Genomic DNA, 57,176 nt, shown 5'->3' on the forward strand with positions numbered 1-57,176 from the left:
ACGGGGTGTGGGACTTTACACTGCTTGCGTCCACTATGTGGTTCCCGAACAACAACCGGAACCAAAATAACTGAATAACAACACCACATGTTGTAACCCACAGTTTTCCCACCCACCCCCAACACCGGGGGCAGGGCCGGGTGAAAAGGTTACGGCGGTCATAGCGTGGGGGAAACGCCCGGTCCCATTCCGAACCCGGAAGCTAAGACCCACAGCGCCGATGGTACTGCACCCGGGAGGGTGTGGGAGAGTAGGACACCGCCGGACAACACTCAAAATGGTCGAGACCCCCACACCCCCCGGGTGCGGGGGTCTCCCACCTTAACCACCAAAACACCCAGGGCATGAGCCGGCGTCCCGGGAAACCCGCCCGGACCCGAGCCGGCGTCGGAACAACACAACCCCCGCTCAGCTATCCCGGCCGTTTCATCAACGCTCGTGCACATCGCCGCTGTCCAGAAGACAACCAACCCACCCTGGGATATGAGCCGGCGTCGGAGGAATCTGCGGCGCCCTTTTCATGCTCTGTTCGTTGGCTTTCGTTGATTGCCGTCGCTTGTGATGCTTCACACGACGGCTAGCGTGGGGAGCCGTCAAATGCGTGCTCCGACTGCTATTCACCTAGAATTGCTTGAGAGATACGGGCCGGATCCCGGCGGCGTGAGAACACAATACGGATAAGAGCGGCTGCGCGTGCGCCAGTGGTCGGCTCGCAACAGGAGGAATCCATCATGGCTGAGCACAACGGCGGCAATCGCGGTAACTACGGCGGTGGCCGTGGCGACCGCGGTTCGTTCCGAGCCAACAACAATTCCGGGGGCGATCCTCGAGGATTCCGCTCAAGGGACAATCGCGGCGGTTCTTCCCGCGGCGAAGATAAGCCGTTTGGTGATCGTCCGCGCCGTGAGGGTGACGGTGAGCGTCGGAACTTCGGCGATCGTGACCGTAAACCTTATGGTGAGCGTTCAGGTTACGGTGATCGCGATCGTAAGCCTTTCGGTGATCGTGATCGGAAACCGTTTGGTGATCGCCCGCGTCGCGAGGGCGAAGGGGAGCGCCGGAACTTCGGTGATCGCGACCGTAAGCCTTTCGGTGATCGTGATCGGAAGCCGTTTGGTGATCGTCCGCGCCGTGAGGGCGATGGCGAGCGTCGGAACTTCGGTGATCGTGATCGGAAGCCGTTTGGTGATCGTCCGCGTCGCGAGGGCGATGGCGAGCGTCGCAGTTTCGGTGACCGTGACCGTAAAGCTTATGGCGAGCGTTCGGGCTACGGTGATCGCGACCGTAAGCCCTATGGCGACCGTGACCGGAAACCGTTTGGTGATCGCCCGCGCCGTGAAGGTGAAGGGGAGCGCCGGAGCTTCGGTGAACGCCCCGAGCGCGGCCCGCGTAAGTTCGATGGACCCCGTTCCGAGGGGCGCGGCTTTGGCGGCCCGCGGGCAGAGCGTCCGAACCGTGTACCGAACGCGTCGGACTTGCGCAGCTCGAACCGCCCCGACCGTGAGCGGTCGCCGGAGATCGACGACGACGTTACGGGCCAGGAGCTGGACCGCGTCACCAAGCACCAGATCAAGACCCTTGAGGGCACCAATGGTGACTGGGTTTCCAAGCACCTCGTCATGGCCGGTCGACTCATCGACATTGATCCGGAGCTGTCGTTCCAGCATGCCCTGGCGGCGAGCCGTCGCGGAGGACGGCTGTCGGCGGTCCGTGAAGCTGTCGGCCTGACCGCGTACGCAGCCGGACACTATGGCGAAGCCCTCCGCGAGTTCCGTACGTATCGCCGGATCAGCGGATCCAACGTCCACTTGCCACTCATGGCCGACTGCGAACGTGGCTTGGGCCGACCGGACCGTGCGCTGGACGTTGTCCGCTCCCCGGAAGCACAGGACCTGGACGCGCCCGGCAAGGTTGAACTGGCCATTGTTGCTTCCGGCGCACGCACCGATCTCGGCCAACTCGACGCCGCGGTGGCGGAGCTGGAAATTCCGCAGCTCGACATGAACCGGGCCTTCACCTACAGCCCCCGCCTGTTCCGTGCCTACGCTGACGCATTGGCTGCCGTCGGCCGTACCGAGGAAGCCGCAAAATGGCAGCGCCAGGCGGTCGTCGCTGAAAATGCTTTGGGAGTGGGGGACTTCGAAGACCCCGAGATCATCGACCTTGGCGAAGACGAAGAAGAGGAGCGCAAGCCGCGCTACCGGAAGTTCGAAGAAAACGCTGAAGCCAGCGAAGAGCGCGGAGAAGACGCAGCCTCGCACGGCGAATCAGCGATTGATTCCGAGACGGACGAATCCGACGACGTAGAACTCGACGACGCGGAGTCGGACTACTTCGAGTCCGACGACGCCGAATCGGACGAGGATTCCGACGAAGACGAAGACGAAGACGAAGACGAAGACCAAGATGACGAAGAGCAGGATGGAGAGACCAAGAATGACTGAGGCACCGCTCGTTTCGCGTTTCGACGCCGTTCTGGCTGACCTGGATGGCGTGGTTTACACCGGTCCGCATGCCATCCCCGGCGCTGTGGAATCCCTGAAGCGACTCGAATCGGTGGGCGTGCGCCTCGGATATGTCACCAACAACGCTTCCCGGACGCCTGCCCAGGTCGCAGCGCATCTTCGTGAACTCGGCGCGCCGGCCGAAGACGACCAGGTTGTCAGCTCTTCGCAGGCCGCGAGCGACCTCCTTGCCGAGCTCCTGGCTCCCGGTTCGCGCGTGATGATCACCGGTAGCGCGGCCCTCGCGCACGAAATCGAGTTGGTGGGCCTCACCCCCGTGCACAGTGCCGAAGAGAAGCCCGTGGCTGTTGTCCAGGGCTTCAATCCGGAGATCGCATGGAAGGACCTTGCCGAGGCAGCATACGTGGTCGGCGCAGGTGCCCTGTGGGTCGCTACCAACACGGACATGTCACTTCCCCAGGCGCGCGGCAAGGCGCCCGGTAACGGAACCCTCGTGGCAGCCGTCGCGTCCGCTACGGGTAAGCAGCCCCGGGTCGCCGGCAAACCGGAGGCACCCCTCTTCCACGCCGCCGCACGGCGGCTCAAGTCCGAGCGTCCCATCGTCGTGGGAGACCGGCTCGATACGGACATCCTTGGTGGTAACCGGGCGGGTTTCGCGACGGCGGCTGTGCTCACCGGCGTCGACACCCGGGCCTCGATCCTCGCGGCCCGCACGTCGGAGCGCCCCGAGTACCTGTTGGCCGACCTCACCGAGTTGTACGAGCCCTACCCCGAGATTGTCGAGGAGGACAATGCCTTCCGGTGCGGCAAGGCAACCGCCCAGGTCCAGGACGGACTCATCACAGTCTCGGGCTCCGAGAAGGACCTTGACGCTTGGCGCGCTGCGTGTGCGGCTTGGTGGACCGCCCATCCAGATGCCGGGGAGGCAACCTCGCCGCAGTTGAAGTGGCTGGAAAACTAGACCCGGCAAATGAACGAGTTGAACGACGTCGGCGGCGCCGCGGAGCCGTACGCTGCTCCGTGGCCGCCCGAGGCGGTCCGGACCGGGGACCCGGAGGTGGACGCCGCTTTGGCCCATCTGCAGGAACTCCCGGAATCGCCGGTGGCCGAACACGGCGGAATCTATGCGGATCTCCATGACGCGTTGATGGCTGCGCTCGACGCCGAAGTAGCCTGAACATGCCACGACTCGACCAAGAACTAGTCAGTCGCGGATTGGCCAGGTCCCGCACCCACGCGGCAAAGCTCATTGCCGACGGCAAAGTCAGCTCCGGCGGCAGCATCCTCGGCAAGGCGGCCCAGCAGGTGTCGGGGGAGACCGAACTCGTTGTCCAGGCCCACGCGGAGGACGTGTACGTCAGCCGTGCCGGCCACAAGCTCGCCGGAGCGCTTGCCGCGTTTCCCGGGGTCGCCGTCGGGGGTAAACGGTGCCTCGACGCCGGCGCCTCCACGGGCGGGTTCACGGATGTCCTGCTCCGGGAGGGAGCCGCTCACGTCGAAGCGGTCGACGTCGGGCATGACCAATTGGTGCCGTCCCTCAGGAACGATTCCCGCGTATCGGTCCATGAGGGGCTCAACGTGCGGTACATGGCTCCGGAAGACATCGGTGGCCTGGTGTCGATGACCGTGGCGGACTTGTCCTTTATCTCGCTCACATTGGTGATCGCGCCCCTCGCGGCTTGCACGGAACCCGGGGGAGACCTCGTGCTCATGGTGAAGCCGCAGTTCGAGGTGGGCAAGGAAAGGCTGAGCCGCACCGGGGTGGTCACATCGGAGCACGAACGACGGCGGGCGGTGGCACAAGTTGCGGAAGCCGCTGTGGACGCAGGCCTCCAGTTGTGCGGCCTGGCCCCTAGTCCATTGCCCGGCCAAGACGGAAATGTGGAGTACTTCCTGTGGATAAAACGCAGGACGGCAACGGATTTGCCTAAGATCGAAGAGCGGGACGAGCAAGTTGCTGCACTGATGGAACGAATCTGGAACGACCACTAGAAAGCAGAACACCATGAGCAGGCGCGTTTTGGTCCTTGCCCACACCGGGCGTGAGGACTCCCTTCGCGCGGCCTGGGATGCGTGCGGGCAGCTTCACACCTCCGGGCTGGTTCCGGTGATGCAGAAGTCGGAACTCGACGATATCGAACGCTTCTACGGCATCGTGGACAAGCCGATTGAGATCCTCCATGAGGATGTACGGTTGGAAGACGTCGAGCTGGGCATGGTCCTCGGCGGCGACGGCACCATCCTGCGCGCCGCGGAACTGGTCCGGAACGTGGACGTCCCTCTTCTGGGAGTCAACCTCGGGCACGTCGGGTTCCTCGCGGAAAGCGAACGGGCCGACCTCGCCCAGACGGTCGAGTGGATCGCCAGCCGCGATTACACCGTGGAAGAGCGGATGACCATCGATGTCCAGGTGTGGGTCCGCGGCCAGAAGATCTGGCACACGTGGGCGCTCAACGAGGCCGCCATCGAAAAGGCCGAGCGCGAGCGGATGATCGAAGTGGTGACCGAAGTGGACGAACGTCCTTTGACGTCGTTCGGTTGTGACGGAGTGGTCATGGCCACGCCCACCGGCTCCACGGCCTATGCGTTTTCTTCGGGCGGCCCGGTCGTCTGGCCTGAGGTCGAGGCATTGGTGATTGTCCCCATCAGCGCCCACGCGCTTTTCGCCAAGCCGTTGGTGGTTTCGCCCCGGTCCAAGCTCGCCGTGGAGATCCTCACACGGACTGACGCGCAAGGTGTGTTGTGGTGCGACGGCCGCCGTTCTGTTGACCTTCCTCCGGGAGCCCGGGTGGAAGTGACCCGGTCGAGCCAGTCTGTCCGGTTGGCCCGCACCCACCAGACGCCGTTTTCCGCCCGCCTTGTGCGGAAGTTCGAGCTACCCATCCACGGTTGGCGCGGACCGGCACCGCGATCCTCGGAGATCCACACCGGACCGATCCCTGTGGTCCGGACACTGAAGCCCAGCGCCTTGCCGACGCCCCAAGACGTGCGATCCGGCGGCGCGGCCGATCCCACCAAGGAGATGTAAACACCATGATCGAGGAAATCCGGATCCGTGATCTAGGCGTCATCACCGACGCGACGCTGCCGCTCGGGCCGGGCCTAAGCGTGGTCACCGGCGAAACCGGCGCGGGCAAGACCATGGTGGTCACCGCCGTCGGGCTCCTCCTGGGTGCGCGGTCCGACGCCGGTGCCGTCCGGAGCGGAGCGAAGTCCGCCTCCGCCGAAGCGCGGCTCCTGCTTCACCCGGGGCACGTCGCCGTGGGGCGTGCAGTTGAAGCCGGCGGTGACGCGGAAGAGTTCGACGGCGGCTCGCAACTTCTGCTTGCCCGTACCGTCGGCGCGGACGGCCGAAGCCGTGCTTTTGTCGGGGGAAGGGCCGCCCCGGTGGGCGTCCTCGCGGAACTCGGCGAAAGCCTTGTGGTAGTACACGGCCAATCGGACCAAATCCGGCTCAAGGGTGCTGTGGCACAGCGCCACGCCTTGGACCGCTTCGCCGGAGCGGGCGACGCCGGGCCGCTTGGCGAATATGAGGAGCTCTACGCCCGGTGGAAGTCCAGGCAGGCAGAGCTTGACACGCTCCGCAACGAGGCCCGGGAAAGGCTCCGCGAAGCCGAATCGCTGGACGCCGCGCTCCAGGAAATCGACCTTGTCGATCCGCAGCCCGGCGAGGACGAAGCCCTCAAGGCAGAAGCCGTGAAGCTCGCGAACGTCGAGGAATTGCGCGTTGCCGCAGCCGCTGCCCACGAAGCACTGATCGCGGAGGAGTTCGGTGAAGCCGGCGACGCGACGTCATTGATCGATTCCGCCAAGCGGGCGCTGGAACACGTCTCGGCGCACGACGAAGCGCTGGCCGGGGCGGCGGCACGGCTCGCGGAGGTCGGCTTCCTGATCAACGACATTGCCGCCGAGCTTTCCAGTTACCAGGCTTCCTTGGACTCCGAGGGACCTGAAAGGCTTTCCGAGATCGAGGAACGGCGCGCAGCTTTGGCGAAGCTCATCCGGAAGTATGCCCCGAGCATCGACGAGGTCCTCGAATGGGCTGCTACGTCGAGGGCCCGGCTGGACGAGCTCCAGGACGATTCCAGCAGGATCGAAAAGCTCGACGCAGAGGTTGCCGCGGCGGAGGCTGCCCTGCTGAAACTGGCCGCGCGTATCTCGAAGGCCCGGACGAAGGCGGCCAAGGATTTGTCCGCGCGGGTCAGCGCGGAGCTCACGGCCTTGGCCATGGCTGACGCGACCCTCATCATCGAACTGGACAGCGAAGGCCCCTTGGGCCCGCATGGCGTCGACGACATTTCCTTCTTGCTCCAGCCGCATTCCGGTGCTCCGGCCCGTCCCTTGGGCAAAGGGGCTTCGGGCGGTGAGCTGTCCCGCGTCATGCTCGCCATCGAGGTTGTCCTGGCCGCCGTGGACCCTGTTCCTACCTTCGTATTCGACGAAGTGGACGCGGGAGTCGGTGGCCGTGCCGCCGTCGAGATCGGACGCCGGCTCGCGATGCTCGCCCGCCACGTGCAGGTCCTGGTGGTCACGCACTTGCCGCAAGTTGCGGCGTTCGCCAACCAGCACATCCGGGTCATCAAGACGTCCGTCCGTGGGAGCGACGGCAAGACAGCTACGGGCTTCACGTCGAGCGACGTCCAGCTCCTTGATGACGAAGAACGCGTCAAAGAGCTTGCCCGGATGCTCGCAGGGCAGGAAGACTCCGAATCCGCGCGCGCCCATGCGCAGGAATTGCTGGACGACGCCAAGCTCCTGCCACAGTCCTAGCAGATTTAGCAGGCTGGAAACCCGCCGTAGGAACTTTGTCACATCCGCGCGCGATTGCTCGTGGGGCCGCCCGCCCCGAGCGGCAGGTCGATGCTGTGCATTTGCTGGCAGTTGGCCCCATTTTGCCGCCTCGGGGCGCCTTGCCTCTTGATCCTTGGCCCACGTCAGGGGACTATTGAGCATTTGGGAAAACGATTGGCTGACCCTTTGGAGGCGCAATTGATGATAGGCTCGAATTCCGTGGTGCAGCGATCAAATTCCCGTGTAAATTCCCGGTTCCCAGGCTCGTCCAAGACGGCCAAACACATTTTTGTCACCGGCGGTGTGGCTTCGTCGCTCGGTAAGGGCCTGACGGCGTCGAGCCTCGGCCACCTGCTGCGGGCGCGCGGTTTGTCCGTGACTATGCAGAAGCTCGATCCCTACTTGAACGTGGATCCGGGCACAATGAACCCCTTCCAGCACGGTGAGGTCTTCGTCACCGACGACGGCGCTGAGACCGACCTCGACATTGGACACTACGAGCGCTTCCTCGATGAGAACCTCGAAGGTTCGGCCAACGTCACAACCGGGCAGATCTACTCGACCGTCATCGCCAAGGAACGGCGCGGCGAGTACCTTGGAGACACCGTCCAGGTCATTCCCCACATCACGGATGAGATCAAGCGCCGCATGCGCCTTCCCGCGGAAGGCAAGAACGCTCCGGACGTCATCATCACGGAGATCGGCGGCACGGTGGGCGACATCGAATCCCAGCCGTTCCTCGAATCAGCACGCCAGGTCCGCCAGGACATTGGCCGTAACAACGTTTTCTTCCTCCACGTTTCCTTGGTGCCTTACATCGGCCCGTCGCAGGAATTAAAAACCAAGCCAACGCAGCACTCCGTCGCAGCCCTTCGCTCCATCGGCATCCAGCCGGAAGCGATCGTGATCCGCTCGGACCGTGAAGTTCCGGACGCCATGCGCGAGAAGATCGGCCGCATGTGCGACGTCGACATCGATGCGGTGGTCAACGCTGCCGACGCTCCGAGCATCTACGACATTCCGAAGACGCTGCACTCGCAGGGCCTCGATTCGTACATCGTCCGCGCCCTGGACCTTCCGTTCAAGGATGTCGACTGGACCAGTTGGGACAAGCTCCTCGAGGCAGTCCACAACCCCAAGCACCACGTCGAAGTTGCCTTGGTGGGCAAGTACATCGACCTCCCGGACGCCTACTTGTCCGTCACCGAAGCGCTTCGTGCCGGTGGATTCGCGAACGATGCGAAGGTCAAGATCCGCTGGGTTCCGTCAGATGAATGCGAAACCCTCGAAGGCGCCACCAAGTCGTTGGCCGGCGTCGATGCCATCTGCGTTCCCGGCGGCTTCGGCATCCGCGGGCTCGAAGGCAAGCTTGGCGCCCTCAAGTTCGCGCGGGAAACCAAGCTCCCGGTGCTGGGCCTGTGCCTCGGCCTGCAATGCATGGTCATCGAGTACGCCCGTAACGTAGTGGGCCTCGAAGGCGCGTCGTCCAGCGAGTTCGAGCCGGATTCCAAGTTCCCTGTCATCGCCACCATGGAAGAGCAATTGGACATCGTGGAAGGCAAGGGTGACCTCGGCGGCACCATGCGCCTGGGCCTCTACGAAGCCAAGCTCGACGAAGGCTCCGTGGTTGCCGAAACTTACGGCGCAACGACCGTCAGCGAGCGTCACCGCCACCGCTACGAAGTCAACAACAAGTACCGCGACCAGATTGCTGCCGAAGGGCTCGTGTTCTCCGGAACGTCGCCCGACGGCAAGCTGGTGGAATACGTGGAACTTCCGCGCGAAGTACACCCGTACTACGTCGCGACGCAGGCGCACCCCGAGCTCAGCTCCCGCCCCACGCGCCCGCACCCGCTCTTCGCAGGCCTCGTGAAGGCTGCATTGGAGCGTCAAGCAGGCACTGATTTGCTTGCAAAATCTGGCCGCAAGGTAGCTGCGAAGTAATCGCTCTCACACACACGAAGGACGGCGCGATGCCCGGTATTTCTGAAACCCCCAGTACTTTTCGGAAGGTTTCGGACACACCGAGTCCGCGCCGTCTTTTGTCGTCGAGCAAGGTCTACGAGGGCCGCATCTGGGACGTCGTCAGCGACGCGTTCGAACTGAACGAAGATGCCGGCACCTTGGTGCGCGACTATATCGACCATCCGGGCGCGGTGGCCGTGCTGCCGATGAATGTAGATGGCGAGATCCTCCTCCTCAAGCAGTACCGCCATCCTGTCGGCATGGACCTGTGGGAAATTCCGGCGGGACTGCTTGACGTGGAGGGCGAAGATTTCGTCGTAGGGGCTGCCCGCGAGCTGGCGGAAGAAGCCGATCTGACCGCAGCCACATGGAATGTCCTGGCGGACTTCTTCAATTCGCCAGGTTCCTCGAGCGAGGCCATACGCATCTACCTTGCCCGCGGGCTGGGGGACGTCCCCGAAGCCGATCGGCACGTCCGCACTGACGAAGAAGCCGAAATCGAACTCGAATGGGTACCGCTCGAGGAAGCCGTGTCAGCGGTGCTCGAAGGCAGGCTGCACAACCCTTCGGCCGTCGTCGGAATCCTTGCCGCTGCCGCCGCACGCGCTGACGGCTTCAGGAGCCTGCGGCCGGCCAATGCCCCTTGGCCCGCCCACCCGAGCCAGCGCTGACCCCCGTGTCCCAGCTTGCGGACGCACGGCCTCAAACCGCCGTTGACCGCGCCGTCGTCGACTATTTACAGCACCTCGGCGTGGAGCGCGGGCTTGCGAGCAATACGCTGTCCGCTTACCGACGGGACCTGTCGCGCTACGCGAACTTCCTCGCCGCAACCGGTGTGGATACTCCCGGACGCGTTTCCCGGCATGACGTCACCGCCTTTGTGCAGGCACTTTCGGATGGCTCGGATGGAGCCGCCGCGCTTGGCGTTCGTTCCGCGGCCCGCACTGTGGTCGCCGTCCGCGGGCTGCACAAGTTTTGGGCATTGGAAGGAACGACGACGGCGGACCCCGCCAGCGATGTCCACCCGCCGATGCCCGGCAAGCGGCTGCCGAAGGCCATCAGCGTAGACGAGGTAACCCGGATCCTCGAAGCTGCCGGTGCCGATACGGCTACCGGATTGCGCGACAGGGCGCTCCTGGAGTTCCTCTATTCGACCGGTGCGCGAATCAGCGAAGCCGTGGGCCTGGACGTCGACGACGTCGCCCTCGAATCGGACGCCGAAGGTCCCGTGATCGTGCGCCTTTTTGGAAAAGGTTCCAAGGAGCGCTTGGTGCCGCTGGGTTCGTACGGTGCCCGCGCCGTCGGATCCTACGTGGTCCGGGGCAGGCCCGCGTTGGCTGCCAAGGGCAAAGGCACACCGGCGCTGTTCCTCAACGCCAGGGGCGGGCGGATCAGCCGGCAGAGTGCCTGGACCATCCTCAAGGCTGCCGCGGAGAAGGCAAACATCGCCAAGGAAGTCTCCCCGCATACACTGCGCCACTCGTTCGCTACGCACTTGCTCGAGGGCGGGGCAGATGTCCGTGTTGTGCAGGAACTGCTTGGTCATGCGTCGGTGACCACGACCCAGGTTTATACGCTTGTCACGGCGGATACTTTGCGCGAAGTGTACGCGGCCGCCCACCCGCGGGCGCTGGGCTAGCTAGCCCAGCGCCCGCGGCATGGTGCCTTAGCGGGTAGGATCCCCGTCAGCCCTTCCCCTTCCCGTTCGTGTTTCCGGACTGGCTCGTGGCCGTCCCGCCGATGAGGTTCTGGGGCGGGGCGTCAAAGTCGCCGTGGTCGTAGAAGCCGACGACCTGCTGCATGTACTGCGCCCACTGTGGTCCGGCGATGTAGGCCCCGTCCACTACGGAGTAGTACTTGCCGTTGATCGTGACGTCGCGTCCGAGCCGCGAGGGCCCGCCGTTGAAGGGGTCTCCGAAGAAGGACGCCGTTGCCAGGCCTTTCGTGTAGCCGAGGACCCAGGTCTGGTTGTTGTACTGGTTGGTTCCGGTCTTGGCGGCGTCCGGGACGCCGAGCTTCTGTGGAATGAGCAGGCCGGAGCCCTTGGTGAGGACGTCTTGGAGGACGTTCGTCGTGGCCTCCGCGACGCCCGGTTGCAGGGCGTTCGGCTTGCACGCGGATGTCTGCCCGCCTATTTTCTTGCCCGCGGGGTCGAGAGGTCGATCTTCGTGTCGTTCCCGTCGCCCATGTGCAGGCCGATGGCATCAGCGGCCCGTTGGACGTCGCAGAAGTCGTTCAGGCCGGCGAGGGACGCGAAGGTCGCGGTGTTGATTGAGTTGTAGATGCCCTCACGGACGGTCATGGGCCGGTACCAGCCAGGTTCGTCGTTCTGGAGGTCTGTTGAGTCTGGAACTGAGCTGTCGAACCAGCCGTGGACGGGGCCGCATGTCGTCTTCCACGGGTAGTTGACGCCGTAGCGCCGGACCGACGCGTTGACGATTTGGTTCGTCGTTTTGCCCTCGCCGAGCCAGGCCGCGAGTGTCACGGGCTTCATGGTCGAACCGGGCTGCATGCCGCCCAGGCCGCCCAGGTCGTTTCCACTGGCGTCCGCGCGGTCGACGTTGAAGTTGTATGTCGAGACGAAGTCGGTGCCCTCGCCGGCGATCGTGCGCGAGTTCTGTGCCATGGCAAGGACCTTGCCTGTGCCGGGCTGGACCGTCACGAGGGAGGAGCCCCATTTGTCAGGGTTCGCCCCTGTCGTAGCGTCGACCTGGGCTTGGGCGGGTCCTTGGAGCCGCGGGTCCAGGGTGGTCTTGATGGTCAGGCCGCCGCGCATGATCTTCTGGATCCGTTCGTCCTGCGTCGCGCCATAGGCGGGGTCGTTCTGGATCTGGTGGAGGACGTAGTCGCAGAAGTACTGGGCCTGGGCGGCATAGGCGCAGCCCTGCTTGGGYGGGTTGACCTTGAGCTGGATCGGGGTGTTGACAGCGTCCTGGTGCTGCTGCTGGTTGATGTAGCCGTGCTGGAGCATCGCATCCAGCACCAGGTCCCGCCGCGCCTTGGACGCCTCGGGRTGCWGGGTCGGGTCGAAYAKCGARGGGCCGTTGACCAAGCCGGCGAGCAGGGCSGCCTGGGGCACRGTGAGGTCTTTGGCATCGACGGAGAAGAAGTACTGGCTGGCAGCCTGGATGCCGTAGGCGTCTGCATTGAACGAGACGATGTTGAGGTAGCCGGCSAGGATCTGGTCCTTCGTGAACTGCTTCTCGAGGCCGATGGCGAGCTTCATCTCCCGGAGTTTGTCGCTGATGCTCTTCTCGCCGTTGAGAACCACCTCGGCGTCCTTCCCCTGGGCGATGAGGTTCTCGTTGAGCACGTTGGTCACGTACTGCTGGGTCAGTGTGGAAGCGCCTTGCCGGGCACCGCCGCTGTTCGTCACCAGGGCGCGCAGGATGCCGGTCGGGTCGATGCCTCCGTGCTGGTAGAAGCGGGAGTCCTCGATCGCTACGATCGCGTTCTTGATGTTGGGGGACATCTGGTCAAGGGGAACCTGGGTGCGGTTCTCGTTGAACAGCGTCGCGATCTGGGACCCGTCCGCGGCGAGTACCCGCGTCACCTGCCCGGCGGGAGCTACAGTCAGATCGCCGGGCAGTGCGTTGAAGAACTGGACCGAGCCGCTCGCCGTCACGCCCGTCATGGCCGCGGCGGGAACCATCAGCCCGGCCACGAGGACCCCGCAGACCGCGCTCACGCCGAGGAAAACCAGGATCCGGCCGAGAACTGTTCCCGTGTCCAGGAGCGGGTTCCTGCCGGAGAAGGTCCTCGCCGGATTGGACCCGGCACCGCGTGGGGGCACGCCTCGTTCACCGGGCAAAGGCCGAAATTGTTTCCGCATGGACATATCAGGGGAGTGGACGGCGGGATCCCATTGCCGGCCGGGGCTACGTTCCGGAGATGGCCGTTCCGCCTTTCGACGGGGGACCGGCGAGCAGGCGCAGGACGGTTGTCTGGTCGAGCCACCCTGTCAGGACGCCGTTCTCATCGGTGACGGGGGTGCCGGCGCCGCCGGGGGAGTCCAGTACGAGGTCAAGAACGGATTCCAGGCTTGCCCCTCGCGGGGCGGTGCGTGGCATGTCGGCGACGTGGGAGAGCAGCAGGTGTTCCACGTCGTCGTCGGTTGTCAGGATTTCCGAGAGGGAGTGGACGGTGACGACGCCGGTCAGCACCCCGTGCGGGTCGGTGACGGGAAGAGCGGGGTGTCTTCCGGCGAGCAGCGTGCGTGCTGCCTCGGTGACCGGCAGTCCGGCGGGCAGGGCCCGCACGCGGGTGTCCATGACGGCGTCCACGGTCACGGTGCGCAGCAGTTCGGTGCCGGGGTGTCGTTGCAGGTCGATGCCGCGGCGGCGCAGTTTCAGGGTGTAGATGGTGTCCCGGGAGACGATTTTGGATACCCCGGACGCGACGACGATGGCCAGCATCAGGGGAAGGATGATGGAGTATTCGCCGGTGAGTTCGAACATGATGATCACGGCGGTGATCGGGGCCCTGGCGGCGCCGGCGAAAACGGCTCCCATGCCGACGAGCGCGAATGCCCCGACCTGGCCGTGCAGGGCCGGGTCCAGGAGGCCTGCAACTTCCCCGAACGTGGCTCCGAGCATGGCGCCGATGAACAACGATGGCGCGAAAACGCCGCCGGATCCTCCGATGCCGATGGTCAGGCTGGTGGCGATGATTATGCCTATGAGCAGGATCAGGAGGAATCCGACGGCGTAGCTGCCTGCCACCCCGGCCTGCAGGACCGGGTAGCCCACCCCGTACATCTGTGGCAGGACCAGCAGCAAGGATCCCAGCAACAGGCCGCCGACGGCGGGGCGGAGCCATTCGGGCCCGCGCCAGGCCCAGTCGCACAGGTCCTCGATCCAGTACAGCACCCGGGTGAAACCGATGCCGGCTCCGGCCGCCAGCAGGCCGAGCAGGATGAACAGCGGGTACTCGAACGCCGAGGAGACGTGGAAGGCGGGCAGGTTCAGGAAGGCCTGGTCTCCCAGGAAGGTCCTGCCGATGATCGACGCGGTGACCGAGGCGAGCACGACGGCGCCGAACGGGCCGGCCGCGAAATCGGGCAGCAGCAGCTCCAGGGCAAAGAACACCCCGGCGATCGGGGCGTTGAAGGTCGCGGCGATCCCGCCGGCGGCGCCACAAGCCACGAGCGTCCGGACCCGGGATGCGGGCAGGCGGAGCGTCCGGGCCAGCCAGGACCCCAGGGCCGAACCGATCTGCACGATGGGTCCTTCCCGGCCCACTGACCCTCCGGAGCCGATGCAGACCGCCGAGGCCAGGGCCTTGACGACGGCGACCCTGCCCTTGATGCGCCCTCCGTGCTGGCTGACCGCATACATGACTTCCGGGACGCCGTGGCCCCGGGCTTCGGGTGCGAAGCGCCGCACCAGCGGCCCGTACAGCAAGCCTCCTGCAGCCGGTGCCAGGACGACGAAGGCGGCTCCGAGCCACGGCAGCCATGGATGGGAGCGATCTCCGTGCACGGCCGAGTAGTCCGCCGTCCCGCTGAAGAACAGCGTCGCTGCGGTGATCAGCCAGCGGAAAGCGACCGCCGCGAACCCGGCCCCCGCTCCGACCACGACCGCCATGGCCACCAGCTGGTAGGAGGAACCTGCGAAGGCTTTCCACAGCAGGGCGGCAGGCGCCGGCCGGAACCAGCTGGAGGATGGCGCGGACTGCGTGCTCACGGAACACTCCGATACATGACTTGATACAACATATGTATTATGACAAGTGTGAATGCTACCACCGCTTCCCCGAAGGATCCCCCCGGCCGCGGGACCATCCGGCACGATGATGCCGCACTGCAGGGCACTTTGACGGCCTCCCGGGCGTTGCTCGGCGTGATCGCCCGTTCACTGGCACCCGTGATGGATTCGGTGACGTTGCCGCAGTTCCGGGTCCTGGTGGTCCTGTCCAACTTCGGTCCGCTGCGGATGGGCGAGCTGGCCGCGCATCTGGGCGCCAACCAGTCCAGCTTCAGCCGGTTCGCCGACCGGATGGTTTCCGGTGGGTTGATCGAACGCTCAGCCAGTCCGGGGAGCCGGCGCGAGATCCTGATTTCCTTGACCGGCAAAGGCCAGCAGGTCTACGCCGAAGTGACCGATGCCCGGCGCAGGGAGATCTCGATTGTCCTGGAGAGGCTTTCGGCTGCGGAGCTGGAGGCGGTCCGGACCGGTTTCGAGGTCTTTGCCCGTGCCGCGGGGGAGCCGGCTGCTGACGAGACCCTCATCCTGGGCATTTAGGAATGGGACCGCGCTTGCCAGGTATGCCCGTTCCCGGTGCGGGGGATCAGGGCACGGTCATGACCGGTCCGATGTGGATGCCTGCCCGGCCGCCAAGTCTTGGACGGGTGCTGGCCTGGCATCCTCAGCCTGTCCCGGTCCTGCCCTGGCTCGTGCTGCTCCTGTTCGTGCTCTATGGTGCCGGTGTCTTCGTCCTGTACCGGCGCGGGGTCCGGTGGCCGGTCGGACGGATGCTCTGGTGGTTTCTGGGACTGGCAACCGTCCTGGCAGTCACAGCCACCGGAATCGAGGGCTACGGGATGGAACTGTTCAGCATCCACATGCTCCAGCACATGGTCCTGAACATGCTCGCCCCCGTCTTCCTGGTCCTCGGAGCCCCCGTAACGCTTCTGCTCAGGGCCCTGCCCGCCGGCCGGGGACGCCGCGGTACCGCCCGCAGGATCCTGCTGGGACTACTCCACAGCAGGCCCGCGGCCCTCGTCATGCATCCACTGGTGACGTTTTTCCTGTTCATCACGAGCCTGTACGGGCTGTATTTCACCCCGGCCTTCGACTACCTGATGCGCACCTGGTGGGGACACAACCTGATGCTCATCCATTTCCTGGTCATCGGCTTCATCTATTTCTGGGGGATCATGGGCGTCGACCCGTCCCCGCGGACACCCAGGGCCGGCCTGCGCGGGGCCGCACGGCCCGTGCTGCCCGTGCTTGAACTGGCCGCGACCGCACCCTTTCACGCGTTCTTCGGCGTCGTCGTCATGATGTCAACGACCTTGCTGGTCAGCTTCTACAGCATGCCGATACCCCGGTGGAACCTTTCCCCACTGTCGGACCAGGCCACCGGCGGGGGCATCGCCTGGGGAATCACGGAACTGCCCACCCTCCTTGTCCTGGGAGTGCTCGTGGTGAGATGGCAACGATCGGACCGGCGCGCCGCCCGGGCCGCGGAGCGGCGCCCCTCCACCTACTGCGACAAGGAACTGGCCGACTACAACGCCTACCTGCACTCGCTGCACAACAACACCAGGCGGTGAGATGACGCTCAGCAGCACCGGATCCGGTTCCGGACCGGCTTTCTATGCCTTCACGCTCGGGCTCGTCGCGGCCCTGAACCCGTGCGGGTTCCCGATGCTTCCGGCCTGGCTGGCGCTTTTTTCCGGCCCCCGCACCGGCCGCCCGGCCTCGGTCGCCGGCGCGCTGCGCGCAGGCGCCGCCGTCAGCACCGGGTTCGTCGCCGTGTTCGGGGTACTCGGGCTCGTGTTCGAAGCCGGAGCCACGCTCGCCACCGGCTGGCTGCCCCCGCTCATGGCCGCAGCGGGCATCGCGATGGCTGTCGCAGGGGTTTCCACCCTCTCCGGACACCCCCCCTGTCCTGCGGCTGCCTGCCCCGCGGCTGCGTCCGGGACGGTCCTTGCCGGCCATGGTCCTCTACGGGGTGATCTACGCGCTCGGGTCCCTGAGTTGTTCCTTGCCGCTCTTCCTGGCCTCGGTCGCAGGGTCCTTCACGGGGCACGGCTTCCTCGGCGGGCTGTGGACCTACCTTGCCTACGCCCTGGGCATGGGCCTCTTGATCACCGCAGCCGCGGTGATCACCACCGTGCTCGGGACCACCGCACTGCGGCATGCCGGACGCGCCGGCCGCTGGCTCCCGGCGATCTCGGGAACCACGCTGATCCTGTCGGGGGCCTACCTGGCCTATTACTGGCTGGCCGAACTGCTGGATCCGGCCGGCAGCCCGCCGCTGGCAGCGTTCGTCCAACAGGCCCCGGGATGGGTGGCCACCCGGATCGCCGCCCACCCGACCGGCTCCGCGCTGGTGCTGGGCGTTCTCGTGCTCGGCCCGATCGCCGTCGTCACCGCCCGGATCCTTGCGCAACCGCACGAGCCTCCCAGTCTGCCGCAACCCACGTCCGAGTCCGGGAAAAGGAATACCAGCCAATGAAAACCACCCCGCCCCCCGCAGGCCCGGCACCCGTCGGCCCAGCCCCCGCCGGTCCGGCACCGCGGCGAAAGCGCCTCATCGTGGCCGCGATCTGGGCCTTGGCCGGGCTGTCCGTCGCCGCGTCCCTGGCCGGGATCCTCCTGACGGCCGGTGCCCGGCCCGGACCGCCCGCACGTGCCGTCGGCACCGGAGAGCCGGGCATCACCGCCGCCACCGCGCAACTGCTGCAACTGGACAATCTGCCTGTCCCGCTGGACGCCGCCCCGGACTTCACCCTCACCGACCAGCACTCCAAGCCGGTCGCCCTTTCCCAATACCGGGGCAAGGCCGTCGTGCTCTCCTTCAACGACGACGAATGCGAAGACCTCTGCACGCTCCTGGCCCAGGACGTCGCCCAGGCAAACCATGACCTCGGGTCCAACGCGGCCAACGTAGTCTTCCTCTCCGTGAACGCCAACACCGCCCACCCCGCGGTCGAGGAAGTCAGGTCCTGGACCGAGGACCATGGGCTGGGCGCCGAACCGAACTGGGTCTTTGGCACAGGCACCCCTGCCCAGCTCACCGCCGTCGCCTCCAGCTACCACGTGCCGGTGGGCATTGACCCGGCGACCCACGACGTCGTCCACGGATCCGAACTGTTCTTCATCGACCCTGCGGGCAAGGAAGCAGCGATCGGCCAATTCGGCACCGCATCGGCCAATACCGCACTCTTCGCCCGCGGCATGGCCCAAATGGCCCTCGACCTCGTCCCCGGCCATGCGGGCACCTCCGTCGGCGGACCTGCCCCTTCCGGCACGGCCGCCGCGGAACCCGCCGCTCTAGGCCAGCCCGCCCCTGGCTTCACCCTGCCAGGGCTCGATAGTGCCGCCACCCGGACGTCCCTGGAAACCACGAAAGGCAAGTACCGGGTGGTCAATTTCTGGTCCGGCACTTGCAGCGCCTGCGTGACGGAAATGCCCCGGCTGCAACAGGCACACCAGGACCTGGGGTCCTCCGTGGCATTCATCGGGATCGATGTCGCCGACCCCGCCGGCCCTGCAGCGGCTCTCGCCGCACGCAGCGGCGCCACCTACCCCCTGCTCGCCGACACCAGCGGCAGCACCGCGGGCGCCTACCAAATACCCGGGCTGCCCTTCACCGCCATCATCGCCCCGGACGGCACCCTGCTCGTCCGCCACCCGGGAACCTTCACCGCCGAACAACTCGAATACATCCTCCACACCCTCCAAAACAACCCGGACTGACGTCCCCGTCCCGCCCCGCGAGCGCCACCCGGGACTTATTTTGCGATCCTGCCCACGATCCGGCGGGCCACGATCCGGTCGATCCCGGGGATGTGGGTTGCCCGGATGATCCACCGGCGGAGCAGGCGCTGTGTCCGGTTTGCCGGCAGGAACGACCGGGCGGCGCGGCGGCCGGCGGCCTGTGCCTCCTCCACCGTGGGTTTCCAACGCTGCTCGAACCGGGCCAGGGCCGGGCCGATATCCTCGGGCGAGGCCACGGGGCCGAGGCTATCCCCCAGGAGTGCGGAACCGGCAATGGCGAGCGATCCGCCCTGGCCGGCCAGGAGTGACACGGCACCGCAGGCATCCCCGACAAGGACGGTCCGGCCCTTCCGCCAGCCGGGCATGAGGATCTGGGCGACAACATCGTCGTAGGGATGCTCCGGGCATAATTCCAGCAGCCGGTCCACCGAGTGTCCGAGCCCCGTGAACTCGCGGCGCAGCCGCTCCCGCGGGCTCCCGGACGGCAGGGGCGCTGCGGGGCTCGAGGCCTCCCTGTAGACCATGAATGCCGCCACCTGATCGGAGCGGAGGCTGTAGAGCCCGGCGGTCCGCCCGAGGCTGTCGGTGAGGACGAACCGATCCCGGAAGCGGTCATTCAACTCCGGGTCCGTGACGATGAACGCGGCAGCGCGCATCCCCAAAGGACGCAGAAACTCTTCTTCACCGCCGAACACCTGGGCGCGCACTTGCGAATGGATGCCGTCGGCGCCGATGAGGACATCTGCAGCGAACGTACGGTCCGGCGAGCCGGCGACGGCGACCCGCACGCCGCCGTCGTTGTCCTCCCACACCCGTGAAACCGGGGACCCGTAGTTCACCCGCACCCGGCCCGAAGGAACGTCCCCGAGCGCGGCGAGGGCCACGCGTTCCATGTCCGGGCGCAACAGGCTCAGGACGTTCCCGCCGGCAAGCCGGGCGAACCGGTCATAATCGAGGCTGGCAACAGGGTGTCCTTGCAGATCGACATACTCGGCGGCCTCGACGTGGTAGGCAACGGCTGCGAGCCGCGGGTAGAGGCCGATCCTCTCCGAGGCCTCCACACCCGGACCAAAGAAATCCATCATGTAGCCGTCCGGGCGCGGACGGAAGGACTTCTCCAGGACCTCAACATCCCAGCCGGCCAATCCGAGTTGACGGGCCGCGACAAGACCCGCAATGCCGGCACCGACCACCACAGCCTTCATGCCCCGCCCCGAACCCTCGGATGAGCCTGACAAAGGAGCCCGGCTGGAAGCACACGAGTTCCACTGACAGCCCCTTGCCCATTCTTGAGCTTTACCTGCCAGTCCAGAGCCCCGGAATTCCGCCTCGCACGAAGGCCAGGATCCTGGACGCGAACGGCAGTCCCGTTACGGCAAGAAGAAGGCCGTGCCTTCATGTCCGGCCCGGCCCCCGGCTCCGGACGCGGGGAATCCGGCCCGGAAGCTTCAGCCGCAGAACCCGTCCGGACAAACCGCAAGGATGTTCCGCTCAACCGGACATCGTCCGACAAGGTTCCAACGGGCTGATGAGGTCACAGCGTCTTGCCATGGATGGGTGCGGCCCGCTCTTGCGGGACAAAACGGGGGAGCGCCGGGCTGTCATCAGCGCGTCGACCATCATGTGACCATCGCGGAGCAGCCCGGACAGCCCAGGACGCTGCACCGGGATCTGAAGCACTGTTGTAGTCCAACAACAGGACCGGCGTGCCTGACCACCCCGGGCACAACGGCGGGTGGGAAGATGTCCCCATGGAAGTGTTGCTCGCCATTGGTCCGATGACAGGCCCGGACGAAAGCGACGATCCCGCGCAGCATCGGCAGGTAACGGCCGAAGACGAGGATTATGAAACCGCGCTGGCCCGTGCCCGCGGTTTGGTGCCGGAAGGCTTCCGCGTCCTCCACATCCGCACTGATCGGTAACCTCAAGCCCCGTATCCGGTTCAGGACCCCGGTACTCGTCAGCCGCCGATTTGTTCAAAGACCGGCCGCCTCGGTCTGGACCTACTCCGACGGTTGCATCCGGAGTTCGGCGGTCAGGGCAGGGCCTTCTAGTCCCCGGGGCCTCGGTTCGACCGTCCAGGATGCGCCCCGGCCAAGGTCAAGGTCGCATCATTTCCTGGGCGGGGACGGTGCGGTGTCCCGGGCGGCGTTCGCTGACCTGAGCTCCCCCTCGATGCGCCGGTTGTCGGCTTCCAGGATCAGGACAATCCGGATGCCGGCCAGGTTCAGTCCCAGGTCCAGCAGCTCACCGATCCGTCGCAAGGTCACGAGATCGTCCGCGCTGTACTGACGGGTCCCGCCCAGGGTCCTGCCCGGTTCCAGCAAGCCCTTGCGCTCATAGAGCCGGAGGTTCTGCTGCCCCATGCCCACCAGCTCGGCGGCGACCGAAATCGCGTACACACCCCTCCCGGGGTCCCCGGCCCGGCCCATCGGAACCTCCAATTCCACGAAAACCACCCTTGCAGTCATACATACCCGGTGCTATAAAAAATATACATCAGCCGATATAGATCGGCTGGTTTTACAAGGAAAATACTGCGATCTGCAAGGAGTGACAGACCATGCTGATGCGAACGGACCCGTTCCGCGAATTCGACCGACTGGCCCAGCAGGTACTCGGCACGACCGCCAGGCCGGCGGCAATGCCCATGGATGCCTGGCAGGAAGGCGAGGACTTCGTGGTCGCCTTCGACCTTCCCGGAGTCACCGCCGACTCGGTGGACATCGACGTCGAACGCAATGTGCTGACCGTCAAAGCCGAACGTCCGGACCCCACCGGCGAAAACACGGAACTGATCGCCTCCGAACGGCCCCGCGGCGTCTTCAGCCGCCAACTCATCCTCGGCGACGCACTCGATACCGACGGCGTCAAAGCAAGCTACGAAGCCGGAGTCCTGACCCTGCGGATCCCCGTGGCCGAGAAAGCCAAACCGCGCCGCATCGAAATCGAAACCGCCGGGACACAGCGCCAGGAGATCAGCGCCTGACCGCCGGCGCAGCCACCCGACCGGGAGCACCGCACCGCAACGCCGCATCCCGTCCAAAGGGCGATAGGGTTCACAGACATCTCACAGCCCGGGACGCTCTTGAACACGGGTGGACCCCGAGGGTGGCTCCGGCAACGATGGTCCCCGGCTGAACGAACCGGGGACCATCCCCGTCCCCCTGCTTGAATACCCCTACGGCCGACCGATGAAAAACAACGACCCGGATCCTTACGACATCCTGCACCTCGCGCCGACCGCGACCGCACGCGAGGTCGCCCGCGCGTACCGCGCACTCATGCGCGGTGCGCACCCCGACACCCGACCGGCCCGCGAACACCACGCCGGCCCCGGCCCGACGGCCCCGACGTCGCACGAAGAACCGAAGATGCAGGAAGAACCGAGGTTGCAGGACGAGCTGCAGGAGCTCCGGGACATCATGGCCGCCTACGCCATCCTCGGCAACCCGGAAAAACGCTCAGCCTACGACCGGGAACACCCGCGGTCCGCGGCCAACCCGAAGCCGCAGCAGCCGGACAGCGCCGCTGTGCCCCCTGACAGCGGCGCTTCGCGGGCGGACGGCGAGACCGTGCGGACACCAGGGGCGCTGCTCCCCGCCGCGTCGCTGCTGATCGGACCGGTCACCTGGAAGCCTCCCGGCGGACGGTCCCCGGACATGCCGGCCCGGCCAGGTCCGTTTCCCCCAGGCGGCTACACCCTGATCCTGCGGATCAGGCACTGAGAGCCGAAGACGACGCAACCACAAAGGACACTCCATGAGCGCCTGGCGCCCCTACGACAACCAATTGATACCCGCCTTCTATGAACGCTTCGAAAAGCGGTGGGGCAAAGGAACAGCCCCGTTCCTGGACCCCGAAACCCACGAACAACCCATGCCCCGGGCCCAATGGATCAACCCGGACACCGGTGCCGCGGTCGCGGTCGTGCCCATCTGGACCGAGGACCCCCAACACCGCTCCTTCGGGGTGTTCTACCTGCCCCCGGCCGGTGACATCTGGATCCTGCGCCCCGGGTACACCAACTACATCGAAACCGACCCCAGGAACACCGAGCAAACCACCCTGCGCAACGACGCCTTCAGGAAAGCCGTCGCACACGCCAAGGAATTCATCTACGGAACCCAGCCCTGAAAACCGCGTCCCGGACCAGACAAACCACCCCGCAGGCCCGGCAGCACCCGCCCCTCCGGATCCGCCACGATCCGACCCGCTTCTACCGTCCGGGGCCCGAAATGCAATACCCGGACCCCACGATCAATCACCCGGAGCCCCCGATGACCACTCCACAAATCAACCAGTTCCTCCAGGACTGCATCATCCACGATGACGCATCCGATACAGGGATCACCCCGGACGCGTTCTACGGACTCTACGTCAGCTGGTGCGCGCTGAACCTAAAAGTCCCTCTCCCCGACCCCGCCTTCCGGACTGCCCTGCGCCTCGCGGGCCTTCGCATGGAAAGGAACGGGAAGAACAAAAAGAGCGCCTTCCACGGCCTGCGCATGACGGGACTGGCAGCGGTGGACTACATCCTCAACAGCAATCCCTAAAACACGCTCTACCAGACCCGGCACCGCGCACCTTCGCCCCGCAAACCCCGGACTCGTGTTCTATCTTCGCCGCAGGCCCACTGGATCGGAGTGTTCGCCGGTGATGTCGATGCCCAGCCCGGTGGCCGGGTCCACGGCCTCGGTGGTCGGCCCGGTCCCGGGTTTGGTTCCGGCGGCGGAGACGGTGACGTTGTCTCCCGCAAGGTCACGCATGAGGCCGGCGGCACGTTGTGATCTGCCGCCGTTCCTGCTGCAGACGAACAGCACGGCGGGCTGTGTTTGGCCCATAAGGGCTGGTGGCTCTTTTCCTAAAGGTCGTGCCGAAAGTCCAATGCCGTCGTGGATATGTCCCGCACCGGATCCGGCACGCCTCGGGAACTCTATTGATAGTTGTCGATATCCGGGCATCATGGATGCATGACTTTGCTCAGGGGCATGCAGGACGCCGACTGGCCGGAGGTCCGCCGGATCTACCAGGAAGGCATCGACACCGGGCAGGCGACGTTCGAAGCGGCCGCCCCCGGCTGGGCGAGCTTCGACGCGTCGAAGCTCCCCGCCCACCGCCACGTCGCCACCACCTCCGACGGCACAGTCCTGGGCTGGGCGGCCGTCTCGCCCGTGTCCTCGCGCCTGGCGTATGCCGGAGTGGTCGAGCATTCCTTATATGTCGGCTCCGAAGCCCGTGGACTCGGCATCGGCAAAGCTCTGCTGCAGGCACTCATAGCTTCGACGGAGGCCGCAGGGATCTGGACGATCCAAGCCAGCGTGTTCCCCGAAAACATCCCCAGCCTCCGCCTCCACGACAAAGCCGGATTCAGCGTGGTCGGCCGCCGGAACCGCATCGCCCGCATGTCCCACGGCCCCCTTGCCGGGCAATGGCGGGACACGATCCTCATCGAACGACGCTCGCTCCGCGTTTAAGCGTTGAGCGGCACGGCCGGCGACGCCAGCCTCAGCGGGACCTTCAGCGGCGACCACGTCGACGTCATCGTGGTAGGGAACGTCAAGCCTGCGGACGGGACGGCATTCGAAGGCGGGCATGAGGCCACCGTCCCGACCGGGACGCTGACCGGGGCGACCAACGAGGCGCTCACACCCACCTGACCCTCCCGGAACCCGGGCGGTGCGCGGGTCGAAGTGGTTGGCGAAAATTCTGACTCTGGTCGCAATCCTCGTTAAGTGATATCACTTAGATATCACTTTTAGTGTGAGGAGCGGATCATGAGCGCAGCGTCTCCGGCCAACGGGCGGAAGGCAGAACCCGTCGGGCACGCCGGCGCGAGGGTGGACATCACCCAGCGTCCAGCCCTTAGCCTCAACGGCTGGCTCGGCGTGCTTGCCTCCGCGGCGTGCACATGGTGGGCGGTCGCCGCTGCTACGAGTGGGTGGGTATGGCTGCCGATCTTGATCGGCTTGTTCATCGTCACCGCGCTGCAGGTGGTTGCGCCCGGACAGACCGCCGTCGTTCAGTTCCTCGGCCGTTACGTTGGCACGGTCCAGCGGCCGGGTTTCTGGTGGGTCGTGCCGCTGACCGTACGTCGGCAGGTCAGCATCCGTGTCCGCAACTTCGAGACCGACCACCTCAAGGTCAACGACGCCGACGGGAACCCCGTTGAGATCGCCGCGATCGTCGTATGGCAGGTGGCCGACACCGCCAAGTCGACGTACGCCGTGGACGACTACCGGAATTTCGTCTCCGTGCAGGCCGAGTCGGCGCTGCGCCACGTCGCCACGAGCCACCCCTACGACGACCCCAGCGGCACCGGGACCTCCCTGCGCGGCTCGACAGACCTGGTGGCCGCCGACCTCGCCCGGGAGGTCGCCACCCGCGTCGCGATCGCCGGCGTCGAGATCATCGAGGTCCGTATCTCGCACCTCGCCTACGCTCCCGAGATTGCCCAGGCCATGCTGCGCCGCCAACAGGCCAACGCGGTCGTGGCGGCCCGCTCGCGAATCGTCGAGGGCGCCGTCGGCATGGTCGAGCTGGCCCTGAGCCGACTGGCTGAGCACGAAATCGTCGACCTCGATGAGGAGCGCAAGGCGAGCATGGTCAGCAACCTCCTGGTCGTGCTGTGTGGCGAGCAGCCTCCGTCGCCCGTCGTCAATGCCGGCTCACTGTACACATGAGCGAGCGTGACCCGGGCCAGCGCCGCCACGTCCTGCTGCGTCTCGACCCTGCCGTCCACGGCGCCCTCATGCGCTGGGCCGACGACGAGCTCCGGAGCTTCAACGCCCAAGTCGAGGTGCTCCTGCGCCGGGCCCTCCAGGAGGCCGGGCGGATGCCCCAGCACGCCAAACCACTCCCACACCGCGGCCGCCCGAGAGACCCGGACCCGGACCGGTGAGAGCGGTCGAGCGGCAGCTGGAGCCTCCGAGCACCTGCCGGCCGACCAAGGAGCCCTCGATGCAGGTCCTCATGATGGCGGAAAGGGATCGCTTCAGACAAAGCATCACAGTGCAAGTCAGAGGGGGTGGCAGGTTCGGGTGTACCTGGATCCCACCCCGGAGCACGTGAACGTCAACACGCTGGACCTTCGTCGGTTGGCTTCGGTAACGGCGCTTGACGGCCCAGTTGCCGTCGCGCCGGGTCCGGCAACTGCGAGGGGCATAACGATGCCCGGATCCTGTCCTCAAACGTACAATGGCCGATCCGCTGGCTTGCAGACGAAGAAGGGCGGCTGTTCTACCGGTGCAAACGGGACGATCAGCCATCGGCTCCCGTAGTACTCCACATACGAGTCCGCCGGGCAGCGGGAATAGGCTTCTTCACGGGTCATTTGGGCACTGCTTTTCCTGGTAAATAGTGGAGCTGCTTTATTAACGGGAACCTCGCCGGTGCTGCTCCTTTCAGGGGAGCCGGTTCCCGAGGTCGCTCGCGGTAACTATGTAAAGCGTAGAAAGCGACGGTCGGCGCCAGAAGGCTTCCAAAGGTTCTCCGCTTTAACAGTAAAAGTGCACGTTTTGTGCGTTTCTGCACCAAGGTGACGCCGGGCGCATCGCTTTCCAAGTGCTCCCGGATTTACGGATGCCGTGTTGTCGGACGACGCTTTGCGTCCGCACGGTCGACACAGGGCCTGTCCCTGACAGGCCGGACGAGCACAACACGGCAGCAAGCTTCACGAACCGCAGCGGCCGGAGCGCAGCATGATGATGGCGACGTCGCCCCTGATGACCATCGCGGCAGAGGTCGGAGCCGGGCTGCGATTTCAGACGATGCCCACCTCCCGGTCAAGGTCCTTTCCCGGTGAGCCGGATTGTTTGGCCAGCACCTTTGCCTGTCTCAGGCGACCAGCGTCTGCGCAAGGGGGAGTGGCTCGGCGGCGGCAGCGGTGAGCGGGTCCGGGTGCCACCCCCAGTCAAGGCTCTCCATTTGGGAGGCCAGGATCGCCGCGACGACTCCATCTGGATCGCAGTGGCAGGGCTCGGCCGACCAAGCCGGCCTCGCGTCGACCACGGCCCACTGCCGGCTGTCGAGACGGCCGATGTCGAGGCAGTATCCGGGCGCCTGGTCCTCCGGGCCCATGGCATCAGCGACATCCTGCGCGAAGCGCCGGGCGTCCCCGGTATCGGGGCCTTCGTTCCGGCTGTGGGCTTGCCACGTTGTCCCGGCTCTGCCGTGGCCGGAGCGCGTGTGGCTCACCGCGGTGACCTGGCCCTGGACGAGGAAGCTGCGGAACTCCTGGGCGAAGGCGACCGGCCCGGACACGATCGTCGGGAGCCAGTTCAGCTCTTGCGTGGAATAGGCCGGGAAGGCACCCAGCACGTGAGCAAGCAGGGAATCGGCATCCGGGTGAACCCGGCCGCCGAACGCCTGGGACTCGTGCTGCGCGGGACTGACAAACAGCGGGCGGTGCCACGGGCGGAACAGGTCCCCCAGAATGCCCGAGCGCAGTGGGCGCCCGAGGAACTCCTGCGGCAGGCGGCCCAGCCACGCCGGGTCAGGAGAGAGGAATGCGTGAGGGCCGGTCTTGACGAGCCTGGCTGCCCAGGAGCCTGAACACCAGTAGGCCGCCCGGCCACGGGGGTCCGGCTCCTCCAGCCCCAGGGTGTGGACGACCGGGACGAAGGCACTCGCTCCGAGGTATCTGGCGATCCGGGCCGAGGCCACCACCTCGAGGCGCGTGTCGCCCGCGCCTCGGGCGCCGCTGGTCCAAATCGCCATCGACATGCTGTCCCCGCCTCCATCCGGACGCCAAGGGCTTTCCCCCTGAGCCCAAGTGTCCCACCGTCCGCCGGATCGCGTCATGGGTACCCTGTACTCAAAATTCATGCTGCCCTGGCGGGTCACCACGTGGCACCGCGGCCCGGGTACTCACCCCGGCGGGACGACGCCCTGTGCCTGCCAGGCTGTCCCACACAGTCAGCGGGGCCCACACCGCTTGCCTCTCCGTCACCGCATCGGCCTGCCGTCCCTGTCCTGTTCGAACTTCGCGCGTTTCTGTGTCTCCTCGCGGGCCTTGTCGCGGATGTAGATGGCATCCTTATGCGCGATCGGCGCGTCATGGATGTCGTGCGAGCCGCGCAGGAAGTTCTCGGTCCGGTCGGCGATCGAGTAGGCGACGGCTTGTTCAATCACGGCCGCTGTGTCGTGCACTTCGCGGAGTTCCTGCTGCAGGCGCTCAAACTGCCTGGCCCGGCCTTCTTCCAGTTGTTCCAGCGCTGTCATGCGTTCGGCTACGGATCCCAGCAGCGGGTCCTGCGAGCGGAACAGCGCTGCAGCCGTTTGTGTCGCCGGATCGGTGTCCAGGCGGACGTCCAGCTGCGCCAGGAGGAAGGCTGTCACCAGCGCCCCCTGGCTGAGTCTCCGGGTGAAAGCTTCTGCGGCTTCTTCAGGGACCGCGCGCTCCCGCATCGCCGCAGCTTTCAATTGCTTGCGCAAAGCATCGACGAGCAACCGCGGCAGGTTCCGGACCTGCGGCGGGGTGTCCATGCCCGGCACTCGGAACGCTGAGTCCGGCAGTGTGTTGCCGCCACCGATGCTGCCGCCCTTCACGCCGCCCGTTGACGTCAGAGCCTGGACGGCGTCCTGGTCGTCGCTCTTCCGCCGGGCCGGGATGCTTCTACCGGCCTCATGCTGTGCTGCGCGGGCATCCTCGGAATCATGCGCCGATTCCGGCTGCCCGGCCCGGTTCGCCTGATCCGAATGCGGCTCGACAGGCTCGTCGCGGGCACCAGGGGCTGCCGCACCGGTGCCGGCGCGGGGAGCACTTGTGCCGGCGGTGACGACGTCCGCAGGCGCGCCACCGGAGCCGGAGCCGGCCGCGGTCTGTGTCCGCCCGGTCTCCCTGTCCTTTCGGGAGGAGGCATCCGGCACCAGTCGGTTGTCGTGATCCGGTCCATCCACCTCGTGCTCCGACGCTGCCCGCGGATCGGCGACAGCGTCTTCGTCAGGGACCATCGGTCCGTCATTGAAGGTCGGTTCGCCCGTCTCCGGCGTGGCGTCGGTCCGGCCGTCAAGGGTGTCCGGGGCCGCGCCGGTACGCCGGTACGGGTCCAGGTAGGACGTGTCGACCTCCATGACACCGCTGTCATCGGCTTTCGCGTCCTCCAGCATCTGGTGCCAGTCCACGAGCCGGACCATGGCTTAGAGTTCACCGTCCTCATCGTCGAAAAGGTAGTTGCTGTCGCCGCGGGTGAGGCCGATCAAAGAGTCGAAGCCCTGGGTGACGACGCGCTCGAGGTTCGCGCTGTTCGTGGACAGTGCCTTCACCTCGTCGACGAGCTGATTCATCCGGGCGATCTCCAGCGTCGGCAGGTCGTAGTCCTGGTTTTCACGGCGGATCTTCTCTGCGATGGCTTCGGCCATGTACTCGTTGACGGAGCTGAACCCGCGGCGCTTGGCCCAGTACCCGGCCCTCTGCTTGTCGTCCGGGTCCAGCCGCACGACGGTGCGTTCGCGCCGGTCCTTGTTGATCGTCCCGGCCATCGCGGACCTCTTTTCGACACGTCGTTTCGCTTCGTTTCTGAATCCATAGTACTCATGATTAGAATGATCGGCGATAGCTCAACCAGTCATGTTTGGAAGGGATGTGAGGTTCAGTTGATCGACGCGGTGAATCCCGGATCCCTGCGAGCAGTACTTCCGTCTGCTCAGCAACGAGCCCTTCGGCATGTCCTCACCGTGGCGCCCGTATCCGGCATCGAACCGCAAAGGAACCCGTGATCTCCCAGTCATTCCGCCCCGGCACTATCCTCGCCGCATTGTTTGCTGCAGCCCTGGCCGTCGGCACCCTGGCGGGATGCCAGGCGCCCGGCGCTGTCCCTGCGGCTCACGGCCCGACGGCAGGATTCTCCAACCCGGCGCAGCCCGGCGCGACAAGCGACGCCGCGTCGGCTTTGGCCACGCTGCCAGTGAAAGGACGTGCGCCCAAGACCGGCTATGACCGTGTGGTCCAGTTCGGCGCAGCATGGACCGATGCCTGCGGGGACCTCTGGTGCCGCAACGGCCTGGACACCCGCAACGATATCCTCTCGCGTGATCTGACCGACGTTGTCTGCAGGACGCCGGTACCCGCTGCCGCGCCGCACTGCGTGGTGGGATCCGGCACCCTGGCTGATCCGTACACGGGCACGACCATCAGCTTCGTCCGGGGATCGGCCACCAGTAGCGCCGTCCAGATCGACCACCGGGTGGCGCTCTCCAATGCCTGGCAGACCGGCGCGCAGCAGCTGAGCCAGCAGCAGCGGATCGACCTGGCGAATGACCCCCTCAACCTGCAATCCACGGACGGGCCGACCAACCAGGCCAAGGGAGACGGTGACGCCGCGACCTGGCTCCCGCCGCACAAGGGCTACCGCTGCGACTACGTCGCGCACCAGATTGCCGTCAAGAAGAAGTACTCCCTCTGGGTCACCCGGGCCGAGCACGATGCGATGGCATCTGTCCTCGCTTCGTGCCCCGGACAAGCACTGCCGACGGCATAGCCGGCGCCTTCCGGGCGCCACGCACGGAAGACCGGCCCGTGGGCTGATGCTGATCGCTCGTTTCTTAAGGGCAGGGCAAGAGAGGAGCGGGCCCGCCGCGTGAGAGGTAGGCTATGCATCCAAGAGCGGTCCGAATCCGCGGAGGTTTTCTTACAGTGTTCAACGGCGGAGGCGCAGGATGAACATCGGGGCGTTGGTGGCGGTCGCGGTTGCCCTATACATCGTGCTGGTCGTGCGCCGCAGAAAATGAGCCACGCAGACGAGCCGCAGCGTCAGATACCGGGTCCGAGGACGGCAACAAGGATCAAGATGCCGTAGGAGCTGCGCGACCGGATCAACGACGGTGCGGGAGAGCGGGGCTCTCTGCCGCCGCCCTGGTGACTACGAGCGTTCATACCGTTTCGAGACAGCCCGGGAGCCCAATAGACGACTGTGCGTCAGCCAGAACAGGGTCTCACGCATCGAGCACGGCGACATCGGCCGGCCCCAGGTCGATACGCTCAGGAAATACGTCGCCGCGGTCGGCGGCCGCCTTCGGGTGGAGGTTGAACCCGGCGACGAACGCATCCAGCCCGCCTGACCCGGCAACCCGGTCCGGTACGTTTGAACAACCTGGTCGTGGCTGGGAAACGAATTCCAGAGCCGAAAGACGGGGTGTGCACAAGGTGCACCCCGTTCCGGGTTTTGTTGACTGCTTCAGCTTGCAAGCGGATGCCCGCGAAAGGATTCCGGGAGGCCAATGGCTCGCCGGGGCAGTACGCCGACGACGGCACGTTGCGCGGTGGCGTGCCCGACGGGGCAGCTGGTTGTCGCCGGGATCGGCGAACATAAGCACCCGACCTCACGGCTAAACGGTTCTGCCGATGCGTGCGACGTATGTTCGACCGTTGTCGGGCCTCCGGATGAGCACCCGGCGTTTGCCGTTTGTGATCAGCCTCAGGCTGATCTTGTCGCCCTTGCGTGCGGGACCGATCGGGCTGATAACCCGGTAGAAGATGCGGAAGGTTCGTGGGATCCCTGCCGGATCCTTTGCCTGGAGCCGGATCGTGACACCGTTCCGGTCCGCGGACTTCCCGGTCACGGTGGCCTCGACCTGCCGCCACTGGAGTCCGGAGGCGAGTAGTTCCCGTATCGCGCCGTAGTCGCTCAGCTCATTGCGGAGTACGAGGGCGATCGCGGTCGGAAAGACGAGCAGGAACATGCCCATGTCCAGGGGATCAGGATGGTTCGCGTCGTTGGCACCATCGATCCAGATGTCCTGCGGATCGGCTGTATCGACGTCGAGAATTGCCTGGGTGCCTGGCCCGGGCAGTGTGTTGCAGTTCCCGTCGACTTTGGCGATGCCGTGCAAGGGGCGGCCGTTGACGGTGTAGTCCACGTCGAGTTGGCACAACGAGGTGCGGCGTGACGAGGTGTCGGTCTGTGCCGTGACCGTCCCGTCAATCCTGGTGTAGCTGGCAAATCTGTGTCTGATCCCCGCGATGACGGCCCACCCGAGCCAGGCTGTGACCGATGCGATCAGGAGGACAGCAGCGGCGCGTTTGAGCCAGAGCCTCCTGCGAAGCCAGCTTCCTTTCCACGTCGGGGGCGCGGGGTCCGGCGGCGTGGCGGCCTGCAGGCGGGTTGTCTTGGTCAGCTGGAGCCATTCTCCCGCAGCGTCGCTGCCTGTGACTGCCGACGAGGCTTCGAAGCTGATTTCGCGGGCCGAGTGGCGGGGTGTTCTCTTTGGAAGCTTGCCGGGCCCGGACGAGTTCAGGTTGGCCTTTGCCGTGAACCATGTGCGGGACATGGCGCTCGTGTTCCACTCGCCCGCGACCTTGCGTGCCGCATCCGTGCCGGTGAGCGTCCAGGGAATGTACCGCCCGGTTCCGAAGGCCCCCGGGACCAACAATCCGTCGGAAACCAGCTCTGAGATCGCTTCGAGGGTGAGTTCCCTGACCCGTCGCTGATCCGAAAGAACAGGCGTGCTCCTTGCGGCGGCCACCATGTCGGAGGCGCTGAGCCAGCGGTCGGCGGCCGCTGCCATCAGCGCCCGGCGAAGAGCGTCCGCCGTCATGCGGGCACGTCGGCCGGAAAATCACCCGGAACCCGCCCAGAAGGCATCGGTCCCCTCACGTACGTCATTCTTCCCCCGCCGCAGATGCGCTTTACGGCAATCTATCGCATCATGGCGACCCCGAACACCGAATCCCGGGGTCGTCAGCTGGCAGCCCGGCGGGTTCAGTCCGACGCGGCTGCTTTTTCGCGGGGCGCGCTGGAGCACAGCTCCAGCCGGGATTCTCTTCGAGAAGATGAATCCTCGTGTATGCAAATCCTGAAAGGACCTGAACCATGGCTACAACCCAGCCCTTCGAAAATCCCGCAGCAGCTGTCAACGCCGGTAGTCCCGACAGCCTGGCCTGGGTCTACGACCAGGTGGCCCGGCGTGCCTACGCCTTGAAGGATGCCGCGCCGTACCTGGCCAATGAAGCCTGGACGCTCTGCGGCCACGTCAACAGCCTGCGTGCCGACCGCGCAGCACGATGAAATGGAGCATCCGACGACCGCAGAAGACGCAACGACGCCGCATGCCGGCGACCGCTCCGGGTGGGAAAACGACGCTGAGCTTCAGAGCGTCATCACCCTGCTGGCCCGGCACACCGCCGGCCTGGCCGGCAGCGCCGCCGCACCCCGTACAGACGACAAAATCCAGGACTCCGGCGTCGGCGTGAACTGCGGAGAGCACTACGTCAACGACGTCGTCGCGCTGCGCGACTTCTGTTGGTGCGACGGGAGAATCCACCCGGAGGACGCCGACGGCATCCCGAGCTGTCCGCCCAACTTCGAGCACTTCGCTTCGGGCATCCTGGGGGAGTGGTACAAGCACCTCGGACGTGACGTGAGGTTCAACCGCAAACCGGAAGCCGGCGAGGCTCTCGCTGTGCTCGTGGACTGCCTCGAAAGCCTGCACGCCGACAACGCCCCATGGCCGGCAGACTTCAGCGCCGGCCGGCCCCGCTGGAGCGGTCACTGACCGTAGCCGTCGTCGAAACTGCGATGATGGCCAATGGAGCCGATAGCCTTTCCGTCTACGTTCCGCTGTTTCATTCCCTTGATGCCACGGCTTCGGAACGTTGACGCTGCTCACGTTCGCCATTCTGGTCGCAGTGTGGTGCGCGACCGGCTGTTGGCTGACGGCCCATCCGGCGTAACGGGCGCCCTTGCCGGCGGGCCGGAAACCAGGCGTCCCCCGTGGTCTACATAACGCTCGGGATCCCGATCGTCCCGCGTTCCGGGGTTCTCGCGTTGCTGCTCCACAGATGGTCCGGAAATCCGTACGCGGCGCCGGAGGGCAGACCCGGACCGGTCGGAACCCAGGACAGGTGCGTGAGGTGAGCTGAGACATGCGGTCACGAGGAGACGACTCCGCGTGGCCGCTACATTTTCAGCTTGGCGATTGCGCCCGTGCACCCGGCTTCGGTGCTGCGACGACAAGGGTCCCGGCCATTTTGTCGTGCCAGTCTTGACGCCTACCGCTGGAATCAAAGGCGGGGGACAGCAGCACGATGGTCACGCCGAGCTGACCATCGACCGTCACCGAATCACCGGAACCGCGGGGAATGCGAGCCCGAACACCATGAAGTCCATCGACCTTTGGCTGCGCGACTTCCTTGGGCTGCACTGGTCGCGGTTTCGAGCATGGCGTCGCCCCGCACGGCGGACCCACCCGCCGAGGAGTTCGTCCGGGAGTACCTGGGTGCCCACAACGCGTTCCCCGACGAGCCGGATGCAGTTATCAGACGGCTTACGGTCCTGACAAGATAGGTTTGGACATAGGAAGGAGCCGGGATGACACCGTTGTCGCCGAATGCGTCTGAACCCGGGGTGCGGCGCGCCACCATCACGGACGTCGCACGCCTCGCCGGGGTGGGGATCAAGACGGTGTCGCGCGTCCTCAACGACGAGCCCAATGTCGCCTCGGCGACGGCGGAGCGCGTCCGTCAGGCGATGGCCCAGTTAAGGTGGGAGCCCGACCTGCGGGCCCGGAACCTGCGCCGTTCGGACGGCCGCACGCACACGATCGGTCTGCTGGTTGGAAGCGTGACCAATCCGTTCGCGGCACAGGTGAACCGGGCGATCGAGGATGCCGCTGCCGTGCGCGGGTCCGCCGTGCTGACTGTCAGCCTCGACGAGGATCCAGAGCGCGAGATCGCTGCCGTCGCCGCACTCACCCGCCGCCGGGTGGACGGCATTGCGCTGATGCCGATCGCCCCGAGCCAGGCCCACCTCCAGGCAGCGATGGACCACGGTCTCGCTGTAGTGTGCGTTGACCGGGAGCCGAGGGGGATCGCCGTGGACGCCGTGCGCTCGGACAGCCGCACCGCGGCGACCGTCGCCACCCGTCATCTGCTGCGGCGTGGCCACCGACGGGTGGGGTTGCTCCTCGACCGCGAGGATCTGTGGACGGCGCAACAGCGTCGGCTCGGATTCCTCGATGCCCTCCACGCAGCCGGCATCGACCCGACGGACTGTCCGATCCTTCCCGGCCTGCGCGACGCCGAGTCCAGCAGCATGGCGGCGGCCCGCCTGATGAGGTCGGATGCCCCGCCGACCGCCCTGTTCTGCGGCAAGAACCTGATCACGTTCGGCACTGTGCGTGCCCTCCAGCACTTGGGCCTGCAGCACCGCGTGGCCCTCGTCGGCTTCGACGACTTCGAATTCGCCGACCTGCTTGACCCCGGCGTGACGGTTGTCGCCCAGCGGCCCAGTCAGATCGGCCGGCTCGCCGCCGAACGCCTCTTCGCCCGCATCGAGCGTTCGGACTCCAGGGCGCCCGAGGCAATCGATGTGCCGACGGACCTTATCGAGCGCGGCTCCGGGGAAATCCCGCCGCCCGCCCCGTGATGGCGCGTACACTTCGCCACGCATCGCCACGTACCTGATCGTCGTCGAAGGCCGCGGGAGATTGCTTGACCTCATCCGCCGAGTGCACGTCCATCGACAGGGTTTCCAAGTCGCGGCCGCCGGGCACCTGAGCGTCTTCGTCGCTGATCCTGGCCAGCAGGCAATCGCCGGCGAGCCGATCGAAGTCGGCCGCCAAGAGGTCCGCATCCACCAGCAGGCCACTCCGCGGGTTGGGGTCGACCACGAGCCGCAGCTCCGGGCTCCGGATTGATTCCTGAAGCCGGGTGGACTGGTCCGGGTCCTCGAAAGGGAAGGAGCTGATGACAACGTAGTCCGCGGCATCCAACGCGGTGCGTTTGGTACTGCCGATGGTGATTCCTCTCTTCACGGCGGCTTCGTTGAAGAAGGAGCTTGGCTCACCGTTGATGCGCTCCGAAACTGCACGCGCGGTGCCGAGGGCGGAAGTCCGTCCGAGGAACGTGACTTTCGTGGCCCCGGAGAGAGCTCCCGGATGCGGTCAGCGCCATCGTCAGCTCCGACGGTGGCGATCAGTGTCGCCAGCACACCGGGGCGGGCGAGCCCGACGGCGACGTTGAGCCGCGCGCCACCGACGAAACCCGACGATCCGCCGGTGGTTTGGATTTGGTCGATGAGGGCGTCGCCAATGACCGTGCGGTGCTGGGCATAGTGCTCCTGGTCTGTCCGGGACGGTGAGGGGTTTTTGCTCGTGGCCGGGCCCGAATTCCCGGGGGCCACGTGCGATGACTGTGCCTCGTCGTCAAGGCTGGACGCGAACACCGCAATGCCGCGCGCCACGGTCGCGTCCTGCGCGGCGCGATCGATTTCAGCGCCGAAGGGGTTGTCACGCTCGGCAAAAGAAGGCCGACCGTGAGCGTCCGCGGCCCGGTGCGCCGCAGTTTTCCGGCGGCCGTGTCCGGCTGATGGTCCAGCTGCCGGGTGGCCTCCAGCGCCCGGTGTTTGGTTTTTTCGGACACCCCGGCTGTCTGTTCACCACCCGGGAGACGATCGTGAGCCCGACGCCGGCCAAAGCAGCTATGTGTTTTATCGTGGGCCGGCGGCGGCCGGTTCAGTTGCATGCCTGGCCCGACAACGTTGTCATCCTGATGCGGTCCTTCTTTCCATTCTTCTTGACGAGCGCTTGTGAACTACGTTACACATAGTCCGACAACGTTGTCAGGCCTACCGGCCTAACAGACCTACCAGGAGATTCAATGTTGAGTTCCACCACCCCGCGCTCCCGCAAGACCAAGCTGATGGCGGTCGGAGCGATGCTTACGCTCGGCGCCCTCGGCCTCACCGCCTGCGGCGGCGGTTCCACCGCTTCGCCGGCTGCGGGCGGAAGTACTTCCGGGGCCAAGATCGGTGTATCACTGATCGTGAAGACCACCACCAACCCCTATTTCGTGGCGATGGAAGACGGCGCGAAGAAAGCTGCCGATGGCGGCAACATCGACCTGAAGCTCGCTGCGGGCAAGTCCGACGGCGACGAGGACACCCAGGTCCAGGCCATCGAGAATGCCATCTCCAGCGGAGACAAGGGCATCCTCATCACCCCGAACGGTCCCGCCGTCGTCGACGCGATCAAGAAGGCCCGCGACGCCGGACTATACGTGATCGCCCTGGACACCCCGCCTGACCCGGCCAGTGCCGTGGACATCACCTTCGCCACGGACAACTTCGCGGCCGGCAAGCAGATCGGTCAGTGGACCGCGGCGCAGCTTGACGGCAAGAAGGCCACCATCGCCCTGGTCGACCTGTTCAGCGACAAGGTTGTGTCGGTGGACTACAACCGGGACCAGGGCTTCCTGACCGGCTTGGGCATCGACACCAAAGACAAGACAAAGAATGGCGACGAGGACAAAACCGGAAAGTACACCGGCGGCAAGGGCGGTGACTACGAGATCGTCGGCAACCAGGCTTCCCAGGGTGCCGAAGACGGCGGCCGTACCGCCATGGAAACCCTGCTCTCGAAGAACCCGGACATTAATGTCGTCTACACGATCAACGAACCTGCAGCTGCCGGAGCCTACGAAGCGCTGAAGGCCGCCGGCAAGGAAAAGGGCGTGCTGGTCGTCTCCATCGACGGCGGTTGCACCGGCGTGAATAACGTCAAGTCCGGCATCATCGGCGCCACCGCGCAGCAGTACCCGGTGAAGATGGCCCAGATGGGAGTCCAGGCGATCCAGGACCTGGCGACGACGGGCAGGAAGCCGTCGGTCTCGGCCGGCCTGGACTTCTTCAACACCGGTTCGGCGCTGGTGACTGACCAGGCGGTAACCGGGCTGCAGAGCATCGACACCACTGCTGCCTCCCAGATCTGCTGGGGCAAATAACAAGAGCCGCCATGATCCGGTCCCGGGACGGCAATCTCCCGGTGACCGGTCCTGATACACCATCCATGCAGGAGCAATAGTGACCGAGCAACAAACAGCAGGACCGCCCGCCGTCCGCAAAACGGACCTTGCCGAAGAATTTCTTGACCGCAGCACCCCGCTGAGCAGAATCCGTAACATCCTCCACCGCTACCCGGCAATGAGCCCGGCCATCGTACTGCTCCTGGCAGTCATTGTTTTCGGGATACTCAACGACCGGTTCCTCCGGCCTGAGAATCTGTCCCTGATCACCCAGCAGGTCGCCGTCATCGGCACCCTCGCGATCGCTCAGACACTGATCATCCTGACCGCAGGCATCGACCTGTCCGTCGGGGCAGTGATGGTCCTGGCATCGATGGTGGTGGCACAGACCGCAGTGAACAACGGCGTCCCGGCCATCCTCGCCCTCCTCGCAGGCCTCGCCGTCGCGCTGGTCGCCGGGGCCCTGAACGGCTTCCTGGTCACCAAGCTCAAACTCCCGCCGTTCATCGTCACGTTGGGAACCTTGAACATCTTCATCGCCCTGACGCTGCTGTACTCCAACGGCGCTACCGTGCGCGGATCAAAAATGCCGGACCTTCTCACCTGGACGGGCACCACGTTCCCGATCGGCGGCGTACGGATCTCCATCGGCGTGGTCATGATGCTTTTGCTCTACGGTGTGGTCGCCTTCATCCTCGGCAAGACCGCCTGGGGCCGGCACGTCTACGCAGTCGGTGATGACAAAGAAGCCGCCCGCCTGGCCGGAATCCCCGTCAACCGGGTGCTGATGAGTGTCTACCTGGCGGCAGGGGCCGTCCTGGCCGCCGGGGCGTGGATCCAGATCGGCCGCACCAACGCGGCCAGCCCCAACGCGGGCGTTGACCTGAACCTGGACTCGATCACCGCAGTCGTCATCGGCGGAACCAGCCTCTTCGGTGGGCGCGGATCCATCTGGGGCTCGCTATTGGGTGCTTTGATCGTTGGCGTGTTCCGCAACGGGCTTTCCCTGGCCGGCCTGGACGTTCTTTACCAAACCCTTGCCGTGGGCGTGCTCGTCATCGCCGCCGTCTCCATCGACCAGTGGATCCGAAAGGTAAAGTCATGACCGCCACAGGCATCCAGCCCTCCCTGCCCGAAACCAGCCAGCCGATCCTCCAAGCCAGGAACCTCGTCAAAACCTTCGGACGCGTCGTCGGCCTGGACGGAGTGAGCCTGGACCTTTATCCCGGTGAAGTGCTGGCCGTCATCGGCGACAACGGAGCCGGGAAGTCCACGCTCATCAAATGCCTCACCGGCGCAGAGATCCCAGACTCCGGGGAACTGAAGATTGCCGGGCAAGCGGTTCACTTCAAACGCCCCCAGGACGCCCGCGCCCACGGCATTGAGACCGTCTATCAGAACCTGGCCGTCTCACCGGCGCTCGATGTTGCCTCGAACCTGTTCCTCGGCCGGGAAGAACGCCTGCCCGGCCCCCTGGGAAGCCTGCTCCGGATGCTCGACACCAAAGGCATGCGCAGGAAGGCCAAGGCAGAACTGACCCGGCTCGGGATCTCCACCCTGCAGGACGTGACCGTTCCCGTGGAGAACCTCTCCGGAGGCCAACGCCAGGCCGTGGCCGTGGCACGGGCGGCCGCGTTCGGCTCCAAGGTCGTCGTTTTGGATGAGCCAACGGCGGCACTTGGCGTGCGCGAATCAAACCAGGTCCTGCAACTCGTCAAGGACCTGCGCGACCGAGGCCTGCCCGTCATCCTGATTAGCCACAACATGCCGCATGTCTTCGACGTCGCGGACCGTATCCACATCCAGCGCCTCGGCAAATGCGCGGCCACCATTACGCCGCTGTCCCACAGCATGACCGACGCCGTGGCCATCATGACGGGCGCCGCAACCGCCTGATCGGCCTAAACAGCAAGGCGCGGCCCGGACCCCCGCACGCCCGGGGGCCGGTGCCGTGCCTGTTTCTGCGCACGGCGGTTGCTCCTGATTGAACTCAGAGGAGCATGAACAGCTCGGCTCTCCCAACAGGAAGAGCACACCCGCGCTGTAAGGGGAGAGTGTCAAACAAGCAAAGTCTCCGCGATCTTCTTGCCGGTACAGAGACTCCGGGGAGCCTCAGCTTCACGTGACCGAATGCGGCAGAAACAGGGAAGGTCATCCAACCCCGCGCCACATGACCGCAACCAGCACCAGCAAATTGTCCGGGCCCACATCCGTGTCCTGCCGTGGCCGGCGCTGACACTACCGCCCATGAGACTGCCGAGGTCTCTGCGTTCGAGCAAATTCGCAGCGCACGGCACAGGGTGTCCGGGCAGAGCCAGCACAGCTGTCTCGGGAACATCATTGGGAACAGGATTACTTGACAATGCCTTCAGTGCGACCTTGACATCAAGGCGTCTCCCTGTTTCGGCATGGGAAGAGGCACGACCGGGGCCCCTTGGCGTCAGACATGCGCGGCGCCCTCCGGTTGCGGCCGATCGGGAAGGAAACATGACCACAGTGTCTGATCACCACTCTGAGAACGACGTTCTCGAAGAGATGACCGCCCTGACTGCAGAAGATCAGGTCCCCTACGCGGAGACTGAGAGCGGCGGACGCGAGCTCGAAGCAAAACCGGCTTCACCGGCACGCTTCATGACTACCTCGACTGGATCGAGGAGATGCTCATGTCCGGCAGTCTCACACTCTCCGAGCCACGGCCCCACCAAGGGCGCAATGGACTGTTCCGCGAGCTGAGGCTCGTCACCGCAGGGTTCCCGGCTGACGAAAAGCTGATCGGGCGCGTCGAGCGGAGCCTGCCCGGTTTGAGGTACCGGGAATCCAGCCACCGCGGTGGTCTGTTCGTCTTCCAGATACCGCAGGAAGCGCTCGACAGCGATCACGTCCATGAGTGGATGGAACCGGAGACCGCCGTCTTCGGGACGATCTACCTCCTCGACGGGATCCACACGCCTCATGGAAGCTGCAGCGTCGATCCCGGGCTGGAGAAGGTCGGGCTCCCATGCCGGCAGAGCATCGACAAGAACGGCAACATCCGACGGACGCTGACCGTCATGCCGGAAGGCTCTGACGACGCCGCCCCGCGGCTGTTCACCAAGCTGCGGGACACCGAAGGCTGATCACCTGCGGGCTGTTCCGGCGGGTAACTTCACCCGGCACCACAACCGACCATCCCCGGTCCGCCGCCCGGCGTGCAAGCCGCGGCGGACCGGGGATCATCACGTCTGCACGGAGACGTCGGCGGGTCCGAAAGGCCGGGGCCGGTGAAAGCCACAAGCCTCCGATCGGCACAGCCGATCCTGGTGTGCGATTGCATGCTTCGCCGGCGACTTATCGCAATCCTGCGGCGGGCAGCCGGTGAAAAGCATCCTGATCAGCAGAGCTGATCCGGGAAAAGCCATGACAGAAGACCAATGCGTGGCGATCGGATCACCGATCCGTCGCTGGTCCAATCATCATCATCAAGGAGGACACCATGTCGAACCCCCGCAACAACGGAACCCTGCTCGGCCGTCTGGCCAACGACCCCAAAATCTTCCCCAACCAGGACGGGTCCGCGAAGGTCATGTTCACCGTCTACACCGACCGCAACTTCAAGAACGGCAACGGCGAGGTCGTCTCCGACGCGCTGCCCGTGGAGCGCTTCATCAGCAAGACCACCGACTTCCAGGCCACGCCGTACGCCCGCATCCACAAGGGCGACCTGGTGGCGCTGCAGACGGCGCTCCGTGCAAATGTCTACGAGAAGAACGGCGAGACCGTCTACGACGACATCAAGATCGTCGTCGAGGAACTCACCTTCCTCGAATCGCGCCTGGTGACGCAGAACCGCCTCGCCAAGCGCGTGACGACGGCCGAACAGAGCAACCAGCAGGCGCGGGCTGTTTCTCCGGCGCAGGCGCCTGACGTCGTGCCTGCGGGTGCCACCGCGTCGGCGCTCAAGGACGAACTGCCCTTCGGCTGATCCCGGCCCGCCGCGCACACGACCAAACAGCCGCGGCCACGGGAACCGGCTCGGCACACCACAACTGAATACCGGCAACTGGACATGCTCCGGTCATGGACCGGAAGACCCCTGTCATCGGCGCTGCCCCCGGCGCCGGTGACGGGGGTCTTCCTTTTGCCTGCGCATGGTCCCTTTGCTGATCGGCGCTGAACAACCGAGAAACAGAGAGCAGCACAGCTGCTCCGGGGTGGCTTGTGGAAGAACAACTTCAGCGAGCCATCAGGAGACACACCATGGACTGCCCCAACTGCAATGACACCGCCATGATCCCGGATGCCTTCGTCCGGAAAACACACCCCACTTGGCAGCTGTATATCTGCCCGACATGCGGCTACAGCGAAAGGCGCTGACCATGATGGAACCGAACTTCACGGCCCGCACCGACTGCCGCGCCGCACGGATCCTCATGGAGGCCTTCCCGGCGATCGCCACCTTCGACGCGGTAGGCCTGACCGCCGAGCAGATCCACTACTACCTCGGAGAGTCCGCCGGCGTCGCCTATTTCCAGCTTCAGGCACTGCGGAATGCAGGACCCGCCATCGCGGCGTAAAGGCACGAGGAACTGTTCGTAGGGTGCTTACCGCAGGCGCCAGACAGGTCATGTCCCTGTTCAAGGGACCCCACACAGCTGTGGCCGGGGATGTCCATCACGAAGAAGATCCACCGTACATGAATCGAGGGAAGCGTCATGGGCACGGAAGCCAATCCCCGCCACGACACACCACGGTATGCCGAGCCGACCGCGCAGCAGCTGGAAGAAGCCGCCGCTCTGCTGTTTCTTGCGGCAACCCAAAAGGCCCTCCACAACGCAGAGCACCTCTGGGACCTCCGGCTGGAACTGGAGGTTTCCTACACGGTCCACAACCAGCGCTGCTACCGGGTCCACGCCGCCACCCGCACGGGCGAGACGATCACCGGTGACAAAGGTTTCTACGTCCACCCCGCGAACGGCACCCCCGAAAACACAGCCTGGGGCATCGCCATGGACGCCCGCAGGGCCGCCGGAAAGCGCAAGCAGAACACCGAAAGAATCCTGAAAGGACGTTCCCGCAAAACTGCCTGACGGCCCGGAGCTGCCCACTCAAGAATCACCGGCATCCCGCCAGGCCAGGTTGACGTCCCTTCTCACGAGCTCGACTTCTCACCCCGCCCGATATCCAACAATCCAGGAGGACACTTATGAGCACCACGATCACGGCCGAGGACGCAGCCACATCACTGGGCAACCACCTCGCCGTCAACCGGCACAACAAGACCATCGAAGAAAACACCGTGGCCTGGCTTGAGAAACACCGAATTACGGTCCCCGCGCCGTATACAGCGGCGTTCCTGGCCCATCAACTCAACGACGACATCGAAGACAACACGATCCATGACGACGAGGCCGGCATCGCTTTCCGGGCTGCGCAGAACGTGCTTCCGCGCATTTTCGGACCAGTCGTGAACACCGGGTACTGGCCCGAACGTGCAGCTGACGACGAGCCGCCGTTCTGAAGCGGAGCTCAATCCGACGTCGCCCGGCAGAGGCGGACACAAACATGGACAAGGTGATGCTCGACAACGGATACACAAAGGACGGCGGCAGAGACTGGCGATGCCCTGGTCATGCACGCGCAGGGCCGGGGCTGCATCACGCCGTCGTGTGAAGAGTTCCGAGCGCAAACCTGGACGCGCGAAGTGCGCGCAGTAACTGAAAATCCACATCCCCGCAGCGATGGCGCCTACGCGTCATCGCTGCGGGGATTCTGTTTTTGTGGCACAGGAAACAAGATGAAGGTTCCCACCAAGGTCGCCAGGCCACAGAAATGCGGTCCGGGCGTGATGCGCCGGACCGCATTTCTGTCAGGTAGCTGCTAAAGGTTCACCCGTGTCGCTGTGCCAGGGACGTAGACGGTTTTGCTGAAGTACTGCGGGGTGGTTTTCGTGAAGATCCACCAGCCCTTGGTGCACCAGATCGTGCCGACGAACTGGACATTCCGGCTGCCGTACAACATTTGGATGGCAGCAGAGTTGCCGCCCTTCACCGGAACGGCGCTGACAGCAGGCACAGCACCGAACTGAACAGAGCTTACCCAGCTGCCTGACGGGCAAACCAGCCACGATTTCATCGGGCTGCCGCACGGGCCGGGTGACTGCCGGAGGCAAGACATCCGGCTCAGTGACCCGCTTCGATTTAAGCCCTGTCTGCACCAAGCTTCGCATTGCCAACGCGAGTTGGTTCCGATCGTGTGGCAGGCTGAACAAAGGAGAGGCCGAAGTGAAGCTCTGATGAGCCAGCCGGATTCCCCCGCTTGTCTGCCGAAGCCGACTTCCCTCCCGGCGCCGCGGAAGATCGATAGTCGTAGTGTTTCGCGGTCAATCGTTTGTCTCGGCCTGCACCTTAAGGCTGGTGGACCTTTGCTTGCGCGGGCGCCGCGGTCGTCTTTCGCGCTACCAGGACCGGCCGCAACACGGTGTGGACTGCCTCGGCTCGGCCATCGATGCGTTCCAAGAGAAGGCGTCCTGCAGCAGTGCCCATGTCGAGGCCGGATTGATCAATTGTGGTGATCGAGACCGGCGCCAGGGAAGTCGTAAAGATGTTGTCGAAGCCAGCCACCGACAGTTCCTCGGGAACACGGATGTCCGCGTCCCACATCGCTGTCAGGACTCCGAACGCAGCGATGTCGCAGCCGGCGAAGACAGCCGTGGGCCTTTCCGTGCGGGCGAGGATCATCTTTCCCGATTCCTCTCCACCTTCCTGGCTCCACTGTGACTGGATGATGTCGATTGCATCGCCGAGCCCGTGCCGGATCATGGCGTCAACATACCCCCGCACGCGCACTTCCTCCGGGAGCCGGGCGTCGTTCCTCCCGTCCGTCGTGTGGTTGATGTAGGTGATTCGCCGATGCCCGAGCGATACGAGATGATCGACCACCAGGTTGGCGCCGGCAAAGTCATCGGCGGCGACGGAATCGAAGTCCAGGCTGGCCCCATGGCGGCCGAGGACGACGACGGGGATGGTCTTTGCTGTAACTTCCAGTTCCTCATCGGTTCCGACGGGAGAAATCAGGACGATTCCGTCCATTCCCCGGTCGATCAGGTCGTCGACCATCCGGTTTTGAGCATCCTTGCCCGAGCCGGCAGGGGCCACCAACAGCCGGTATTTCTGCCGTTCGCACTCTCTCCTGATGCCTTCAACGAGCAGCGATGAGAACTCGTTGTGCAGGTCCGCAACGACCACGGCAACGGTGTGGGTTCGTCCGCGGCGCATGCCGCGGGCCGAGGTCAACGGCCGGTACCCCAGGGCATCCATGGAAGCCTTGACCTTTTCCTTCATCTCCGGACTGACACCGTAGGCGTCGCGCAGCACCTTGGATGCGGCAGCCGTGGAAACCCCGGCATGGCGCGCAACGTCCACAATTGTCGGCCGTTTGCCCGCCTGATGACTGCTCATGATCTGGCCACCCCTTTCGATTCGTTCACTTTAACCCGCGCCCTCGCCTGAACCGGATTCGAGTCCACTTGGCAGATCCACCGATGTGATCTACGCTATATCCAGTGTAGTACGTACTACACACGAAAGACCATAAAAGCGGTAATTTGGTGTAGAACGTACTATCCTCCAAAAAGGGCTCCGACCAGACCTATCCTGCGAGGCGGGCGTCCGGAAGGCATCCACAGCCGAGATGAAACGATCCAAAAATGGACGGATACGACCACGGTCGACCGGTCCTCGATGAAGAGAAATGGACAATGCGATGACGCAACGTGAACTCGCAAGCCCCCGCGCAGGGGGTCCTGAACCATCTGCGATCACACGCAGCGCGATCGCAGAGTCCCGGACCCGCTCACGCCGGTCGGGAACCGGCGCGAGAGCGCCGTGGTGGTTCCTACTGCCGGCGCTGGCCGTCTTTACCCTGATCGTCGTGATCCCGAGCTGGCGGGGAGCGTTCTACGCCCTGACCAACTGGGACGGCCTGTCGCCGCAGTTCGACTTCGTCGGGTTCGAGAACTTCGTCCGGGTCTTCAAGGATTCCGCGGCCGGTGCATCGATCCTGAACACCATGCTGTATGCGGTCGGCGTCATGGTGGTGCAGAACTTCATCGGCCTGCTGCTGGCGTTGGGCGTGAACTCGGCCATCCGGAGCCGCAATTGGCTGCGCGTGCTGTTCTTCGCGCCCGCGGTGGTGACTCCGTTGGTTGTGGCCAATCTGTGGCAGTACATCCTCGCTCCGGAAGGCGCGTTGAACACCGCATTGCGGGCCGTCGGCCTGGATTTCCTGGCCCAGGACTGGCTGGGCAACGCTCAACTGGCGTTGCCGGCGATCATTTCCGTGGTGGTGTGGCAGTTCGCCGGCTACTCGATGGTGATCTTCCTGGCGGGCCTGCAGAGCATTCCTGAGGACGTCTACGAAGCGGCAAGCCTCGACGGCGCAGGATCCTTCAAGACGTTCTGGAACATCACCCGGCCGTTGCTGGCACCTTCAATGACCATCAACCTGATGCTGTCCCTGATCGGCGGCCTGAAGCTGTTCGACCAGGTGCTGATCATGACCCAGGGCGGCCCCGGCAGCGCCACGGAGAGCCTGAGCACGATTGCCTACAAGGACGCATTCCAGTTCCAGCAATTCGGGTACAGCACCGCCCTGACCCTGGTTTTGACAGCGTTTGTCGCCGTCGCCTCCCTCATCCAGTTCACTCTGCTCCGCCGAGGAGAAAACAAATGAAACGCTATACCCTCAAGACAGGCGCCCTCGAGGTGGTCATGATCGTCGTCGCCCTCCTCTTCGCCGCTCCCGTTTACGTGCTGATCAACACCGCACTGAATTCCGGCGGCGTCACGGCGTCCCTGACCCCGGTCGCGAACCCGTCCTTCGACAACTTCGCCACGGCGTGGGTCAGCGGCGGCCTTGGTCCGGCGATGGTCAACAACGTCGTCATCACGGTGGTATCGGTCTTCCTGATCGTGGTGATCAGTGCCTCGGCCGCCTACCCGCTGGCGCGCATCACCCGGACCTGGTCAAAGCTGACCTTCGCCTTCTTCCTGGGCGGGCTGCTGATCCCCGGCCTGCTGGCACTCATCCCGCTCTACACCACCTTCCGCGACCTGCACCTGATCGGGTCGATCTGGGGCCTGGTCATCATCTATGTCGGCGCCCAGATGCCGTTCTCGATCTTCCTCTACGTCCAGTTCCTGAGGTCCCTGCCGCTTGATTTCGAGGAAGCAGCAACCCTCGACGGCGGCAGCCCGTTCCGGGTGTTCTGGCAGGTCGTGTTCCCGCTGATGCGGCCCATCACGGGCACCGTGGTCATCCTCAACACGATCCACGTGTGGAACGACTTCTTCACCCCGCTGCTGTACCTCTCCGGCAGCGGCACCAACACGATCCCGATAGCCATTTACTCGTTCACGGGACAGTACGTGAACCAATGGGGAACCATCTTCGCCGCGCTCATCATCGGCGTGACACCCCTCCTGATCTTCTACTTCCTCCTGCAGCGAAGCATCATCAAGGGCTTCGCAGGAGGGCTGAAGGGTTGAGCGGACGACGCACGCAACGTCCCGCCCGGCCGGCTCCATCCATCCTCCAATGACCCCAACCCACGCGTTTCAAGGGAGAACCATGCGTCACAAGAAAGTCATCACAGTCATCGGCGCGATAGCCGCCGCCGGCATCGCCCTCACGGGATGCTCCTCCAACGCACCGGCGGCATCCGGCACAGGCACCGTCACGGTCGCCAGGCTGTCCGGCTCTGACGACAAGTGGAAGGCCATCGCCGACAAGTTCCACGAACTCAACCCGGGCCTGACAGTCGAATACACGATCATCCCGACCGACAGCTACAACCAGCAGATGGGCACGCGCCTCGCAGCAGGCACAGCCACGGACGTCCTGAACGTCTTCCCGGGCAGCGGCAACGCCACCGCGGTGCGGACCCTTGCCAAGAACGGCTATCTAGCGGACCTGTCCGGGGAAAGCTGGGCGGCCGCCCAGCCCGACTCCACGACGTCCGCGACCAGTTACCTGGGCAAGAGGTACATGTTCACGGACGTGGCCACCGCCAACACCCTGGGAGGCGTCTACAATACCAAAGCCCTTCAGGACGCCGGCCTGAAGATCCCGACGACCTACACCGAAGTCCTCGGTTTCTGCGCCGCCGCTCAAAAGGCAGGAAAGGTCGCCTACGCGCTGGGCGCCCAAACGCAGTGGGTCACCCAGCTGGTCACCTATGCACTGGCAGCCACGGATGTTTATGGCAAGGATCCGGACTTCAACCAGAAGCAGCTCAACAAGCAGGTCACCTTCCAGGACAGCAACTGGCTGGACGCGATGACCAAGTACAAGGAAATGTTCGACAAGGGCTGCTTCAACAAGGACGCCCTGGGCACCTCCGTCGACAACCAGACCGCCATGGTCGCCGACGGCCGGGCACTCGGAGCAATCCAGATCTCCACCATGGCCAACTCCATGAAGAAAGCCAACCCGGCCCTGAACGTCGAGCTCGCACCGATTCCAGCCACCGACAACGCTTCCGACACCCGGCTGGCCTTCGGACTGGGCGTGGGCTGGGGCGTCAACGCCAAAGCCAAGAACGCCGACGGAGCGAAGAAGTTCGTCGCATTCCTCGCGAGCAAAGACGGAAGCGCCATGAACGCGGACAAATCCGGTGTGGCCCCCAACGGCACGATCGAGTCCAACGACAGCAACAAGCTCGAGATCCCCTTCGTCAAGGAAGGCAAGACGGCCTCGTTCCCGGACGTTGACTGGCCCTCACCGCAGGTCCAGAACCTGCACCTGACCGGTATCCAGGAAATGCTGGGCGGCAAGAAGACACCCGCGCAGGTCCTCACCTCCATGCAGGACGCTTTCACCGCAGCACTGAAATAGCAGGGCCGGGGGCGGGCCGTGCACCACCGGTGTGCGCCCCGCCCCCGCCGACCAGGACACATCGACAAGAAATGAAGAGCCCCGAATTGGTTCAAGAAGAGCAAACCGTCCTCAGCCAGGACCTGGGCGGACCTTGGTTCGAACTGCCTGCGGGCACCGATGAGCCGCCCAGCAGCGGCGTTGCCTCCTCCATGAAGTTCCGTGCCCGCGTCACCATCGGTTCACCCGGTACGGACCCGGCACGCGTGTATATCAGTGCCGACTCGCGGTACCGGTTGATGGTCAACGGGGCTCTGGTAGCCGCAGGTCCCGCCAAGCCGTCCGGCCGGACCTGGTTCGCTGACACCGTGGACATCGGGGCACACCTCATTCCCGGCGAAAACATCATCGGCATCGACGTGCTGTCCTATTCGACATCATCCCTCGGAAACGTTTCGGTCCAACGGACCGGGAGGCCCGGCATGCTGGTCCGGGGAATCATCGGCGAAACAGACCTATCAGAACCTGCGGCATGGAAGTGCCGCTTCGTGCACGGCCGGCATTTCCGGCAGGGCCGCAACACCCTGTTCCTCGGCATCCAGGAGTCCACCGACGGCACGGCCAGCGAACACGACTGGCTCCAAACCGGCTTCGACGATGCCGCATGGCATGTTCCCGCGACGGACAACCAACAGCCGTTCAGCGGCACCCCGCGGCCGCCGCTCGCACCCAGGCCGATACCCCACCTCACCCTCGAGCCCGTGCCCATCATCGACGTCAAGGCTTCCTCGGAGCCGGGGATTGACTGGTCCCGGCTGATGCGGGGCGAGCCGATCGACATCCGCCCGAACACCGACGCCAGCGTGGATCTGGACGCCGGGGTCCTGATGACAGCGTTCCTCTCGCTCGCCGTCGAATCCGGGCAAGGCGCCCGGGTAGAGCTGACAGCCGCCGAATGCTACGAACAACCTCCCACCGACCTTCCATGGCTCCGGCGCAAAGCGGACCGCACGGACCACATCAACGGGGACCTCTACGGAGACCCGGACCAGTACCTCATCTCAGGCACCGGAACACAGGAGGCTCCCGAGGTCTACTCGCCCTTCTGGTTCCGGACCTTCCGGTACGTGCGGCTCCGCATCACCACGACGGACACGCCGGCGCGGCTTCAATCCATCAACCTCACCCGGACCCATTACCCCCTGGCAATCACCGGCTCATTTGCATCATCATCCGAGGTATACGGCAAGCTATGGGACGTCAGCGTCCGCACCCTGCTGAACTGCATGCACGAAACGTTCGAGGACTGCCCGTTCTACGAACAACTGCAATACGCCATGGACACCCGCTCCCAAGCGCTGTTCTCCCTGCACCTGTCCACCGACGACCGCCTCATCCGGCGTGCCATCGAAGACTTCGCCGCATCGGGAAACCCGACCGGCCTGACAGAGAGCCGCTCCCCGAGCGTCGAACCCCAATTCATCCCCGGCTTCTCGCTCTACTGGATCAGGATGATCGCCGACCACGTCAGCTACGTCGGCGACCGGCCCTACACCGAACGCTTCATCGGCAGGATCGACGCCGTCCTGGGCTACTTCAAGGACCGGCTGTCCCCGGACGGATTCGTCATTTCCGCCGAAGGCGACGGCGTCCTGTGGAACTTCGTTGACTGGACCGAAGCATGGAGAACAAGCAGGGGAGTGCCCGAGCTGGGCCCCCGCCGGACCAACACCATCGCCACCTTCATGTACATCGCAGCCCTCCGCTCAGCCGCGTCCATCGCCGGGTTCTGCGGCCGGGACGGGCTGGCCCGGGAGTACGCCTCCCGCGCTGATACGCTCACCGAAATCGTGAGGAGAGGTGCAGCCTGGGACGAGAACGCAAGCTACTACCGGGACAGTGACGGCGGAACGCCGCAAAGCGTCCACGCCCAGATGTGGGCCGTCCTTTCCGGGGTCGTACAAGGTGGGGCAGCCACCGATCTTCTTCGACGGGCTGTGGCAGACAAGCACCTAGCCCCCTGCTCCTACGCGACAGCGCTCGATCTCTTCGATGCCCTCCGGCACGCCCACGCCGACGAACGCATCGACTGGAAACCCTGGGAGGACATGCTCGCGCTGAACCTCACCACCTGGGCAGAAGACACCGTCAGCCTCCGCAGCGACTGTCACGCCTGGGGCAGCGTGCCCCTGCAACATTTCCCCCGTTACATCCTCGGCGTATCACCAGCAGGCGCAGGCTTCACCAACTCGGTCATCGACCCGGCACCGAGCGACCTCGACTGGGCCGAAGGCACCGTTCCCACCCCTCACGGGCCAATCAATGTTCAGTGGAAACGCACGGCCTCCGGGTCCCGGGAAGTCACCGTATCCGCGCCCCCGGTCATCGGACTGACGCTTCCCGACGCAGCTTCCGCGATCACGGAGCATCCCGCCACAGGCCGGCGCACCGTCACCTTTACGCTCCCACCCGCCGGACGCACACTGCAAAAACCCCTCGCAGCCCTCACGAAATGAGAATCCCCATGAACTCCCCTCAGAGCGACCTGAGCACCACCCCCTACACCGACCCGGCACTGCCCATCCCGGAACGCGTCGAGGACCTCCTGGGCCGGATGACGCTCGAGGAGAAAGCAGGCCAGATGCTTCAGCTCGATGCCCGCGGCGACCTCGAGGACCTGGTGCTCGGAAAACTCGCCGGATCACTCCTGCACGCCTCACCCGAACGCATCGTCGAAGCGCGCAAGCTCGTGCTCACCACCCGTTTGCAGATCCCGCTGCTCATGGCCGATGACTGCATCCACGGACATTCCTTCTGGCCCGGTGCCACGATCTTCCCGACGCAGTTGGGCATGGCAAGCACCTGGGACCCGGCACTCGTGGAACAAGGCGCCCGGGCCACCGCCGTCGAGGTCGCCTCCACCGGGCTGCACTGGACCTTCTCGCCCGTGCTCTGCATCAGCCGGGACCTGCGCTGGGGCCGCGTCAACGAGACGTTCGGCGAAGACCCACACTTGATCGGTGCGCTCGGTAAAGCCATGATCCGCGGATACCAAGGAACCGGGCTCACCGACCCCACCGCGATCCTCGCCACCGCAAAACACTTCGCCGGCTACTCGGAAACCCAGGGCGGCCGTGACGCCAGCGAAGCCGACATCAGCCGCAGGAAACTACGTTCCTGGTTCCTTCCCCCGTTCCAGGAAGCAGTCGAAGCAGGATGCCGCACCTTCATGCTCGGCTACCAGGCCATCGACGGCATTCCAGTCACGGCCAACAAATGGCTTCTCAACGACGTCCTGAAAGGCGAGTGGGGATTCACCGGCACCCTGGTCACCGACTGGGACAACGTCGGCCGGATGGTGTGGGAACAGAAAGTCTGCGAGGACAACGTCCACGCCGCAACCGTCGCCGTCCAAGCGGGCAATGACCTGGTCATGACGACTCCCCGGTTCTTCGAAGGAGCGCAGGAAGCCGTTAAGCGGGGTGATCTGGACGAGAGTCTGATCGACGACGCCGTCCGGCGCCTGCTCACCCTGAAATTCGAGCTCGGCCTCTTCGAGGATCCCCGCATTCCGGACGCGGCCCGGCAGGCCAAGGTCATCGGCTCCGCAGAACACGCGTCTGTCAACCTGGACATGGCCCGCCGGTCCCTCGTCTTGCTCCGCAACGACGGCACCCTGCCCCTCGACGGCGGCATCGCCCCGTCACGTGCGGGCAGGGCCGAAGCGTCCGGAGTCCCAAGGACCATCACGGTGATCGGCCCCAACGCAGACGACCCGCACGCACAGCTCGGCGACTGGGCCGGCGCTTCAGGGCAGATCAACTGGTTGCCCGACGGTCACCCGCGGCACCTGATCTCGACCGTCCTCGACGGATTGCGCGCCACGGTACCGGAGAACTGGACGGTCACCCACGCCCGGGGAGCCGACATCGGGCAGCTGGTACCGGATCCCGCCGGCCCCACCTACGCCGACGGGCAACCGCGGCCGCCGATGTTCCTCGCGGCCGGCACGATCGAGCCCATGCTGCAGGAAGCCGTCAACACGGCACGAAATGCTGACTATGTCGTGGCCGTGATCGGCGACACCGTGGCCCTGGCCGGCGAAACCAAGTCAACGGCGACCCTGGAACTCCAAGGCGGCCAGATCGAACTGGTCGAACGCCTCGTCAAGACCGGTGTCCCCGTCATCGTCGTCCTCATCCAGTCCAAACCCTCTGTCCTGCCACAGTCCGTTCTCGACGCCGCGGCGATCATCGAGGCGTTCAACCCCGGCATGAAAGGCGGGCAGGCCGTGGCCGAACTCATCCTGGGACTGATCGAACCGACCGGCCGGCTGCCCATCTCCTTCGCGCGCCACGCCGGCCAACTTCCGATCTATTACAACCAGATCCGCGGCCAGCACGGAAACCGGTACGCAGACCTGTCACAGGACCCGCTTTTCGCGTTCGGTGAGGGACTTAGCTACACCACGGTCGAGTACTCCGGCCTGCGTATGGTTTCGGAGAACGTCACCCCCGAAGAGCACTTGCAAGCCACGGTCACGCTCACCAACACCGGAAACCGCCCCGCCCTGGAGACCGTCCAGGTCTATCTCACCGACATCGTGACCACCGTGACCTGGGCAGAACGCGAACTGAAATACTTCACCCAAGTCCACCTCGAGCCCGGACAATCGACAGACGTAGAACTGGCCCTTCCGGCATCATCATGCTCACTCGTGGACCAAAACGGCCAACGCATCGTCGAGCCAGGAACCTTCGAACTCCTCGTAGGCCGGCACTCACGCGACCCCCACATGCTCTCGGCCCAGTTCCGAATCACCCCGCTCACTGTCGATCCACGTGAACTTTGACCCTTCAACACTCATGAAGCGGAGGAATTCGTGACTGCATGCCTATCTCGCGTGTCACCAGGGAAATCGCCCACCGCTCTGATGTCACTGTCATGCCTGTGTTACGCAATGCTCCTTCTGAAGCTGCTCCGTCGCGGCAGCGAACCGAAGAAAGCCGTCCAGGCGGATGATGGTGTGAGGATCCAGCGCCGCGGCGTGGCCATACTTTGTCGTGCCGGCTGGCATTCTGAGGTTTAAGGCTGCCGATACGAGCACGAGGGGACACTGCGACGCCGTCACCTCTATTTTTGCGGGTCCATCCTGATCATCACCTGAGATGTTCTTTGGTGCCGTGCTCGAGGGTTTAGTCGGTGGTCCGTTTCATGCGACCCTACCTTGGCTCCCGGAAGGCAGGACGGGATACGCGTGTGGTTCCGGGAGACTTGCGTGTGGTTTACCGGGAAATTTCCGCTGGTACCTTGGGACACAGTCAGACGGCCTGTTCGCGCGCAGGTCCGGATCGCGAGGGGGAACATGGCGGAATGGACGCCGGGCTGGTGGGCACGGACCTTCAGGGGCGCAGGCCGGTGGGTGCTGTCGGTCGGCGGGGGCCGGCTGCGTATCCGCGGGATCCCGCAGCCGGTCGATGTCGATGTCGATGTCCTCGATGTTCGCGGGTTCCACGCGGATGGCCGCCCGGGGCGGATCGTCATCGTTCCCGCCCACGGCCCGGAGGTGGTGCTCTCCGGGATTTCCCGGCGTGCGGCCCGGAAGGCACAACCGGAATTCCGCTCCCACGTGGACGAACGCCGTGAGCTCACCACCCTGCTCGCGGCAGCACACGGGCAGGGTGAAGCGGCACTCTCGTGGTGGTCCAGGGTGCAGGAGGTGATGCAGCTGCCCCGGTGGGTGGACCAGGATGCCATCGACGCGCTCGAACGGATTCGCCCCGACATCGCCGCATGGCTGGCAATCGATGCGGAGCCGCGGTTCCGCGGGTTCTCCATGGACGGACGCGAACGCCAGCGCGCCGCGGTCGACGCCTGCCGCACCGCAGACCTGCCCGGATTGGCCGCCCGACGGAACGAAGCGTTCTTCGAGCAGGAGAAAACGGACCTTGCGGAGTTCTTCCGCACGGTCGAGAAGTCCCCGCTCACCGAGGAACAGACCAGGGCCGCCGTCTGCTTCGACAACCGGGTGCGGGTGATCGCGGCGGCCGGCTCCGGCAAGACCTCGACCATGGTCGCACGCGCCGGCTACACCATCCGGCGCGGCATCGCGCAGCCGACTGAGATCCTTGCCCTCGCCTTCAACAAGAAGGCCGCCGGTGAACTCTCGGAGCGGCTGGCATCCCGCCTCGGCGATGACGGCGGAGCGGTGTGCTCAAGCACCTTCCACGCCTTCGGACTGCGCATCATCCGCGAGGCGACCGGCCGCAGGCCCTCCATCCCCGATGATCTGTCCCGCGACAATGGGGTCGGCCGCCTCGCCAAGGCCGTGGACGTCCTCCGCGACCAGGATCCGTCTTTCCGGCGGGACTGGGACCTCTTCCGGCTCGTGCTCGGCAGGCATCTGCCGGACTTCGGGGACGAGGCTGATCCGGAGAAGACGGACCGCCGCAGCGGCATCAACGGATTCGAAACCCTCGCCGGGGAGGTCGTCAGGAGCCAGGAAGAGGTGATGATCGCCAACTGGCTGTTCCTGCACGGGGTCCGGTACGAGTACGAGCGGCCCTACGTGCATGACGTGGCGGACGCGCACCACCGGCAGTACCAGCCGGACTTCTACTATCCGGAGATCGACGTCTGGCACGAGCACTGGGCGCTCGGGCCCGACGGTTGCCCGCCGCCGCACTTCGACGGGTACGCCGAGAGCATGGACTGGCGGCGCCGGACCCACGCCCGCTATGGCACCCGGCTGATCGAGACGACCTCGGCGACCATCCGCGACGGCTCGGGGTTCGACCACCTGGAACAGGAACTGCGCAGGCACGGCATCCAGCTGAACGAAGACCCGCACCGGGAAGCCGTGGGGGAGCCGCCGATCAGCGACGCGGCGATGGTGGCGCTGATGCGCGCCTTCATGTCGCATGCGAAAGGCAACCGGCTCACTCCTGAGATGCTGGCGCTGCGCGCCGGCCGGACCCTGCGGGCCAGGCTCTTCCTGCGGCTGTACGGTGCCGCTGTGGCCGAGTGGGACCGCCAGTTGCACGTGTCCAGCCAGATCGATTTCGAGGACATGCTCAACCTCGCCACGGACCACGTCGACTCCGGGCGGTGGGGCAGTCCCTACCGGCTCGTCATGGTCGACGAGATGCAGGACACCAGCGCTGCCCGTGCGGCACTGGTGCGGGCGCTGCTGAAGGCCCCCGGCACCTACCTGTACGCGGTCGGCGACGACTGGCAGTCCATCAACCGGTTCGCCGGCTCGGACCTGGGCGTGATGACCCGCTTTGAGGAATGGTTCGGCGCCGGCTCAACGATCCGGCTGGACCGCACCTTCCGGTCTCCGCAGTCCCTGTGCGACATTGCCGCACGGTTCGTGACGAAGAACCCGGCCCAGCTTTCCAAGGCCGTCGTCTCATCGGCGCCGGACACGGACGGGACGGTGCTTGCTGTCAGCGTACGGGACCGCAGCCAATACAGCCTGGCCGTCCGGGAGTACCTGATGGGCATTGACGCCCGGCTCAGTGCGCCGGCCAGCGTGCTTTTGCTTGGCCGGTATGGCCGTGTCAGGGAGGATGTCGCCTCAGCTCTTGATGCCGGATACGCCCACCTGAGGGTCGAATTCAACACCGTGCACGCTTCGAAGGGAAAGGAAGCCGATTACGTCGTCGTGCTCGGCCTGGAGCGGAGAGGGTTCCCCAGCACCATCGAGGATGATCCGCTGCTGCAGCTGGCCATGGCGGAACCCGACCCCTATCCGTACGCCGAGGAACGGCGCCTGTTCTATGTCGCCTTGACCCGTGCCAGGCGGTCGGTGCTCCTGGTCACCCGTGCCGGCACAGAATCAGCGTTCCTCCTTGAGCTGGTCAGAGACGGCGTGGTCAGGATCCGGTCCGTCAGAGGCGACGACATCACGCCCGTGGTCTGCCCGAAATGCCGGAAGCGCACCATGAAGGAAAGAGCAGGGCGCTACGGCCGCTTCCTCGGCTGCGCGGGCTATCCGATCTGTACCGGAACGATGAAATCCGCTGCCGGCTAGGGGCAGCGGAAGGCGTCCGGGGTATCTGTGGAAACCCAGGGATGCCTACTACTGACAACGGGTACGGCTGCCTTGTTGATGGAATCCATTGGGCATGTGATGGCGAACACAGCTATGGTGGAATGTGTGCCGTTCAACGGCGATCGGCGCACCTAAAGGCGAGTCGTCAGTGCGACGGCCGCAGATCGATGTCGAGGCAGGACGCGCCATTGAGATATGCGTTCCCGGGAACACGGTCCCGGTTCCGAGGTCGATTTCGGCGAAAACCGGGTCGGGCTGAACGGTGTGTAGAGCAAATGACGTTTTCGGTTTCCGGCGCCTCATTTGAGTAAGTTCATTTACCGTGTGTTTCCGATGCATGCCCTGAATTGCCTTCTTGTGGGCCATATCGAGGGGTCGACGGCTTGTCTGAGAGTTCGACGCGGTCCAGGTACTCCGGGGACCAGAAGCGTGTCTGGGTTTACGGGAGAGGATCGCCCCTGGACAATCGTCAGTTTAGTGATCACCTTCTGTGGCGTCGGCCGGGAGGTCATCGTCCGGGTCGGTAGTCAGCGCGACTGGTAACGGCAACCCATACTTTTCGCACAGGAATCGGGTCTGGCAGTACCGCTGGGCATCAGCGGCAACATTTCCGAGGATCGTGGAGTTCATGCCGGCACCAATGAAAACACCGACGAACGGGACGACTTTGGCCACGTTTTCTACGGGAACCTTGGAACCGGCCGGACCTAGCTGCTGCATCAACTTCTCCAGAGCCGCCAGCAGGCGATGGTCTGCGCGGAGCTTGTCGGACCATCGTACGCGTCCCTTGATCGCGTCGGCCGCGCGTGCGACGTCACGCAAAGGCTCTGCTTTGGCTGCTTGTGCCATGAAGGACCGGC

Annotated in this window: 54 protein-coding genes, 1 rRNA gene and 1 pseudogene (1 of these 56 running past the window's edge); 41 read left to right on the forward strand and 15 right to left on the reverse strand. The window is 65.1% G+C overall.

Translation table 11 applies throughout. The features are described 5' to 3' along the window. Positions 1 to 150: 150 nt before the first annotated feature. Positions 151 to 267, forward strand: a 5S ribosomal RNA gene (rrf, locus tag E1809_RS20455). Positions 268 to 965: 698 nt separating this feature from the next. On the opposite strand, the gene E1809_RS27500 is transcribed toward rrf, so the two are convergent. Then, positions 966 to 1,613 (reverse strand): hypothetical protein, encoded by a 648-nt coding sequence (locus tag E1809_RS27500; RefSeq protein WP_235835698.1) that lies wholly within the window; start codon positions 1,611 to 1,613, stop codon positions 966 to 968. A 6-nt stretch (positions 1,614 to 1,619) separates the two neighbouring features. Here E1809_RS27500 and E1809_RS27505 point away from each other — a divergent pair, with 6 nt between their 5' ends. From E1809_RS27505 to xerD, 9 genes are all read left to right on the forward strand, one after another. Further along, positions 1,620 to 2,444: a tetratricopeptide repeat protein gene (locus tag E1809_RS27505; RefSeq protein ID WP_235835699.1), complete on the forward strand. Its 825-nt coding sequence runs from the start codon at positions 1,620 to 1,622 to the stop codon at positions 2,442 to 2,444. Then, complete coding sequence (locus E1809_RS20465) at positions 2,437 to 3,426, forward strand: HAD-IIA family hydrolase (protein ID WP_133206085.1); 990 nt, start codon at positions 2,437 to 2,439, stop codon at positions 3,424 to 3,426. Before E1809_RS27505 ends, E1809_RS20465 begins: the two co-directional genes overlap by 8 nt. Positions 3,427 to 3,435: 9 nt before the next feature. Then, complete coding sequence (locus tag E1809_RS20470) at positions 3,436 to 3,642, forward strand: hypothetical protein (RefSeq protein ID WP_133206086.1); 207 nt, start codon at positions 3,436 to 3,438, stop codon at positions 3,640 to 3,642. A 2-nt stretch (positions 3,643 to 3,644) separates the two neighbouring features. Then, entirely contained in the window at positions 3,645 to 4,457 is an 813-nt protein-coding gene (locus E1809_RS20475; RefSeq protein WP_133206087.1) for a TlyA family RNA methyltransferase, read from the forward strand. A gap of 13 nt (positions 4,458 to 4,470) precedes the next feature. Next, positions 4,471 to 5,493, forward strand: a complete 1,023-nt coding sequence (locus E1809_RS20480) for an NAD kinase (protein WP_133206088.1) — start codon at positions 4,471 to 4,473, stop codon at positions 5,491 to 5,493. Positions 5,494 to 5,498: 5 nt separating this feature from the next. Further along, positions 5,499 to 7,235, forward strand: coding sequence for a DNA repair protein RecN (gene recN, locus E1809_RS20485; RefSeq protein WP_133206089.1), 1,737 nt, complete (start codon positions 5,499 to 5,501; stop codon positions 7,233 to 7,235). A 222-nt stretch (positions 7,236 to 7,457) separates the two neighbouring features. Continuing rightward, the gene (locus tag E1809_RS20490) at positions 7,458 to 9,200 is read left to right on the forward strand and encodes a CTP synthase (protein ID WP_133206090.1); all 1,743 of its coding nucleotides are present in this window, start codon (positions 7,458 to 7,460) and stop codon (positions 9,198 to 9,200) included. A gap of 29 nt (positions 9,201 to 9,229) precedes the next feature. Further along, complete coding sequence (locus tag E1809_RS20495) at positions 9,230 to 9,892, forward strand: NUDIX domain-containing protein (RefSeq protein WP_133206091.1); 663 nt, start codon at positions 9,230 to 9,232, stop codon at positions 9,890 to 9,892. Between the two features lie 5 nt (positions 9,893 to 9,897). Continuing rightward, positions 9,898 to 10,860: a site-specific tyrosine recombinase XerD gene (xerD, locus tag E1809_RS20500; RefSeq protein ID WP_235835700.1), complete on the forward strand. Its 963-nt coding sequence runs from the start codon at positions 9,898 to 9,900 to the stop codon at positions 10,858 to 10,860. 46 nt (positions 10,861 to 10,906) lie between these two features. On the opposite strand, the pseudogene E1809_RS20505 reads toward xerD, so the two are convergent. Beyond that, positions 10,907 to 12,873 (reverse strand): annotated as a pseudogene (locus tag E1809_RS20505) (transglycosylase domain-containing protein). Positions 12,874 to 13,099: 226 nt separating this feature from the next. Beyond that, positions 13,100 to 14,905, reverse strand: coding sequence for a chloride channel protein (locus tag E1809_RS20510; RefSeq protein WP_215279646.1), 1,806 nt, complete (start codon positions 14,903 to 14,905; stop codon positions 13,100 to 13,102). A 39-nt stretch (positions 14,906 to 14,944) separates the two neighbouring features. Between E1809_RS20510 and E1809_RS20515 the strand changes: the two genes are divergently transcribed. The 4 genes from E1809_RS20515 to E1809_RS26865 all read left to right on the forward strand — a co-directional run bounded on the left by E1809_RS20515 (position 14,945) and on the right by E1809_RS26865 (position 18,649). Beyond that, entirely contained in the window at positions 14,945 to 15,463 is a 519-nt protein-coding gene (locus E1809_RS20515) for a MarR family winged helix-turn-helix transcriptional regulator (protein WP_133206093.1), read from the forward strand. A gap of 59 nt (positions 15,464 to 15,522) precedes the next feature. Continuing rightward, positions 15,523 to 16,497, forward strand: coding sequence for a cytochrome c oxidase assembly protein (locus tag E1809_RS20520; protein ID WP_133206094.1), 975 nt, complete (start codon positions 15,523 to 15,525; stop codon positions 16,495 to 16,497). A 377-nt stretch (positions 16,498 to 16,874) separates the two neighbouring features. Continuing rightward, positions 16,875 to 17,405: a hypothetical protein gene (locus E1809_RS26860; protein ID WP_165962426.1), complete on the forward strand. Its 531-nt coding sequence runs from the start codon at positions 16,875 to 16,877 to the stop codon at positions 17,403 to 17,405. Further along, on the forward strand, positions 17,402 to 18,649 hold the full coding sequence (locus tag E1809_RS26865; protein ID WP_165962427.1) for a redoxin domain-containing protein: 1,248 nt from the start codon (positions 17,402 to 17,404) through the stop codon (positions 18,647 to 18,649). Before E1809_RS26860 ends, E1809_RS26865 begins: the two co-directional genes overlap by 4 nt. 35 nt (positions 18,650 to 18,684) lie before the next feature. Here the strand turns inward: E1809_RS26865 and E1809_RS20530 are convergent, their stop codons facing one another. Continuing rightward, positions 18,685 to 19,875, reverse strand: coding sequence for an FAD-dependent monooxygenase (locus E1809_RS20530; protein WP_133206096.1), 1,191 nt, complete (start codon positions 19,873 to 19,875; stop codon positions 18,685 to 18,687). Between the two features lie 501 nt (positions 19,876 to 20,376). Between E1809_RS20530 and E1809_RS20535 the strand changes: the two genes are divergently transcribed. Next, positions 20,377 to 20,592: a hypothetical protein gene (locus E1809_RS20535; RefSeq protein ID WP_133206097.1), complete on the forward strand. Its 216-nt coding sequence runs from the start codon at positions 20,377 to 20,379 to the stop codon at positions 20,590 to 20,592. A gap of 189 nt (positions 20,593 to 20,781) precedes the next feature. On the opposite strand, the gene E1809_RS20540 is transcribed toward E1809_RS20535, so the two are convergent. Beyond that, positions 20,782 to 21,120 (reverse strand): MerR family transcriptional regulator, encoded by a 339-nt coding sequence (locus tag E1809_RS20540; protein ID WP_308167011.1) that lies wholly within the window; start codon positions 21,118 to 21,120, stop codon positions 20,782 to 20,784. Positions 21,121 to 21,233: 113 nt separating this feature from the next. Between E1809_RS20540 and E1809_RS20545 the strand changes: the two genes are divergently transcribed. The 4 genes from E1809_RS20545 (at position 21,234) to E1809_RS20560 (ending at position 23,226) form a co-directional block, all read left to right on the forward strand. Then, entirely contained in the window at positions 21,234 to 21,659 is a 426-nt protein-coding gene (locus E1809_RS20545; RefSeq protein WP_133206098.1) for an Hsp20/alpha crystallin family protein, read from the forward strand. Between the two features lie 205 nt (positions 21,660 to 21,864). Further along, positions 21,865 to 22,398 carry a J domain-containing protein gene (locus E1809_RS20550; protein WP_133206099.1) on the forward strand — a complete coding sequence of 178 codons (534 nt, stop codon included), beginning with the start codon at positions 21,865 to 21,867 and terminating at the stop codon, positions 22,396 to 22,398. A 34-nt stretch (positions 22,399 to 22,432) separates the two neighbouring features. Beyond that, positions 22,433 to 22,807, forward strand: a complete 375-nt coding sequence (locus E1809_RS20555; RefSeq protein ID WP_133206100.1) for a hypothetical protein — start codon at positions 22,433 to 22,435, stop codon at positions 22,805 to 22,807. A gap of 143 nt (positions 22,808 to 22,950) precedes the next feature. After that, the gene (locus E1809_RS20560) at positions 22,951 to 23,226 is read left to right on the forward strand and encodes a hypothetical protein (protein WP_133206101.1); all 276 of its coding nucleotides are present in this window, start codon (positions 22,951 to 22,953) and stop codon (positions 23,224 to 23,226) included. Between the two features lie 60 nt (positions 23,227 to 23,286). On the opposite strand, the gene E1809_RS20565 is transcribed toward E1809_RS20560, so the two are convergent. Next, positions 23,287 to 23,514 carry an arsenate-mycothiol transferase ArsC gene (locus tag E1809_RS20565; RefSeq protein ID WP_133206102.1) on the reverse strand — a complete coding sequence of 76 codons (228 nt, stop codon included), beginning with the start codon at positions 23,512 to 23,514 and terminating at the stop codon, positions 23,287 to 23,289. Positions 23,515 to 23,643: 129 nt separating this feature from the next. On the opposite strand from E1809_RS20565, the gene E1809_RS20570 reads away from it, so the two are divergent. From E1809_RS20570 to E1809_RS20585, 4 genes are all read left to right on the forward strand, one after another. Further along, a complete protein-coding gene (locus E1809_RS20570; protein WP_133206103.1) occupies positions 23,644 to 24,147 on the forward strand; it encodes a GNAT family N-acetyltransferase in 504 nt (167 codons plus the stop codon). Positions 24,148 to 24,150: 3 nt separating this feature from the next. After that, positions 24,151 to 24,330, forward strand: coding sequence for a hypothetical protein (locus E1809_RS20575; RefSeq protein ID WP_133206104.1), 180 nt, complete (start codon positions 24,151 to 24,153; stop codon positions 24,328 to 24,330). Positions 24,331 to 24,447: 117 nt separating this feature from the next. Then, the gene (locus E1809_RS20580; protein ID WP_133206105.1) at positions 24,448 to 25,353 is read left to right on the forward strand and encodes an SPFH domain-containing protein; all 906 of its coding nucleotides are present in this window, start codon (positions 24,448 to 24,450) and stop codon (positions 25,351 to 25,353) included. Further along, positions 25,350 to 25,571: a hypothetical protein gene (locus tag E1809_RS20585; RefSeq protein WP_133206106.1), complete on the forward strand. Its 222-nt coding sequence runs from the start codon at positions 25,350 to 25,352 to the stop codon at positions 25,569 to 25,571. The genes E1809_RS20580 and E1809_RS20585 overlap by 4 nt, the downstream gene beginning before the upstream one ends. Before the next feature lie 935 nt (positions 25,572 to 26,506). On the opposite strand, the gene E1809_RS20590 is transcribed toward E1809_RS20585, so the two are convergent. The 3 genes from E1809_RS20590 to E1809_RS20600 all read right to left on the reverse strand — a co-directional run bounded on the left by E1809_RS20590 (position 26,507) and on the right by E1809_RS20600 (position 29,152). Further along, positions 26,507 to 27,394, reverse strand: coding sequence for an ATP-grasp domain-containing protein (locus E1809_RS20590; protein WP_165962428.1), 888 nt, complete (start codon positions 27,392 to 27,394; stop codon positions 26,507 to 26,509). A gap of 222 nt (positions 27,395 to 27,616) precedes the next feature. Then, positions 27,617 to 28,807, reverse strand: a complete 1,191-nt coding sequence (locus E1809_RS20595) for a hypothetical protein (protein WP_133206108.1) — start codon at positions 28,805 to 28,807, stop codon at positions 27,617 to 27,619. A 3-nt stretch (positions 28,808 to 28,810) separates the two neighbouring features. Next, entirely contained in the window at positions 28,811 to 29,152 is a 342-nt protein-coding gene (locus E1809_RS20600) for a hypothetical protein (protein WP_133206109.1), read from the reverse strand. Between the two features lie 233 nt (positions 29,153 to 29,385). Between E1809_RS20600 and E1809_RS20605 the strand changes: the two genes are divergently transcribed. After that, positions 29,386 to 30,150 (forward strand): HNH endonuclease family protein, encoded by a 765-nt coding sequence (locus E1809_RS20605; protein ID WP_235835701.1) that lies wholly within the window; start codon positions 29,386 to 29,388, stop codon positions 30,148 to 30,150. Positions 30,151 to 30,997: 847 nt separating this feature from the next. On the opposite strand, the gene E1809_RS20615 is transcribed toward E1809_RS20605, so the two are convergent. Next, on the reverse strand, positions 30,998 to 32,206 hold the full coding sequence (locus tag E1809_RS20615) for a hypothetical protein (RefSeq protein WP_133206112.1): 1,209 nt from the start codon (positions 32,204 to 32,206) through the stop codon (positions 30,998 to 31,000). 275 nt (positions 32,207 to 32,481) lie between these two features. Between E1809_RS20615 and E1809_RS20620 the strand changes: the two genes are divergently transcribed. The 3 genes from E1809_RS20620 (at position 32,482) to E1809_RS20630 (ending at position 35,034) form a co-directional block, all read left to right on the forward strand. Further along, positions 32,482 to 32,676: a hypothetical protein gene (locus E1809_RS20620; protein ID WP_133206113.1), complete on the forward strand. Its 195-nt coding sequence runs from the start codon at positions 32,482 to 32,484 to the stop codon at positions 32,674 to 32,676. Position 32,677: 1 nt separating this feature from the next. Beyond that, entirely contained in the window at positions 32,678 to 33,163 is a 486-nt protein-coding gene (locus E1809_RS20625; protein WP_133206114.1) for a hypothetical protein, read from the forward strand. A gap of 815 nt (positions 33,164 to 33,978) precedes the next feature. Further along, the gene (locus tag E1809_RS20630; protein WP_133206115.1) at positions 33,979 to 35,034 is read left to right on the forward strand and encodes a LacI family DNA-binding transcriptional regulator; all 1,056 of its coding nucleotides are present in this window, start codon (positions 33,979 to 33,981) and stop codon (positions 35,032 to 35,034) included. On the opposite strand, the gene E1809_RS20635 is transcribed toward E1809_RS20630, so the two are convergent. Together E1809_RS20635 and E1809_RS27510 are read right to left on the reverse strand one after the other, a co-directional pair. Next, positions 34,991 to 35,422 (reverse strand): hypothetical protein, encoded by a 432-nt coding sequence (locus tag E1809_RS20635; protein ID WP_133206116.1) that lies wholly within the window; start codon positions 35,420 to 35,422, stop codon positions 34,991 to 34,993. The two genes, E1809_RS20630 and E1809_RS20635, sit on opposite strands and share 44 nt — an antisense overlap. Further along, on the reverse strand, positions 35,419 to 35,850 hold the full coding sequence (locus tag E1809_RS27510; protein ID WP_235835702.1) for a hypothetical protein: 432 nt from the start codon (positions 35,848 to 35,850) through the stop codon (positions 35,419 to 35,421). The genes E1809_RS20635 and E1809_RS27510 overlap by 4 nt, the downstream gene beginning before the upstream one ends. A gap of 416 nt (positions 35,851 to 36,266) precedes the next feature. Between E1809_RS27510 and E1809_RS20645 the strand changes: the two genes are divergently transcribed. From E1809_RS20645 to E1809_RS20680, 8 genes are all read left to right on the forward strand, one after another. Beyond that, positions 36,267 to 37,388, forward strand: a complete 1,122-nt coding sequence (locus tag E1809_RS20645) for a substrate-binding domain-containing protein (protein WP_133206117.1) — start codon at positions 36,267 to 36,269, stop codon at positions 37,386 to 37,388. A 79-nt stretch (positions 37,389 to 37,467) separates the two neighbouring features. Further along, positions 37,468 to 38,514: an ABC transporter permease gene (locus tag E1809_RS20650; RefSeq protein ID WP_133206118.1), complete on the forward strand. Its 1,047-nt coding sequence runs from the start codon at positions 37,468 to 37,470 to the stop codon at positions 38,512 to 38,514. Further along, positions 38,511 to 39,305: an ATP-binding cassette domain-containing protein gene (locus tag E1809_RS20655; RefSeq protein WP_133206119.1), complete on the forward strand. Its 795-nt coding sequence runs from the start codon at positions 38,511 to 38,513 to the stop codon at positions 39,303 to 39,305. Before E1809_RS20650 ends, E1809_RS20655 begins: the two co-directional genes overlap by 4 nt. A gap of 767 nt (positions 39,306 to 40,072) precedes the next feature. Beyond that, on the forward strand, positions 40,073 to 40,525 hold the full coding sequence (locus E1809_RS20660; protein WP_133206120.1) for a hypothetical protein: 453 nt from the start codon (positions 40,073 to 40,075) through the stop codon (positions 40,523 to 40,525). 356 nt (positions 40,526 to 40,881) lie between these two features. Continuing rightward, positions 40,882 to 41,370, forward strand: a complete 489-nt coding sequence (locus E1809_RS20665) for a single-stranded DNA-binding protein (protein ID WP_133206122.1) — start codon at positions 40,882 to 40,884, stop codon at positions 41,368 to 41,370. A 394-nt stretch (positions 41,371 to 41,764) separates the two neighbouring features. Continuing rightward, positions 41,765 to 41,962, forward strand: coding sequence for a hypothetical protein (locus E1809_RS20670; RefSeq protein WP_133206123.1), 198 nt, complete (start codon positions 41,765 to 41,767; stop codon positions 41,960 to 41,962). 138 nt (positions 41,963 to 42,100) lie between these two features. Next, positions 42,101 to 42,475 (forward strand): hypothetical protein, encoded by a 375-nt coding sequence (locus E1809_RS20675; protein ID WP_133206124.1) that lies wholly within the window; start codon positions 42,101 to 42,103, stop codon positions 42,473 to 42,475. A gap of 116 nt (positions 42,476 to 42,591) precedes the next feature. Continuing rightward, positions 42,592 to 42,906, forward strand: coding sequence for a hypothetical protein (locus E1809_RS20680; protein ID WP_133206125.1), 315 nt, complete (start codon positions 42,592 to 42,594; stop codon positions 42,904 to 42,906). A gap of 359 nt (positions 42,907 to 43,265) precedes the next feature. Here the strand turns inward: E1809_RS20680 and E1809_RS20685 are convergent, their stop codons facing one another. Together E1809_RS20685 and E1809_RS20690 are read right to left on the reverse strand one after the other, a co-directional pair. Then, positions 43,266 to 43,460, reverse strand: a complete 195-nt coding sequence (locus E1809_RS20685; protein WP_133206126.1) for a hypothetical protein — start codon at positions 43,458 to 43,460, stop codon at positions 43,266 to 43,268. A gap of 332 nt (positions 43,461 to 43,792) precedes the next feature. Beyond that, positions 43,793 to 44,845, reverse strand: a complete 1,053-nt coding sequence (locus E1809_RS20690; RefSeq protein WP_133206127.1) for a LacI family DNA-binding transcriptional regulator — start codon at positions 44,843 to 44,845, stop codon at positions 43,793 to 43,795. Positions 44,846 to 45,149: 304 nt separating this feature from the next. Between E1809_RS20690 and E1809_RS20695 the strand changes: the two genes are divergently transcribed. From E1809_RS20695 to E1809_RS20720, 6 genes are all read left to right on the forward strand, one after another. Further along, positions 45,150 to 46,118, forward strand: coding sequence for a carbohydrate ABC transporter permease (locus tag E1809_RS20695; RefSeq protein WP_205754282.1), 969 nt, complete (start codon positions 45,150 to 45,152; stop codon positions 46,116 to 46,118). After that, entirely contained in the window at positions 46,115 to 46,933 is an 819-nt protein-coding gene (locus tag E1809_RS20700; protein WP_133206129.1) for a carbohydrate ABC transporter permease, read from the forward strand. The genes E1809_RS20695 and E1809_RS20700 overlap by 4 nt, the downstream gene beginning before the upstream one ends. Before the next feature lie 82 nt (positions 46,934 to 47,015). Continuing rightward, positions 47,016 to 48,281: an ABC transporter substrate-binding protein gene (locus tag E1809_RS20705; protein WP_165962430.1), complete on the forward strand. Its 1,266-nt coding sequence runs from the start codon at positions 47,016 to 47,018 to the stop codon at positions 48,279 to 48,281. A 71-nt stretch (positions 48,282 to 48,352) separates the two neighbouring features. After that, complete coding sequence (locus tag E1809_RS20710; protein ID WP_133206131.1) at positions 48,353 to 50,776, forward strand: alpha-L-rhamnosidase-related protein; 2,424 nt, start codon at positions 48,353 to 48,355, stop codon at positions 50,774 to 50,776. A gap of 8 nt (positions 50,777 to 50,784) precedes the next feature. Continuing rightward, positions 50,785 to 53,112 (forward strand): exo-beta-d-1,3/1,6-glucosidase, encoded by a 2,328-nt coding sequence (locus E1809_RS20715; RefSeq protein WP_133206132.1) that lies wholly within the window; start codon positions 50,785 to 50,787, stop codon positions 53,110 to 53,112. 513 nt (positions 53,113 to 53,625) lie between these two features. Beyond that, a complete protein-coding gene (locus tag E1809_RS20720) occupies positions 53,626 to 56,295 on the forward strand; it encodes a UvrD-helicase domain-containing protein (protein ID WP_133206133.1) in 2,670 nt (889 codons plus the stop codon). A 495-nt stretch (positions 56,296 to 56,790) separates the two neighbouring features. Here E1809_RS20720 and E1809_RS20725 read toward each other — a convergent pair whose 3' ends face one another. Then, positions 56,791 to 57,176 carry the 3' end of an EcsC family protein gene (locus E1809_RS20725; RefSeq protein ID WP_133206134.1) on the reverse strand. The gene runs 640 nt beyond the window's last position, so 386 of the gene's 1,026 nt are visible here — the last part of the coding sequence; its start codon lies beyond the right edge, outside the window; the stop codon is at positions 56,791 to 56,793.

Origin of the sequence: Arthrobacter terricola, assembly GCF_004354015.1 — a bacterium.
Lineage (GTDB): Bacteria > Actinomycetota > Actinomycetes > Actinomycetales > Micrococcaceae > Arthrobacter > Arthrobacter terricola.

Coding starts and splice junctions, on each gene's coding strand:
- E1809_RS27505 (WP_235835699.1), top strand. CDS start 1,620: ATGGCCGGTCGACTCATCGACATTGATCCGGAGCTGTCGTTCCAGCAT.
- E1809_RS20465 (WP_133206085.1), top strand. CDS start 2,437: ATGACTGAGGCACCGCTCGTTTCGCGTTTCGACGCCGTTCTGGCTGAC.
- E1809_RS20470 (WP_133206086.1), top strand. CDS start 3,436: ATGAACGAGTTGAACGACGTCGGCGGCGCCGCGGAGCCGTACGCTGCT.
- E1809_RS20475 (WP_133206087.1), top strand. CDS start 3,645: ATGCCACGACTCGACCAAGAACTAGTCAGTCGCGGATTGGCCAGGTCC.
- E1809_RS20480 (WP_133206088.1), top strand. CDS start 4,471: ATGAGCAGGCGCGTTTTGGTCCTTGCCCACACCGGGCGTGAGGACTCC.
- recN (WP_133206089.1), top strand. CDS start 5,499: ATGATCGAGGAAATCCGGATCCGTGATCTAGGCGTCATCACCGACGCG.
- E1809_RS20490 (WP_133206090.1), top strand. CDS start 7,458: ATGATAGGCTCGAATTCCGTGGTGCAGCGATCAAATTCCCGTGTAAAT.
- E1809_RS20495 (WP_133206091.1), top strand. CDS start 9,230: ATGCCCGGTATTTCTGAAACCCCCAGTACTTTTCGGAAGGTTTCGGAC.
- E1809_RS20515 (WP_133206093.1), top strand. CDS start 14,945: ATGACAAGTGTGAATGCTACCACCGCTTCCCCGAAGGATCCCCCCGGC.
- E1809_RS20520 (WP_133206094.1), top strand. CDS start 15,523: ATGACCGGTCCGATGTGGATGCCTGCCCGGCCGCCAAGTCTTGGACGG.
- E1809_RS26865 (WP_165962427.1), top strand. CDS start 17,402: ATGAAAACCACCCCGCCCCCCGCAGGCCCGGCACCCGTCGGCCCAGCC.
- E1809_RS20530 (WP_133206096.1), bottom strand. CDS start 19,875: ATGAAGGCTGTGGTGGTCGGTGCCGGCATTGCGGGTCTTGTCGCGGCC.
- E1809_RS20545 (WP_133206098.1), top strand. CDS start 21,234: ATGCTGATGCGAACGGACCCGTTCCGCGAATTCGACCGACTGGCCCAG.
- E1809_RS20550 (WP_133206099.1), top strand. CDS start 21,865: ATGAAAAACAACGACCCGGATCCTTACGACATCCTGCACCTCGCGCCG.
- E1809_RS20555 (WP_133206100.1), top strand. CDS start 22,433: ATGAGCGCCTGGCGCCCCTACGACAACCAATTGATACCCGCCTTCTAT.
- E1809_RS20560 (WP_133206101.1), top strand. CDS start 22,951: ATGACCACTCCACAAATCAACCAGTTCCTCCAGGACTGCATCATCCAC.
- E1809_RS20565 (WP_133206102.1), bottom strand. CDS start 23,514: ATGGGCCAAACACAGCCCGCCGTGCTGTTCGTCTGCAGCAGGAACGGC.
- E1809_RS20570 (WP_133206103.1), top strand. CDS start 23,644: ATGACTTTGCTCAGGGGCATGCAGGACGCCGACTGGCCGGAGGTCCGC.
- E1809_RS20580 (WP_133206105.1), top strand. CDS start 24,448: ATGAGCGCAGCGTCTCCGGCCAACGGGCGGAAGGCAGAACCCGTCGGG.
- E1809_RS20585 (WP_133206106.1), top strand. CDS start 25,350: ATGAGCGAGCGTGACCCGGGCCAGCGCCGCCACGTCCTGCTGCGTCTC.
- E1809_RS20590 (WP_165962428.1), bottom strand. CDS start 27,394: ATGTCGATGGCGATTTGGACCAGCGGCGCCCGAGGCGCGGGCGACACG.
- E1809_RS20595 (WP_133206108.1), bottom strand. CDS start 28,807: ATGGTCCGGCTCGTGGACTGGCACCAGATGCTGGAGGACGCGAAAGCC.
- E1809_RS20600 (WP_133206109.1), bottom strand. CDS start 29,152: ATGGCCGGGACGATCAACAAGGACCGGCGCGAACGCACCGTCGTGCGG.
- E1809_RS20615 (WP_133206112.1), bottom strand. CDS start 32,206: ATGACGGCGGACGCTCTTCGCCGGGCGCTGATGGCAGCGGCCGCCGAC.
- E1809_RS20620 (WP_133206113.1), top strand. CDS start 32,482: ATGGCTACAACCCAGCCCTTCGAAAATCCCGCAGCAGCTGTCAACGCC.
- E1809_RS20625 (WP_133206114.1), top strand. CDS start 32,678: ATGGAGCATCCGACGACCGCAGAAGACGCAACGACGCCGCATGCCGGC.
- E1809_RS20630 (WP_133206115.1), top strand. CDS start 33,979: ATGACACCGTTGTCGCCGAATGCGTCTGAACCCGGGGTGCGGCGCGCC.
- E1809_RS20645 (WP_133206117.1), top strand. CDS start 36,267: ATGTTGAGTTCCACCACCCCGCGCTCCCGCAAGACCAAGCTGATGGCG.
- E1809_RS20655 (WP_133206119.1), top strand. CDS start 38,511: ATGACCGCCACAGGCATCCAGCCCTCCCTGCCCGAAACCAGCCAGCCG.
- E1809_RS20660 (WP_133206120.1), top strand. CDS start 40,073: ATGTCCGGCAGTCTCACACTCTCCGAGCCACGGCCCCACCAAGGGCGC.
- E1809_RS20665 (WP_133206122.1), top strand. CDS start 40,882: ATGTCGAACCCCCGCAACAACGGAACCCTGCTCGGCCGTCTGGCCAAC.
- E1809_RS20670 (WP_133206123.1), top strand. CDS start 41,765: ATGATGGAACCGAACTTCACGGCCCGCACCGACTGCCGCGCCGCACGG.
- E1809_RS20675 (WP_133206124.1), top strand. CDS start 42,101: ATGGGCACGGAAGCCAATCCCCGCCACGACACACCACGGTATGCCGAG.
- E1809_RS20680 (WP_133206125.1), top strand. CDS start 42,592: ATGAGCACCACGATCACGGCCGAGGACGCAGCCACATCACTGGGCAAC.
- E1809_RS20690 (WP_133206127.1), bottom strand. CDS start 44,845: ATGAGCAGTCATCAGGCGGGCAAACGGCCGACAATTGTGGACGTTGCG.
- E1809_RS20695 (WP_205754282.1), top strand. CDS start 45,150: ATGACGCAACGTGAACTCGCAAGCCCCCGCGCAGGGGGTCCTGAACCA.
- E1809_RS20700 (WP_133206129.1), top strand. CDS start 46,115: ATGAAACGCTATACCCTCAAGACAGGCGCCCTCGAGGTGGTCATGATC.
- E1809_RS20705 (WP_165962430.1), top strand. CDS start 47,016: ATGCGTCACAAGAAAGTCATCACAGTCATCGGCGCGATAGCCGCCGCC.
- E1809_RS20710 (WP_133206131.1), top strand. CDS start 48,353: ATGAAGAGCCCCGAATTGGTTCAAGAAGAGCAAACCGTCCTCAGCCAG.
- E1809_RS20715 (WP_133206132.1), top strand. CDS start 50,785: ATGAACTCCCCTCAGAGCGACCTGAGCACCACCCCCTACACCGACCCG.
- E1809_RS20720 (WP_133206133.1), top strand. CDS start 53,626: ATGGCGGAATGGACGCCGGGCTGGTGGGCACGGACCTTCAGGGGCGCA.